A 57,671-nucleotide genomic window follows, 5' to 3' on the forward strand; every position below is an offset into this window, starting at 1 on the left:
CTTAAGTGACCGGCATTACGCTTCGGCGTGCCTTTTCAATAGTGAAAACGGGATCAGAGATCAGACTCTTTTGGTTCCCATTTACAGAAATCTTCATTGGCGACCAGCAACAGTTCGTTGCCTTGCGGAGCCGTCAGCCAGGCTAAGCCCAGATTATCATTACTTCGGCTGGCCCGTTTCGCCAGCCAGACCTGTGAACGGACAGTCAGTGCCGGCGTCACCTGCTCACCTGCGCAGGTCGTTATTAACCCTTTGCGCCAGCGTGCCTGGACCAGCCTGACATTCCCTGCCCGCAGCGCATTGCTCAGATCGAGGATTTTTGACGCTTCATATTTATAGCGTTCGATTTCGTCTGACGATAACTTCTCGCGGCGCTCAGGGAGTTGTCGCTGCATAAAGCTAACGTTGCCACCCTCGTCAAAACGCAGCATGACACCCAAATCAGTTTTAGTCGCATGGGTTTCTTTAATCAGGTGCAATTGCCCCTGCTGGAATTCGTATCGGGTAATAATTGTATCGCCGCCGTAATAGGGGCTATAGACGTTGAGAATGGTTTGAGGCTCGTGCTGTGCGCTGTCTTCGCGCCAGAGCCGGTTGATACCTTGATCAGCGACATAGCCGCTGGCAAAGAATAACTCAGGGCCTTTTTTAGAACTGCAACCCACCAGACCGAGCACCAGTAAACCTGCTACCAGTCCGGGGGTGATAAACTGAAGGGCCTTAAAGGCCCCCCCGCTTATTCTTTTCACTGCAAGCAATTACTTAACAGCGTCTTTCAGAGCTTTACCAGAAACGAACGCAGGCACGTTTGCAGCTGCGATTTTGATTTCTTTACCAGTCTGTGGGTTACGACCAGTACGCTCGTTACGATGATTTACCTTGAAAGTCCCGAAACCAACTAATTGTACAGCATCACCTTCTTTCAGAGACTCGGTAATAGCAGACAGGGTAGATTCAAGAGCAACTTTGGCCTGTGCTTTGGAAAGATCAGCTTTGTCCGCAATTACATCAATCAGTTGAGTCTTGTTCATAAGTTATCCTTTACAGTGTGTTTATCGTTTGCAAAGCATCAAGTGCGACGGATATGCCGATTGACAGCACCCTCCTGCATACACGCACCGATAGCCACTTTTTTTACGCCCCCCAAATGTAGACCAGACAGGGTGCGGATGTGAAGCCTTAAGGCACGACAAATCAGGCGTTAAATCACGTTTTCTTGCCTTATTGCGCTAAATTTATGCCAATGTTACTGACAGCAGCTTCACGCAGGTCAGAACGTAACCCTTTTATTAATTCCAGGTCACGCTCCTCACAGTCAGCCAACAGGCGAAAAATCTCCCATTGGATGTCCCATTCTTCTTCAACGGCAGGAATGACTTTGAGTTCTTCATCGGTCATTTCTTTCCCGGCCTGAGTCATTTCCAGCATCGCGACAGTACGAATTGACGTCTCACTGACGGCAACCGCGTGAGACAGCGTTTCGCCACTCAGACGCGAATGAATCAGTTCGCCTAATGCAATACACGCATCAATGGCCGGATAAACCCCATAGATGTCGTAATCATCAGAAGAAGGCACCGCTTCCTCCAGTTTTTCGAGCTGTGAGTCAAAATTGACCTTGGCGTCTTTTACCACCAGCGTTTCCCAAATTAAATCCAGGATGCGGCGGTAAAGCTGTGGTTCGCCAAACCCGGTTTCCAGGCAAAATGCCTGATAGTTCGGATACATGCGTTCACACAAGCTCGCCATAAACGTCACGTGTTGCCAGCTTTCCAGCTTTTCGAGACGTAAATGAATTGGATTACGTAACATGAGTTGATCTCGTTAACTTTTCTGCGCGGGAGTTTACCTGAAATAAATCAATATCCCTATTCCTTGATTCCTAAAGATCATCACTCAACCGTTGCCAGCGTTGAAACGCCGCCCGGTTTGATGCCACAGCATCCGCCCAACGGGTAGGCTCCGGCAGACGATATTGCCTTATGCACTGTTCGACCCAATAAAACGATGAATCCATGCTGATACGATTACCGGGTGAGATGAATAATGGATTACAGCGTAGCTTGCTGCGCCACACCCAGCCAATCTGTTCATCCCCTTCGTACAACGCCTGGCGGCTGTGTAGTTCATCGCCTAATGGCAGGAACTGACCGCATAGACGACTTTTCGCCACACCAATCGTCGGCACGTCGATCATCAGACCAAAGTGACTGGCAACGCCGAGACGGCGCGGATGCGCGATCCCTTGCCCGTCGACAAAAACCAAATCAGGCTGCAATGAGAGTTGCTGCCAGGCTTGCAGCAGTGCGGGAAGTTCGCGGAAGGAAAGGAAACCGGGAATGTATGGCATAACAGTGGGAATGCGGGCAATCTGATATTCCACCAGTTCCAGCGTTGGGTAGCGCAAAACAGCCACCGCCGCACGTGTCACCTCACCGCCCTGTTCGAAACCGACATCCACTCCCGCGATCAACGCGGGAGTGGTAAATCCTGGCGGATCCTGCAGTTCGATCTGATCAGCGAGGATCCTTTGTTCTTCACGTAAAGCACGGGTATCGATCATACCGGGATTTCACTCGTGATATTGCCGGGACAGGCTATGCACCGCTTCCACAAAGGCACCCGCATTTTCCGGCGGGACATCCTGATGAATGCCGTGGCCCAGATTGAACACATGACCATTGCCTTTGCCGAAACCGGCCAGAATGGTCTCCACTTCCTGTTCTATACGCACTGGCGAGGCATACAACATTGAAGGATCCATGTTGCCCTGAATCGCGACTTTGTCACCCACACGACGGCGTGCATCGGCAATATCGGTGGTCCAGTCCAGACCCAGCGCATCGCACCCCGTTGCGGCCATCGCTTCCAGCCACTGACCACCGCCTTTGGTAAACAGAGTCACCGGCACACGACGTCCTTCGTTTTCACGGATCAGACCATCAACAATTTTGTGCATATAGTTCAGGGAGAATTCGCGGTAATCGCGAGGAGTCAACACGCCGCCCCAGGTGTCAAAAATCATCACAGACTGGGCGCCAGCTTTGATCTGTGCATTAAGGTAAAGAATGACGCTGTCTGCCACTTTATCGAGTAACAGATGCATAGTCGCCGGATCGGCGTACATCATCTTTTTGATTTTGGTGAAGGCTTTACTGCTGCCCCCTTCTACCATATACGTCGCCAGCGTCCACGGGCTGCCGGAGAAACCGATAAGCGGTACTTCACCTTGCAGGTTTTTACGGATGGTACGCACGGCATTCATGACATACCCGAGTTCCATTTCAGGATCCGGAACCGGCAGTTTTTCGACATCGGCACGATTCGTCAGTGGTGAAGAAAAACGCGGGCCTTCACCGGCTTCAAAATAGAGCCCCAGCCCCATCGCATCAGGAATGGTCAGGATGTCGGAGAACAGGATCGCCGCATCCAGCGGATAGCGACGAAGCGGCTGCAAAGTCACTTCACAGGCCAGCTCGGCATTCTTGCACAGCGACATAAAATCACCGGCTTCAGCGCGGGTTGCTTTGTACTCCGGCAAATAACGACCAGCCTGACGCATCATCCAGACCGGTGTAATGTCCACTGGCTGACGTAACAAAGCACGCAGGTAACGGTCGTTTTTCAACTCATTCATTCTTGCTCTTTCCTTCAGTATTCGGGCCGCCCGACAATCATCTGACAGCATTCTATCACGTAAAATCGCCTCTACTCTTCGTGTTCGGCACGACAAAGGGCAACGGTGTCTTCAATCAGGCGGCGCGCAATCGTCCCGGGCGGTGGCAACTGCGGCAATGCATCAAAGCGATACCAATTCGCGTTAAGCAACTCTTTCGGGTCATGTTGTATGTCGCCACTGTCGTAATCCGCCATAAATGCCATCATCAGCGAATTGGGGAACGGCCAGGGCTGGGAACTGATGTAACGGACATTTTTCACCCGGATGTTACTTTCTTCCATCACTTCACGTGCCACAGTTTCTTCCAGCGTTTCTCCGACTTCCACGAAACCCGCCAGAACCGTGTGAATACCATTACGATGGCGGACATGCTGCGCAAGCAAAATCTCATCTCCCTTACGGATAGCCACAATGATGCAGGGCGCAATCTGCGGATAATAGCGTTCGCGACAGTGCCCGCAGAGTGCAGCCCACTCGGTTTTGCTGACGTGCATTTCATGTCCGCAGTAACCACAAAACTTGTGAGAACGGTAAAATTCTGACAACTGCACACCACGCCCGACCAACTGGAATAATCCGCGATCCTGATCCAGCAACTGACGGGCGGAAACCATATGGTTTGGCATCGTCTGACGAACCAGCCAGACAGGTTCGCCCTGCCATTCGCCGATCTGCCGCGCTGTTTTACCGGTCAGAGAAAATTGTGCGGCGCTGCCAAACGGCAGTTCACCCTCAGGCAGCCATAGCTTGCCTTCCTGGCTGATGATCCACCAACCGTTGTGTTGCTCAGTAATCTGTAATTCCATAATTGTTGTTGCATAACCTCGTCGGGACTGACAATCTGAGTAAGATATTTACATATTAGTAACTTTTGGTTACTTTTTTTGTCGCTCACGGAGTCAACCATGCTAAATCGTCTGGAAAGACTGACCAACGCGTTGGTGGCAGTAATGAGTTAGTGGATCAATGGCTGCACGCACGCAAAGAACTGCTGGTTTCGTACTGCACTTTCGTCGGTCTGAAACCCAATAAAGAAAAACATACACCTTTGAATGAAAAGGCGCTGGACAGTTTTTGCCATCATCTGGTCGACTATCTTTCTGCCGGGCATTTTCATCTCTATCCACGCATCATTGAAGAAGTCGATGGCGCAGGCAGCCCGAAAAAAGTACAGGCGGCAAAAATCTACCCTGCTCTGGAGCTGAATACTGAAGCTATCATGGCTTTCCATGACAGTTACACAGAAACTGATATTGACGATGATAATGCTTTCGCGTTTCACTATGCATTATCGGATATCGGTGAGGCATTAGATGCCCGTTTTCAACTGGAAGATCAATTAATTATCATGGCTTTTGAGCCAGCCCCGGAGAGTGTGCCACCTTCGGAAAATGAACCTGATCTCGCCAGACCGGCTTAACACGTTGCCACAATAAAACCCTGCTCAGGGTTATGGTTTTACTTGTAGTTTAAAAAAACGCCTCCTATATTGAGGCTTCTTGTCGGAGTGCCTAGCGCATAATTTTCTGTTGAGAATTACGCCAGGCTGAGACCGTTAATTCGGGATCCGCGGAACCTGATCGGGTTAGTACCCGCGAAGGGAACAAGAGTAATGTTATGCGTTCAGCGCAATCAGGCATCTGCCTGCATAAGGCCGCCCGTGCTGCACCGCCCATTTTTACTCCTGCCGTAAACCTCCTGACAAGCAATTTTCCATCACGTTTTTTTGCGAGGAATTTGCTATGTCGAGTACCCAAAAACCCGTTATTTCTGAAAAGAAACCGTCAAATCGCCGTGAACAACGCGCGCAGGCACAATCGTTTATCGACAGCTTGCAGGGCGAAGCTTTCCCCAACTCCCGGCGTATTTATCTTGAAGCTGACCGCGAAGATATCCGCGTGCCGATGCGTGAAATCCAGCTCAGCCCGACGCTGGTCGGCGGCGGCAAAGACAATCCGCAGTTCGAAGAAAACGAAGCAATTCCTGTTTACGACACCGCCGGACCTTACGGTGATCCGGCTGCAGTTATCGACGTGCATACCGGTCTGGGAAAATTACGCGCCCGCTGGATAAACGAGCGTGCGGACACGCAGGAACTTTCACAGGTCAGTTCCGGTTTTACTCAGCAGCGGCTGGCGGATGACGGGCTGGACCACCTCCGCTTCGAACACCTGCCGCGCCCTCGCAAAGCCATTGCGGGTAAAAATGTCACGCAACTGCATTACGCCCGCAAAGGCATCATCACACCTGAGATGGAATTTATCGCCATTCGCGAAAATATGGGGCGTGAACGGATCCGCGGCGAGGTTCTGCGCCAGCAACATCCCGGCGAAAGCTTTGGCGCGCATCTGCCCGCCAGTATCACTGCAGAGTTTGTGCGACAGGAAGTGGCAGCCGGGCGCGCGATTATTCCCGCCAACATTAACCACCCTGAATCAGAGCCGATGATCATCGGGCGTAATTTCCTGGTGAAAGTGAACGCTAATATCGGCAACTCGGCGGTGACATCTTCCATCGAAGAAGAAGTGGAGAAACTGGTGTGGTCGACACGCTGGGGCGCGGACACCGTAATGGATCTCTCCACCGGACGTTATATACATGAAACCCGTGAATGGATCCTGCGTAACAGTCCGGTACCGATCGGCACCGTGCCGATTTATCAGGCCCTGGAAAAAGTGAACGGTGTGGCCGAAGATCTGAACTGGGAAATATTCCGCGATACATTGCTTGAACAGGCCGAGCAAGGCGTCGATTACTTCACCATTCACTCCGGTGTGTTGCTGCGTTATGTGCCGATGACCGCCAAACGCCTGACCGGGATCGTGTCGCGCGGCGGTTCGATCATGGCGAAATGGTGTCTGTCACATCATCGCGAAAGCTTCCTGTTTGAGCATTTCCGCGAGATCTGTGAAATCTGCGCCGCCTATGATGTCTCGCTTTCATTGGGCGACGGCCTGCGTCCGGGTTCGATTCAGGATGCCAATGACGAAGCGCAATTCGCCGAATTACGCACGCTGGGCGAACTGACCAAAATTGCCTGGGAATACGATGTTCAGGTGATGATCGAAGGTCCGGGACATGTGCCGATGCAGATGATCCGCCGCAACATGACCGAAGAACTCGAGCATTGTCACGAAGCCCCGTTCTATACCCTTGGTCCGCTGACTACCGATATCGCGCCGGGTTACGATCACTTTACGTCCGGTATTGGCGCCGCGATGATTGGCTGGTTTGGCTGCGCCATGCTCTGTTATGTCACGCCGAAAGAGCATCTGGGCCTGCCGAACAAAGAAGACGTTAAGCAGGGTTTGATTACCTACAAAATCGCAGCACATGCTGCCGATTTAGCCAAAGGCCATCCCGGTGCCCAAATCCGCGATAACGCCATGTCAAAAGCGCGTTTCGAATTCCGCTGGGAAGATCAGTTTAATCTGGCTCTCGATCCGGCAACGGCACGCGCCTACCACGATGAAACGCTGCCGCAGGAATCCGGCAAAGTTGCACACTTCTGCTCGATGTGTGGCCCGAAATTCTGCTCGATGAAAATCACTCAGGAAGTTCGCGATTACGCCGCTGCGCTTGAAGCCAAAGCCCAGCCAATAGAACTCGTTGAATCCGGTATGGCGCAGATGTCTGCCGAATTCCGTTCGCGCGGCGGTGAGCTTTATCACCCGGCCGATAACCTCAGTTCGGAGAGCAGCAAATGAATCCGTCCTCTCAATCCTTTCCTGCCGTTCCATTCCACCTCGGTTTATATCCGGTCGTTGATACCGTGGAATGGATTGCCCGTCTGCTGGACGCGGGCGTTAAAACACTGCAACTGCGTGTGAAAGATTTGCCTGATGAGCAAGCCGAGCCAGCAATTATTGATGCCATCGCGCTCGGTAAAAAATATCAGGCCCGGTTATTCATCAACGATTACTGGCGTCTGGCGGTCAAGCATCAGGCGTATGGGGTGCATTTGGGTCAGGAAGATCTGGATACTGCCGATCTTGAGGCTATCCGTCAGGCCGGCTTACGGCTGGGCGTTTCCACGCATGACGATGCTGAAATGGCACGCGCTGTCGCGGTGAATCCTTCGTACATCGCCCTCGGCCATATCTTCCCGACGCAGACCAAAGATATGCCTTCGGCGCCGCAAGGGCTGGCAGAACTCACCCGACATGTTAAGAAGCTCGATGGCAGCTTTCCGACGGTGGCCATTGGTGGGATCAGCATCGACCGCGCGGCGTCGGTTCTCGACTGCGGCGTCGGCAGTATAGCCGTCGTCAGTGCCATTACTCAGGCGGCGGACTGGCGTGCAGCGACGGCACAACTGCTGGCCTTATGCGCCAGCAAGGTGCCGCAAGATGCTTAACGATGCGGCTTTTATGCGCTACAGCCGCCAGTTGATGCTGGAGGAATTCGGTCCGCTGGCACAGGAAAAATTACAGGCGGCGAAAGTACTGATTGTCGGCCTTGGTGGCCTCGGCTCTCCCGCAGCCTTGTACCTGGCAGCAGCAGGCGTAGGTAAGCTGATTCTGGCCGATGACGATCAATTGCATATCACCAATCTTCAGCGGCAAATCCTCTACCGTACGGCAGATCTCGATCAGCCCAAAGCCGTTCTGGCAAAGCGTGAACTGCTGCGCCTGAATCCGCTTTGCGAAGCGGTGGCCATCACGGAACGTCTGTCGGGAGAAGCATTGACCCGTGCCGTATCGGACGCCGATATCGTTCTGGATTGCAGCGATAACATGGAAACCCGGCATGCAGTTAATAAAGTTTGTGTGGATGCCGGTAAAACCTTGATCAGCGGCAGCGCCGTCGGATTCAGCGGACAACTTCTGGTTATTGAAGCCCCTTACGCTCACGGTTGTTACGCCTGTTTATATCCGGATCAGGAAACCGTACAGCGCAACTGCCGTACATCCGGCGTGCTCGGCCCGGTGGTCGGTACCATTGGTACATTGCAGGCACTGGAAGCGCTGAAGATTCTGGCTGGTCTGCCTTCTGTACTGAGCGGCAAATTACGTCTGTTCGATGGAAAAACGCAAAACTGGCGTTCACTGCAACTCACGCGTTCATCTGCCTGTGCCATCTGCGGAGGCCACGTGTGAACATTCTGGTCAATGATGAACCACACCAATTCAGTCAACCGCTCACGTTACTAAACCTGCTCAATTTGCTGGCGTTAAACCCTGCAGGCAGCGCACTGGCGGTTAACCAGGTCATTATCCCCCGTGATAACTGGCCAGCTCATTTACTGGAAGACGGTGATGAGATCTTGCTCTTTCAGGCGATAGCCGGAGGCTGACATGTTAAAAATTGCTGATACCACATTCACGTCGCACCTTTTTACCGGAACAGGAAAATTCGCCAGTCCGGCGTTGATGCAACAGGCGCTTGAAGCATCTGGCTCTCAGCTGGTGACTATGGCGATGAAACGCATCGATCTGCGTCGCGGAGGTGATGATATTCTGTCTCCTCTGCAACAGCTCGGCATCCGTTTGCTGCCCAATACATCGGGCGCTAAAACAGCTGAAGAGGCAGTATTTGCCGCACAACTGGCAAGAGAAGCACTGGGCACAAACTGGGTGAAACTTGAAATTCATCCCGACGTAAAATATCTGCTGCCCGATGCCGTTGAAACATTGAAAGCCGCAGAGATTCTGGTGAAACAGGGATTTGTTGTTTTGCCGTATTGCAGCGCAGATCCGGTGCTGTGTAAACGTCTGGAAGAAGCGGGCTGCGCCGCCGTCATGCCGCTGGGTGCGCCGATCGGTTCCAATCAGGGGCTGCAAACCCGTGATTTTCTGCAAATCATCATCGAGCAGGCTCGCATTCCGGTCGTTGTTGATGCTGGCATTGGTGCACCAAGCCAGGCTGCTGAAGCGCTGGAAATGGGGGCCGATGCCGTGCTGGTCAATACGGCGATTGCTGTCGCAGGTGATCCGGTTGCTATGGCAACGGCATTCAGACTGGCCGTTCAGGCCGGGATTATCGCCCGTCAAAGCGGATTAGGCGGCAGACAACGACACGCCAGCGCATCCAGCCCGCTGACCGGTTTCCTCAATACCTCGCAGGTGTTGTCATGAATAACTTCACAGATGTGTGGTCAACGCTGGACTGGGATGATATTTCACTGCGTATCAATAGCAAAACATCCCGTGATGTCGAACAGGCGCTCAGCCGCAACAAAATCAGTCGTGAAGATTTCATGGCATTGATTTCTCCCGCCGCGCTGCCTTACCTGGAACCGATGGCGCAACGCGCGCAACAACTCACGCGCCAGCGATTCGGCAATACGGTGAATTTCTTCGCGCCATTGTATTTATCCAATCTTTGCGCCAACGAATGTACGTATTGCGGCTTTTCGATGAGCAATAAAATCAAACGTAAAACGCTGGACGAAGATGAAATCAGGCGGGAATGCGAAGCGCTGAATGCGCTGGGTTTCAAACATCTGTTGCTGGTCACCGGCGAACATAAGGGAAAGGTCGGCATGGACTATTTCCGCCGTCATTTCCCCGCGATCAGAAGCCATTTCGATTCACTGATGATTGAGGTTCAGCCGCTGCAACAGGAAGAATATGCTGAGCTGAAAACGCTGGGGCTGGATGGCGTGCTGGTTTATCAGGAAACCTATCACGCGCCTACCTATGCTTTGCATCATCTTCGCGGACAGAAACAGGATTTCTTCTGGCGGCTGGAAACACCAGACCGGCTCGGGCGTGCGGGAATCGACAAAATCGGTTTGGGGGCGCTGTTCGGACTTTCTGGCAACTGGAGGACTGACAGCTATATGGTGGCCGAACATTTGTTGTATCTGCAACAAACCTACTGGCAAAGTCGCTATTCGGTGGCGTTTCCAAGACTGCGACCTTGTACCGGTGGCATCGAACCGGCTTCCCTGCTGGAAGAAAATCAGCTGTTACAACTGATTTGCGCTTTCAGAATGCTCGCGCCGGATGTCGAGCTCTCACTGTCGACACGCGAATCTCCCTATTTCCGGGATCACGTTATTCCGCTGGCGATCAACACTGTCAGTGCAGGATCTAAAACACAGCCCGGTGGCTATGCCGATAATCATCCTGAACTTGAACAATTTGCACCGCACGACAACCGTTCACCTCAGCACGTAGCGAACGCATTGACCCGAGCCGGGCTACAACCGGTCTGGAAAGACTGGGACAGTTTTTTGGGGCGCGTCTCGCAGGAAAATGTCGCCGGATGGCAAACAAGTAAACTCTCAGGAATGCAGATTCCATAAAGTAATTTTGCCCCTCGCACCAGCAGGCCAGGAGCATTAATGTGCTTTTGCCACTGCATATTCGCAACTGGCCGGCGCCACTCATCCCGGCGCTGCTTCCAAATAGCCGGAACAGGTTATCGTCCAGTTCCCTGTTCCGGCTCCTCTTTTCAGATCGTTTCAACTCGCACACTTCAGGCAAAAAAAAACCGCTCCCGAAGGAGCGGTTCTATGCGTTTCGACAGAAGACGATTAATCGTCGCTGTTACCGAAACCTGCGTTCAGCAGTTCAGCCAGGTTAGCCGTTGCTTCATCCGCGCTGACTTGCGGTACAACTGGCACTTCGCCTTGTGCTTTACGGCGTGCACGATCCTGGTGATAAGCGTAACCGGTACCGGCTGGGATCAGACGGCCAACGATAACGTTCTCTTTCAGGCCACGCAGTTCATCACGTTTACCCGCAACAGCGGCTTCGGTAAGAACGCGCGTGGTTTCCTGGAACGACGCTGCAGAGATGAAGGATTCGGTCGCCAAAGAGGCTTTGGTGATACCGAGCAGATCACGGGTAAAGGTCGCCGTGATTTTGCCTTCAGCTTCCAGCTGGCGGTTAGCGATTTTAACGCGAGACATTTCTGCCTGCTCGCCTTCCAGGAAGTCAGTGCCACCAGCGCTAACGATGGTGCCTTTACGCAACATCTGACGAACGATAACTTCGATGTGTTTATCGTTAATCTTAACGCCTTGCAGACGGTAAACTTCCTGCACTTCGTTGGTGATGTAGCGGGTAACCGCGTGAACACCACGTAAACGCAGAATGTCGTGCGGAGACTCAGGGCCGTCAGATACGACGTCACCACGTTCCACAACTTCGCCTTCGAACACGTTCAGCTGACGCCATTTAGGAATCATTTCTTCGTAAGCATCGCTGCCATCCAACGGAGAAATTACCAGACGACGTTTGCCTTTGGTTTCTTTACCGAAGGAGATGATCCCGCTGATTTCAGCAAGGATTGCAGGCTCTTTCGGACGACGTGCTTCGAACAGATCAGCAACGCGTGGCAGACCACCGGTGATGTCCTTGGTACCGCCGGATTCCTGAGGAATACGCGCCAGGGTGTCACCAGAGTGGATCTGAGTACCATCTTCCAGCTGAACAATCGCTTTACCAGGCAGGAAGTATTGAGCAGGCATATCAGTACCTGGGATCAATACGTCGTCGCCTTTAGCATCAACGATTTTCAGTGCAGGACGCAGGTCTTTACCGCTACCGGTACGCTCTGCAGAGTCCAGAACCACCAGAGAAGACAAACCGGTCAGGTCGTCGGTCTGGCGGGTAATGGTCTGAGTATCCACCATATCGGCAAAGCGAATGAAACCACTCACTTCACTGATAACTGGCATGGTGTGCGGATCCCAGTTAGCCACGGTTTCGCCGCCGTTAACAGATGCGCCATCACCTTTGCCCATCACGGAACCGTAAGGCACTTTATAGCTTTCTTTGGTACGACCGAATTCGTCGATCAATTTCAGCTCAGTGTTACGGGAAGTGATAACCAGTTTGCCGTTAGAGTTGCTAACATGCTTGTGGTTGCTCAGCTTAATGGTACCGGTGTTCTTAACCTGAATGCTGGATTCTGCTGCCGCACGAGATGCCGCACCACCGATGTGGAACGTACGCATCGTCAGCTGGGTACCCGGCTCACCGATGGACTGTGCTGCAATAACACCGATCGCTTCACCTTTGTTGATGATGTGACCACGTGCCAGGTCGCGACCGTAGCAGTTTGCACACACACCAAAGTCGGTTTCGCAACTTACGACTGAACGTACTTTCACACTGTCGACAGAGTTCTCTTCTAACAGATCACACGTCTTCTCGTGAAGCAGGGTGTTACGTGGAACCAGGATATCCGCCGTACCCGGCTTGAGGATATCTTCTGCAGTCACACGACCCAGCACACGTTCACGCAGTGGTTCTTTAACGTCGCCACCTTCGATGACAGGAGTCATCATGATGCCTTCGTGAGTACCACAGTCGTCTTCGGTCACGACCAGATCCTGTGCCACGTCAACCAGACGACGGGTCAGATAACCGGAGTTAGCCGTTTTCAGTGCGGTATCCGCCAAACCTTTACGAGCACCGTGAGTAGAGATGAAGTACTGGAGTACGTTCAGACCTTCACGGAAGTTCGCGGTGATTGGCGTTTCAATGATGGAACCATCTGGTTTCGCCATCAGGCCACGCATACCAGCCAGCTGACGAATCTGTGCAGCAGAACCACGCGCACCGGAGTCGGCCATCATAAAGATACTGTTGAAGGAAACCTGCTGTTCAACAACACCGTCACGGTTGACGACGTCTTCAACAGACAAGTTTTCCATCATTGCCTTAGCAACACGTTCGTTGGCCGCAGCCCAGATGTCGATCACTTTGTTATAGCGTTCGCCAGCAGTGACCAGACCAGACTGGAACTGTTCCTGGATTTCAGCAACTTCGGTTTCTGCTTCTTCGATGATCTCTGCTTTCTTCGCAGGGATTACCATGTCATCGATACCTACTGACGCGCCTGAACGGGCAGCGTAAGCAAAACCGGTGTACATGATCTGGTCAGCAAAAATAACGGTCGGCTTCAGGCCCAAAATGCGGTAACAGGTGTTCAGCATTTTGGAGATAGCTTTTTTGCCCAGAGGCTGGTTGACGATCGAGAACGGCAGACCTTTTGGCACGATCATCCACAGGATGGCGCGACCGACAGTCGTGTCGATAATCGACGTCTTGTGCGTAACTTCGCCTTCGGTATTTTTGATCTCTTCGGTGATACGCACTTTGACACGCGCATGCAGAGAGGCCAGACCGCCGCGATAAATACGCTCAGCTTCTTTAGGACCAGTCAGAACCATGCCTTCGCCTTTGGCGTTAACACAGTCACGGGTCATATAGTACAGACCCAATACAACGTCCTGAGAAGGAACGATGATTGGCTCGCCGTTCGCAGGTGACAGGATGTTGTTGGTAGACATCATCAACGCACGCGCTTCCAGCTGGGCTTCCAGCGTCAACGGTACGTGAACAGCCATCTGGTCACCATCGAAGTCGGCGTTATATGCCGCACAAACCAGCGGGTGCAGCTGGATTGCTTTACCTTCGATCAGAACCGGTTCAAACGCCTGGATGCCCAAACGGTGCAGGGTTGGTGCACGGTTCAGCAGTACCGGGTGTTCGCGGATAACTTCGTCCAGGATATCCCAAACGACAGCTTCTTCGCGCTCAACCATTTTCTTAGCGGCTTTGATGGTGGTGGCCAGGCCACGCAGTTCCAGCTTGCCGTAAATGAACGGTTTGAACAGTTCCAGTGCCATTTTCTTCGGCAGACCACACTGGTGCAGACGCAGGTATGGACCTACGGTGATAACGGAACGACCCGAGTAGTCGACACGTTTACCCAGCAGGTTCTGACGGAAACGACCCTGTTTACCTTTAATCATGTCTGCCAGAGATTTCAGCGGACGCTTGTTAGAGCCGGTGATTGCACGACCGCGACGGCCGTTATCCAGCAAAGCATCTACCGCTTCTTGCAGCATACGTTTTTCGTTACGTACGATGATGTCTGGCGCAGCCAGATCCAGCAGGCGTTTCAGACGGTTGTTACGGTTGATAACGCGACGATACAGATCGTTCAGATCTGACGTTGCGAAACGGCCGCCGTCCAACGGAACCAATGGACGCAAGTCTGGCGGCAGTACCGGCAGCACAGTCAGGATCATCCACTCTGGTTTGTTACCAGACTGAACGAACGCTTCCAGCAGCTTGATACGCTTGGTCAGCTTCTTACGTTTGGTTTCGGAGTTGGTTTCGTTCAACTCTTCACGCAGTTGCTCGCACTCTGCTTCCAGGTCCATGTTTTTCAACAGAGCCTGAATTGCTTCCGCACCCATCTTCGCGTCGAACTCATCACCAAACTCTTCCAACGCATCCAGATACTGCTCTTCAGTCAGGATCTGGCGTTTTTCGAGGTTAGTCATGCCGCCTTCGATAACCACATAGGATTCGAAGTACAGAACACGTTCGATGTCACGCAGTGGCATATCCAGCAGCAAACCGATGCGCGATGGCAGCGATTTCAGGAACCAGATGTGTGCAGTCGGGGAAGCCAGTTCGATGTGGCCCATACGCTCACGGCGTACTTTAGTCTGGGTCACTTCAACGCCGCACTTCTCGCAGATCACGCCGCGATGTTTTAAACGCTTGTACTTACCGCACAGGCATTCGTAGTCTTTTACTGGTCCGAAAATACGGGCACAGAAAAGGCCGTCACGTTCTGGTTTGAACGTACGGTAGTTAATGGTTTCTGGCTTCTTAACTTCACCAAAAGACCAAGAACGGATCATGTCTGGCGATGCCAGAGCAATTTTGATCGCATCAAACTCTTCGGTCTTAGTTTGCGCTTTCAGAAACTTTAGTAAGTCTTTCACGGATTGGCTCCCGTCGGGTTAGACCTGTTAGGCACCTGGTCTGTATTGATTAACAGGCAGGTGCCCCTGTGATCAGTGCGAATTCGAGTACTTACTCGTCTTCCAGCTCGATGTTGATACCCAGAGAACGGATTTCTTTCAACAGTACGTTGAAGGATTCCGGCATGCCTGGTTCCATACGATGATCGCCATCTACGATGTTTTTATACATCTTAGTACGGCCATTCACGTCATCGGACTTAACAGTCAGCATTTCCTGCAGGGTATATGCGGCACCATATGCTTCCAGTGCCCACACTTCCATCTCACCGAAGCGCTGACCACCGAACTGAGCTTTACCACCCAGCGGCTGCTGAGTAACAAGGCTGTAAGAACCGGTAGAACGCGCGTGCATCTTATCGTCAACAAGGTGGTTCAGTTTCAGCATGTACATGTAGCCGACGGTAACCTGACGCTCGAATTGCTCGCCGGTACGGCCGTCAAACAGTGTGATCTGACCAGAGGTTGGGATTCCGCCCATTTCAAGCAGTTGCTTGATCTCTGTCTCTTTCGCACCGTCGAAGACTGGTGTCGCGATTGGCATACCTTTTTTCAGGTTCTCAGCCAGACGCAATACTTCGTCATCGGTAAAGGTGGTCAGATCCACTTTCTGACGTACGTCGTCGCCCAGATCATAGGCACGCTGGATGAACTCGCGCAGCTTAGAAACTTCTTCCTGTTTCTTCAGCATGGCATTGATTTTTTCACCAATACCTTTCGCGGCCATACCCAGGTGGGTTTCCAAAATCTGACCAATGTTCATACGTGATGGAACGCCCAGCGGGTTCAGTACGATATCAACAGGAGTCCCGTTTTCATCGTAAGGCATATCTTCGATCGGGTTGATCTTGGAGATAACACCTTTGTTACCGTGGCGGCCTGCCATTTTGTCACCAGGCTGGATTTGACGTTTAACGGCCAAATACACTTTAACGATTTTCAGCACACCTGGTGCCAGATCATCGCCCTGAGTGATTTTACGACGCTTAGCTTCGAGTTTTTTCTCAAACTCGGATTTCAGTTCGTCGTACTGTTCAGCAAGCTGTTCCAACTGATTCTGTTTGTCTTCGTCAGTCAGTGACAGTTCTAACCAACGATCGCGAGGCAATTTGCCCAGCTTGTCAGCTTCAACACCGCCAGCAACCAGCGCAGACTGGATACGTGCAAACAGACCGGCTTCCAGGATCTGCAGTTCTTCAGTCAGGTCTTTCTTCGCCTGCTTCAGCTGCATCTCTTCGATTTCCAACGCACGCTTGTCTTTTTCCACGCCATCGCGGGTGAAGACTTGCACGTCGATAACCGTACCGGACACGCCGTTTGGTACACGCAGAGAAGAGTCTTTAACGTCAGACGCTTTCTCACCGAAGATCGCACGCAGCAGTTTCTCTTCCGGCGTCAGCTGGGTTTCGCCTTTAGGCGTTACCTTACCCACCAGAATGTCACCACCGGTCACTTCAGCACCGATATAAACGATACCGGATTCATCCAGTTTGGAGAGCGCAGCTTCACCCACGTTAGGGATGTCAGCGGTGATCTCTTCAGGCCCTAACTTGGTGTCACGGGACACACATGCCAGTTCCTGGATATGGATGGTCGTGAAGCGGTCTTCCTGCACAACACGTTCGGAGACCAAGATGGAGTCTTCGAAGTTGTAACCGTTCCAAGGCATGAACGCGACACGCATGTTCTGACCCAGAGCCAGTTCGCCAAGATCTGTAGACGGACCATCTGCCAGCACGTCGCCGCGCTCGATTGGCTCGCCCAGATTCACACACGGCATCTGGTTGATGCAGGTGTTCTGGTTAGAACGGGTGTATTTGGTCAGGTTATAAATGTCGATACCTGCTTCGCCCGGGTACATCTCTTCTTCGTTAACACGAATAACGATACGGGATGCATCCACGTACTGAACAATACCGCCACGTTTGGCTACGGCAGTCACACCGGAGTCAACCGCTACAGCACGTTCCATACCAGTACCAACCAGCGGCTTATCAGCGCGCAGAGTCGGAACTGCCTGACGTTGCATGTTCGCACCCATCAATGCACGGTTGGCGTCATCGTGTTCCAGGAATGGAATCAATGAAGCACCAACGGATACAACCTGTTGGGTGGAAACGTCCATGTAGTCAACCTGATCGCGGCTGAAGAGGCTTGATTCGCCTTTGCTACGACAAGTGACCAGGTCTTCAATGAAGCGCCCTTCTTCGTCCAGGTTGGAGTTCGCCTGAGCGATTACGAAGTTGCCTTCTTCAATGGCAGACAGATAGTTGATTTCATCAGTCACCAGACCATCACGCACGCGACGGTAAGGGGTTTCCAGGAAACCGTACTCATTGGTCTGTGCATAGACAGACAAGGAGTTGATCAGACCGATGTTTGGACCTTCTGGCGTTTCGATTGGACATACGCGGCCGTAGTGAGTCGGGTGTACGTCTCGAACTTCAAAGCCAGCACGTTCACGGGTCAAACCGCCCGGGCCCAATGCAGAGATACGACGCTTGTGCGTGATCTCGGACAACGGGTTGTTCTGGTCCATAAATTGTGACAACTGGCTTGAGCCGAAGAATTCTTTCACCGCAGCCGAAATCGGCTTAGCGTTGATCATATCCTGAGGCATCAGTGTGTCGAGGTCGCCCAGAGAAAGACGCTCTTTAACAGCACGCTCAACACGAACCAGACCAACACGGAATTGGTTTTCAGCCATTTCGCCGACGGAACGAATACGACGGTTGCCCAAGTGGTCGATATCATCCACTTCGCCCTGGCCGTTACGAATGCCGATCAGCTTTTTCATTACCTGAATGATGTCGTCTTTGCTCAGGATACCTGAACCTTCGATTTCATCACGCAACAGAGAACGGTTGAACTTCATACGACCTACAGCAGACAGGTCGTAACGATCTTCAGAGAAGAACAGGTTCTCAAACAGGCTTTCCGCCGCTTCACGCGTTGGTGGCTCACCAGGACGCATCATTCGGTAGATCTCAACCAGTGCGCTCAGGCGATCGCTGGTTGGGTCGACGCGAATGGTCTCGGACATGTACGCGCCATGATCGAGGTCATTGGTGAACAGCGTTTCAATGGTTTTGTGACCGGACTGGCTCAGTTTAGCAAGCAGGTCCAGAGACAATTCCATGTTAGCCGGGACGATCAGCTCACCGGTATTGGTGTCGATGTAGTCTTTAGAGACCACTTTCCCTGCGATGTATTCAACAGGAACTTCGATGCGCTGAATTTCGTCTTTTTCAAGCTGACGAATATGACGGGCAGTGATGCGGCGGCCTTTTTCTACATAGACTTTGCCGTCAGCTTCGATATCAAAGGAAGCTGTTTCACCACGCAGGCGCTCAGGTACCAGTTCCATCTGCAACTTGTTGTCGCGGATCTGGTAAGTCACCTTGTCAAAGAACAGGTCAAGGATCTGTTCAGTCGTGTAATTTAATGCACGCAGAATGATGGTCGCAGGCAATTTACGGCGACGGTCAATACGTACAAACAGGTTGTCTTTCGGATCAAACTCGAAATCTAACCATGAACCGCGGTAAGGGATGATACGCGCGTTATAAAGCACTTTACCCGAAGAGTGGGTTTTACCCTTATCGCTGTCGAAGAATACGCCCGGACTACGGTGCAGCTGAGATACGATAACCCTCTCAGTACCGTTAATCACAAAGGTACCATTTTCGGTCATGAGCGGAATTTCGCCCATATAGACTTCTTGTTCCTTGATGTCTTTGACCGTACCTTCTGGTGCTTCACGTTCGTAGATTACCAGGCGCAGTTTTACGCGCAGTGGCGCGGAGAACGTCACACCACGGATCTGGCATTCTTTAACGTCGAATACAGGCTCACCAAGACGGTAGCTAACGTATTGCAGCTCAGAGTTACCGCTGTAGCTCTTGATAGGGAATACAGAACGGAATGCAGCTTCCAGACCGTACTGGCCTTCCGGATCTTGCTCGATAAACTTCTGGAACGAGTCAAGCTGGATAGAAAGGAGATATGGAATGTCCAAAACTTGTGGACGTTTACCAAAATCCTTACGAATGCGTTTTTTCTCGGTATAGGAGTAAACCATAGGGTTCCTCAGCTCGCTGATCAGTGACCCAATCTTGTCTGCCCTGAGAAGGACAGTTCATGCAACACCGTTTATGTCGACCGGAAAGCAGAAACGCTTCCCGCAATATCTGTTTTCTACCACTCTTAAATCATTTCGTTGTGCGTTATCTGTAGATGAGCTACAGCAAGAGGCAACAATATATTAAGGCGTCTATAGAAAGAGATATTAGAGTAGTTCAGTGCTCAAACAGTGTGAAACACCACTGACACTCTATAGCGCAAAAAGGCTGGTGACTAAAAAGTCACCAGCCATCAGCCTGTTAGGACAGGCTGCACTCCGGGAAGTTAAACTTACTTAACTTCAACAGAAGCACCAGCTTCTTCCAGAGATTTTTTCAGAGCTTCAGCGTCGTCTTTGCTGATGCCTTCTTTCAGAGCTGCTGGAGCAGACTCAACCAGGTCTTTCGCTTCTTTCAGACCCAGGCCAGTCGCGGTGCGAACAGCTTTGATAACTGCAACTTTGTTCGCGCCAACAGCGGCCAGAACAACGTCGAACTCAGTTTTTTCTTCAACAGCTTCAGCAGCAGCAGCAGGACCTGCAACAGCAGCAGCAGCAGAAACGCCGAATTTTTCTTCCATAGCGGAGATCAGTTCAACGATTTCCATTACAGACAGAGCTGCAACGCCTTCAATGATTTGTTCTTTAGTGATTGACATTTCAAGTGTTCCTAGAATTCAGAAATAGTTTATACGTAAGCAAATGAACGAGATAAAAAAGGCTGATTAAGCAGCTTCTTTCTGATCGCGTACAGCAGCCAGAGTGCGAACCAATTTGCCTGCAGAGGCTTCTTTCATGGTTGCCATCAGGCGTGCGATTGCTTCTTCGTAAGTAGGCAGAGTTGCCAAGCGGTCAATTTGAGCCGCAGAGATAAACTCACCTTCAAAGGCCGCAGCTTTAACCTCAAATTTTGCATTCGCTTTAGCGAAATCTTTGAACAAACGGGCAGCAGCGCCTGGGTGTTCAGTAGAGAATGCAATCAAGGTTGGACCGACAAACGTGTCTTTCAGGCACTCAAACTGAGTACCTTCCACGACGCGACGCATCAAGGTGTTGCGAACAACACGCATGTAAACGCCAGCTTCACGACCTGCTTTACGCAGTTCAGTCATTTTATCTACAGTTACGCCACGAGAATCCGCAACAACCGCAGACAGCGCGCCTTTGGCTACTTCGATGACTTCAGCAACAATCGCTTGTTTGTCTTGAAGATTTAATGCCATTAGCTTTTTGCTCCTGGATTTAGCCGGGGAACCCCCCCGGAACTCACATCACTTGTCATCGAGAATCGATAATAAGCGTTCAAACACGGTGAGCAGAGAATCCAGCAAAGACAAATCTTAATTCTTTATAAAAAAGACAAAGAAATATTTTCTTCAGGCTCTGTCACCGTCTACGCAGGAAGGATTAAGCCCCTTTCAGGGCACCTGCGGTCTTGGACGGAGGTCTGGATAGGCCAGACTCCAACCGAAAAATCTTGGTTTCGCATTAACGAAACAACGGGCCATAGATTCTAGACAAATCTATCGCCCGCGTAAAGCGATAAACGTCAGCAGTTAATTAGCTAACTGTTGCGCTCAGGCCGCTTTGATCAACAGAAAGACCCGCACCCATGGTAGTGGACAGGCTTACTTTCTTGATGAAAACGCCTTTAGCCTGGGAAGGCTTCGCTTTTTTCAGAGCGACCAACAGAGCTTCCAGGTTTTCTTTCAGCTTGTCGGATTCGAAATCAACCTTACCGATAGTGGTATGGATGATGCCGTTTTTGTCGTTACGGTAACGAACCTGGCCTGCTTTAGCGTTCTTAACCGCTTCAGCAACGTTAGGTGTTACAGTACCAACTTTCGGGTTAGGCATCAGACCGCGTGGGCCCAGAACCTGACCTAATTGGCCAACAACGCGCATTGCATCTGGAGATGCGATAACAACGTCGAAGTTCATTTCGCCTTTTTTGATCAGGTCAGCCAGATCTTCCATACCTACCAGTTCAGCGCCTGCAGCTTTAGCAGCTTCAGCGTTTGCACCTTGGGTGAAGACGGCAACGCGAACAGAACGACCGGTGCCGTGTGGCAGTACGGTTGCGCCGCGAACGTTTTGATCTGATTTACGAGCGTCGATGCCGAGGTTAACAGCAACGTCAACGCTTTCTACGAATTTAGCAGTGGCCAGCTCTTTGAGCAGAGCAACGGCTTCGGTGATGTCATACTGTTTAGTAGCATCAACTTTGTCACGGATCACGCGCATGCGCTTGGTCAGCTTAGCCATTTATTAATCCTCCACTACCAGGCCCATGGAACGAGCAGTACCTTCGATGGAGCGAGTCATCGCTTCAACGTCAGAACCAGTCATGTCCGCAGCTTTGGTTTCTGCGATTTCACGAACCTGAGCACTCGTTACTTTACCCACTTTGTCTTTGTTCGGCTTGCCGGAACCAGACTTGATACCAGCCGCTTTCTTCAGCAGTACTGCTGCAGGAGGGGTTTTGGTAACAAAGGTGAAAGAACGGTCAGAATAAACAGTAATAACAACAGGAATTGGCAGGCCTTTTTCCATGCTATCAGTCTTAGCATTGAACGCCTTACAGAATTCCATGATGTTCACGCCTTGTTGACCCAGAGCTGGACCAACTGGCGGACTTGGGTTTGCCATACCAGCTGCAACTTGCAGCTTAACGTAGGCTTGTACTTTCTTGGCCATGGTAAATATCCTCGTTTGGGTGATATCGCCTGTTTGAAGAGGCTCCCCGTTATTTACAGTACTTTGTTCTTTGTAATTTATGTGCTGAGACTGCACATAAAAACAAAAGGCGCGAAATTATAGTTCAATTTCGCGCCTTGTACAACATCTGTTCTAATGAATGTTTAGAACGTTGTTGTTAGCCTTTTTCAACCTGACCGAAGTCCAGTTCAACCGGTGTTGCACGGCCAAAAATGGAAACAGACACTTTCAGGCGACTTTTCTCGTAATCAACTTCTTCGACCACACCATTGAAGTCCGCAAACGGACCGTCATTAACACGTACCAGTTCACCTGGTTCGAACAACGTTTTAGGACGTGGTTTATCACCCACTTGTTGCAGGCGATTCATGATCGCATCAACTTCTTTATCGCTGATTGGTGCAGGACGATCTGACGTTCCGCCAATGAAGCCCATAACACGAGGAACGCTGCGAACTAAGTGCCAGCTGGCGTCATTCATCACCATCTGTACCAGCACATAACCTGGGAAGAATTTACGTTCGCTTTTACGGCGCAGGCCACCACGAATCTCAACCACTTCTTCGGTTGGAACCATGACTTCACCAAACAGTTCTTCCATGTCATGTAATTTGATGTGCTCACGCAGCGATTGTGCTACGCGGCCTTCAAAGCCAGAAAACGCCTGAACGACGTACCAACGTTTTTTAGGTGCTTCAGACATTAGAACCTCAAGCCAGTAATGAAAGATACCAGGCGGACTAAAATACCATCCAGCCCCCACAGAATCAGTGACATAACGGCAGTTACCGCAGCAACGATCAGTGTGGTATGCAATGTTTCCTGGCGCGTTGGCCAAATGACTTTACGTACTTCAGTACGCGCTTCACGAGCAAACGCGACCGTCGCCTTGCCTTTAGTGGTCAGTAAAGCCACTGCGCCTGCAATTGCGATAATAACAACTACGGCTAACGCGCGTAACGGCAGGCTGTATGCACGGTAATAATAGTTACCGACAATAGCTACAACCAACAAAACGGCAACAATCAGCCACTTTACCGCTTCCAGGCCGCGCCCGCTCCCTTGAGCCTCGGTATTCGCACTCATAAACCAACCCGTCACAATGATTCAGAACAAACAACTTTGCCTCGCATTGCGAGGCAAACCAAACCGATCGATGCTCTACTTGAGCGCAATTCGGTGTTTTACGCTATATCTCAGAGCCTATCTCACCAGTGATTATGACGTATAAATCGCTGATGAGATAGGTTCTAGCGCCACAGCGTAGAAAAAAGGGCATCGAATGATGCCCTTTTAGTGTGTATTACGTCAACGAATAGTGACAAAAAACTATCAGCGATTAAGCGATAACTTTAGCAACAACACCAGCACCAACAGTACGGCCGCCTTCACGGATTGCGAAACGCAGACCATCATCCATCGCGATTGGGTGGATCAGGGTAACAACCATGTTCACGTTGTCACCAGGCATAACCATCTCAACGCCTTCTGGCAGTTCGATAGTACCGGTCACGTCAGTTGTACGGAAGTAGAACTGTGGACGGTAGCCTTTGAAGAATGGAGTATGACGACCACCTTCATCTTTGCTCAGGATGTACACTTCGGAATCAAACTTGGTGTGTGGTTTGATTGAACCTGGTTTAGCCAGAACCTGACCACGTTCGATATCTTCACGTTTGATACCACGCAGCAGAACACCAACGTTCTCACCAGCACGGCCTTCGTCCAGCAGTTTGCGGAACATTTCAACGCCAGTACAAGTAGACTTAACAGTGTCCTTGATACCGACGATTTCAACTTCTTCGCCCACTTTAACGATACCACGCTCTACACGACCGGTAACAACTGTACCACGTCCGGAGATGGAGAATACGTCTTCGATTGGCAGCAGGAATGGCTTATCGATAGCACGCTCTGGCAATGGAATGTAGCTGTCCAGTGCTTCTGCCAGTTCGATGATTTTCGCTTCCCAAGTAGCATCGCCTTCCAGTGCTTTCAGCGCTGAACCTTTGATGACCGGGATGTCGTCGCCTGGGAATTCGTAAGCAGACAGAAGTTCACGAACTTCCATTTCTACCAGTTCCAGCAGCTCTTCGTCATCTACCATGTCGCATTTGTTCATGAACACGATCATGTATGGAACGCCAACCTGGCGACCCAGCAGGATGTGCTCACGAGTCTGAGGCATAGGGCCGTCAGTTGCAGCAACAACCAGGATAGCGCCGTCCATCTGTGCAGCACCGGTGATCATGTTTTTCACGTAGTCGGCGTGCCCTGGGCAGTCAACGTGCGCGTAGTGACGAGTCGGGGTGTCATATTCAACGTGAGAAGTGTTGATGGTGATACCACGAGCTTTTTCTTCTGGTGCGTTATCGATCTGGTCGAATGCGCGTGCAGAACCGCCGTAGGTTTTAGCCAGAACGGTAGTGATTGCTGCAGTCAGGGTAGTTTTACCGTGGTCAACGTGGCCGATAGTACCAACGTTAACGTGCGGTTTGTTACGTTCAAATTTTTCTTTAGACACGGCTATATTCCTTACTCTTGTGCTCTCCCTTCAAAGAGAGAGCACGGGATCATTGTGTTTAAACCAGTGGCTTATTTGCCACGAGCTTCAATAACGGCCAGGGCCACGTTATTCGGCGCATCATCGTACTTCAGGAATTCCATGGAGTAAGATGCACGGCCTTTGGTCAGTGAACGCAGCTGAGTTGCATAACCGAACATTTCGGAAAGCGGAACTTCAGCATGAATCACAACGCCAGTAGCGTTAGATTCTTGGCCTTTCAGCATACCACGACGGCGGCTAAGGTCACCGATGACGTCACCAGTGTTCTCTTCCGGAGTCTCTACTTCAACCTTCATGATCGGCTCAAGCAGGACTGGTTTCGCTTTCTTAAAGCCATCTTTAAAGGCAATAGAAGCGGCCAGTTTAAACGCCAGCTCGGAGGAGTCAACGTCATGGTAAGAACCGAAGTGCAGACGCACGCCCAGATCGACTACCGGGTAACCGGCCAGTGGACCAGACTTCAGCTGTTCCTGGATGCCTTTGTCAATCGCGCCGATGAATTCACCAGGAATTACACCACCTTTGATTTCGTTGACAAACTCATACCCTTTCGGATTTGTGCCAGGTTCTAATGGGTACATGTCGATCACAACGTGACCATACTGACCGCGACCACCAGACTGCTTAGCGTGTTTACCTTCAACATCGGTAACTTTAGCGCGGATAGCTTCACGGTATGCAACCTGCGGCTTACCGACGTTAGCTTCAACGTTAAATTCACGACGCATACGGTCAACCAGGATATCCAGGTGAAGTTCACCCATACCTGCGATGATTGTCTGGCCAGACTCTTCATCAGTCCAAACGCGGAATGATGGGTCTTCTTTTGCCAGACGGCCCAGAGCCAGACCCATTTTTTCCTGGTCAGCTTTGGTTTTTGGTTCTACCGCAACGGAGATTACCGGCTCAGGGAATTCCATGCGTTCCAGGATAATCACGTTATCCGGATCACACAGGGTATCACCTGTAGTCACGTCTTTCAGACCGATCGCAGCAGCGATATCGCCCGCACGAACTTCTTTGATTTCTTCACGCTTGTTAGCGTGCATCTGAACGATACGACCCAGACGTTCACGCTGAGATTTCACTGGGTTAAATACAGTGTCACCTGAATTGACGAGACCGGAATAAACACGGAAGAACGTCAAGTTACCCACGAATGGGTCAGTAGCGATTTTGAACGCCAGAGCAGAGAACGGCTCTGAATCGTCAGAATGGCGAACTGCCGGAGTGTCTTTACCGTCGTCCAACAGGCCGTTGATAGCTTCAACGTCAGTTGGTGCTGGCAGATACTCAACAACAGCATCCAGCATTGCCTGTACGCCTTTGTTTTTAAACGCAGAACCACAGGTAACCAGGATGATTTCGTTGTTCAGAACGCGCTTACGCAGAGAAGTTTTGATCTCTTCTTCAGTCAGCTCTTCGCCACCAAAGAATTTCTCCATCAGCTCATCAGAGCCTTCAGCAGCGGCTTCAACCAGTTTCTGACGCCATTCTTCAGCCAGTTCTTGCATGTTGGCAGGGATTTCTTCGTATTCGAAGGTAACGCCCTGATCAGCTTCGTTCCAGTTGATAGCTTTCATCTTCACCAGGTCAACAACACCGGTGAATTTCTCTTCCGCGCCGATTGCCAGTTGCAGTGGCACCGGAGTTGCGCCCAGACGTTTTTCAATCTGGTCAACAACCTTCAGGAAGTTAGCACCCATACGGTCCATTTTGTTAACGAACGCGATACGAGGAACTTTATATTTGTTTGCCTGACGCCATACGGTCTCAGACTGTGGCTGAACACCGCCAACAGCACAGTAAACCATTACCGCGCCATCAAGAACACGCATGGAACGTTCTACTTCGATGGTGAAGTCAACGTGCCCTGGGGTGTCAATGATGTTGATGTGGTGTGGTTCGAACTGCTTAGCCATACCAGACCAGAAACAGGTGGTGGCAGCGGACGTGATGGTAATACCACGTTCCTGTTCCTGCTCCATCCAGTCCATGGTGGCTGCGCCATCATGAACTTCACCGATTTTGTGGTTTACACCGGTGTAGAACAGAACACGTTCGGTAGTGGTTGTCTTACCGGCGTCGATGTGAGCACTGATACCAATGTTACGGTAGCGCTCAATGGGTGTTTTACGAGCCATTTGATTCCTCTATAACTAGGACGTTCAAGTTCAGTTAACCCAAGCGGGTTGGCTTCTTGAAGCGCCCGCTTGGTTAGCATAACTACTGCTAAGTGATTACCAGCGGTAGTGGGCGAACGCCTTGTTGGCTTCAGCCATACGGTGAACGTCTTCACGTTTCTTAACTGCAGTACCTTTGTTCTCTGCAGCATCAGAAAGTTCGTTCGCCAGGCGGAGAGCCATGGATTTATCACCGCGTTTACGAGCAGCTTCAACGATCCAACGCATTGCCAGAGCATTACGACGAACCGGACGGACTTCAACTGGAACCTGATAAGTAGAACCACCTACGCGGCGGGACTTAACTTCGACAGTCGGACGAACGTTGTCCAGTGCGACTTCGAAAGCTTCCAGGTGGCCTTTACCGCTACGTTGAGCCAGGGTCTCAAGAGCAGTGTAGACGATTGCTTCTGCAGTAGATTTTTTACCATCTACCATCAGAATGTTGACGAATTTTGCCAGCAGTTCGGATCCGAACTTAGGATCTGGCAGGATTTTACGTTGACCAATGACGCGACGACGTGGCATGGAAATACTCCGTTGTTAATTCAGGATTGTCCAAAACTCTAAGAGTTTATTTTGACAGTAAAGTGAAAATGTTTGGCCTTACTTAACGGAGAACCATTAAGACTTCGGCTTTTTAACGCCGTATTTAGAACGAGATTGCTTACGATCCTTAACGCCTGAACAGTCCAGTGCGCCACGGACGGTGTGATAACGCACACCTGGCAAGTCTTTTACACGACCGCCACGGATCAGGATCACGGAGTGTTCCTGCAGGTTGTGACCTTCACCGCCGATGTAGGAGGTAACTTCAAAACCGTTAGTCAAACGCACACGGCAGACTTTACGCAGTGCGGAGTTTGGTTTTTTAGGAGTGGTGGTATATACACGAGTACATACGCCACGTTTCTGCGGGCAAGCTTCCAGCGCTGGAACGTTGCTTTTAGCAACCTTCGTAGAGCGTGGTTTGCGTACCAGCTGATTAATTGTTGCCATTAAAAAGCTCCTGGATTTTGGTTCATAAACTACTTTGTAAACGCGTGATAAATCGCCCCATAAAAAGCATTAGCTAATATGGGGACGCAGAATTTTAGGGCTGACCTAAGAGGGTGTCAAGAAATATACAGCACATCGTTGTTTCACCATGCTGTTTGCTGGGTATGTTTCTCAGTCAGCGCGACGAAACCAGTATAGTCGATCAATGTGATTCTGTGTGAAATTTGACCAACCAGACCACGAGCCGCCAAATCTTCGCTTAAAACATAAATGGACTGCACATGCTGACTCATCAGGTTGCATGCCTCACTGCCATCAAGTGCAGCCAGCACGCCATCCTGCATCAGCAGAAGCGCATCGTCCTGGGCGATCATGTGAATAAGCAATGAAAAATCACAATGTTGCGGGGAATTGGCAAGAGTAAAAAGCATGGAGTTTCCTGATTTAAAACGTCATTACCACATCATATTCGGCCAGTCGCTGGCGAATTTCAGTCACGGGCAACGGCTCAACATCCAGAACCCATTCATGGCCAGCCGACAGGCCCCGTGTCTTTAATGACTCTTCACAAACGAAACACTGATCGACATCGTAAAGAGATAACACGCCGAACGTGGCAATATAATTACGCGCCAAAATTTTTTCCGGCTGCTGCGCTGGCATTAACTGGAAAACACCATCAGCTATGAAAAATACACCAATATCTTCGGTCAGCGCTGACGTTGCCAGCAACGCATCCAGCCCTTCCCGTCCTGCAGACGTACCGTGCGGACCCTGGGTGAATACAAACGCGATCTTCTTCATTATTGCTCCCTGCATTCACACATCAGAACTGCACCAGACGATCACAGGTCAACGAAGCTTCAGCCAGACTGCCCAGTCCGGTCAGGGTAAAACCCGGCTGCAAGTTAGTCTGCCCGTGCCCCTGATTATGGGCTTCTGTTTCATCTATCACACCGCGGCGTAATGCGGCAGCTACGCACACATTGAGTGCCACCTGGTAATCTGCCGCCATGCGCTGCCAGGATCGGACTAAATCGAATTCATCGGATGCCGGCGCGGAAAGCAAATTACCATTGAGCACACCTTCACGATAAAAAAACACGCTGTCGAGATGATGACCGCTGGCGATCAGCGCCAGTGCAAACTGATACGCGGCACTGGCTTGCTGAGTGCCGTATGCAGGGCCGGTGACCAGCAGGCAGTAACGCAGTTTCAACGTTCGTTCCCCACCAGATCACCGCTTTTAAACTGGCGGATATACAGGTAGACCGTGTGCTTAGAAATGTTGAGGCGATCCGCAACCTGATTAATCGCGTCTTTGATATCAAAAATACCCTTTTCATAAAGATTCAGAACCACCTGACGGTTCTTCGCATTGTTAGATACGTTGCGGTCAGCGTTGACTTCTTCAATGGTGAATTCCAGCGTCTGAGCCACCAGATCATCTACGGATGACGCGAAGTTCACGGACGATGCCACTTCCTGCGTCTCAGGCGGCATAAAGGTCTGAATGATTTGCGAGAAAGGTACGTCAAGATTCATGTTGATGCACAGCAAGCCAATCACGCGTTGCTCACGGTTGCGAATAGCGATGGTGACTGACTTCATCAGCACACCACTTTTCGCGCGGGTGAAATAAGCTTTGGACACATTACTGTCCGCACCGGTCATGTCATGCAACATGCGCAGCGCTAAATCCGTAATTGGCGAGCCGATTTTACGACCAGTATGCTCACCATTAGCAATACGGACCGCTGAACATTTCAGGTCTTCCAGTGAATGCAGAACAATTTCGCAATGCTCACCGATCAGCATCGCAAGCCCGTCCACCACGGCCTCGTATGAAGACAAAATCTCATGATCGACCTGGCTGAACGGACGTTGGTCCAGCAAATCCAGTTCACCGGTTTCGCCAGTTATAAGCGAATTAGACATCGAAGCTACCACCCTCTCTATCGCGCCTTCCAACGGGAGTCAGGACGCATTATTCATCATTCCACGGTCGTTACTGTATCAAAGACACAGAAAAAACGGCCTTACGATTATATGGATCTGTGACGTTATGCCGGGGAAACAAAAGCGTCAAGTTATCATCATAGAGTAACCTCAATAAAATGAAGGACAGGCGGCAAGAAAAGTGAGAGGCGAAAAAAAACCGCCGCATTTAGCGACGGTTTTCTGCAACGACTCAGCAGCAACTCAGTTTGCTTTTGGTGCTGCTTCAGCAGGTTTTTCAGCTGCTTTCGGGTCAGCCTTAGGTGCCGCTTTCACATCCAGCAGTTCAACATCGAACACCAGAGTGGAGTTAGCCGGGATCCCCGGAACGCCAGTTTTACCGTAGGCCAGTGCCGGTGGGATGACCAGCTTGATTTTGCCGCCTTTCTTGATGTGTTTCAGGCCTTCAGTCCAGCCAGGAATTACACCGTCAAGACGGAAGGACAGCGGCTCACCGCGGGTATAAGAATTATCAAACTCTGTACCGTCGGTCAGGGTACCTTTGTAGTTAACGACAACGGTATCGCTGTCTTTAGGCGCTGCGCCGGCACCTGGTTTTTCAACCTGATACAACAGACCTGACTCAGTTTTCTTCACGCCTTTTTCTTTGGTGAAATCAGCACGGAATTTGTCGCCTTTGTCAGCGTTAGCTTTCGCGTCCTGCTCCATCTTAGCCTGTGCTGATGCTTTCACACGGCCTTCGAAGGTTTGCAGAGTCTGCTCGATTTCCTGATCAGACAGTTTGCTTTTGTTCGCGAACGCGTCCTGAACACCGGCGATCAACTGGTCTTTATCCAGTTTGATGCCCAGCTTTTCTTGCTCTTTCAGGGAGTTGTCCATGTAGCGACCCAGCGATGCACCCAGAGCATACGCAGCCTGCTCATCATCACTTTTGAATTTGGCCGTATCTGTTGCTGCCGGAGCAGTTGCAGCAGGGGCAGCGGCTGGCGCAGTTGCAGCAGCGGCCGGTGCTGTGGCTTCAGCAGCCATAACCTGAGTGGCATTCAGGGCGATAGCCATGGTGGTTGCCAGCAGAGTTACTTTAAACAGTGATTTCATCCATTTCTCCAGGACCAGAAATCTGTGACCTCTGGTAATAATTACGAAAGTTCGGCGGTTACTATAACTGTCCGTCTCACGACAAAACAATCTCTATACACGCCATTAGCGTCTTATTCCGACCTTTTTTACATCAATAAGTTTCGTCACACGATCGGGATATACGGATAAAGCGTCAGGGAGGTCAGGTAATCCTGCGGCTTTACGGGTAGAATCGCCGGTCTACAATACAGGATGAGGTTCAGGTCAGTGCACAACATGATCAACACGAGCCATACAGTGAGGTAATGATGATGAACTCAAATACCATTGAACAACGTCTGGAGATGCTGGAAAACAAACTGGCTTTTCAGGAAATTACCATTGAAGAGCTGAACATGATTGTCACACAGCATCAGTTGGAAATGAGCAGACTGCACGATCACCTGCGCCTGCTGACAGACAAACTGCGTGCCAGCCAGCCATCAATGATTGCCGATCAGTCGGAAGAAACGCCGCCACCGCATTATTGATACGGATTGCGACGCAACAAAAAGGCGCCCTTGCGGCGCCTTTCGTTTATATCACTGTTATATCACTGTGCGGGCGATTAATGACAACCGCAGCCGCCGTTACCGCCGCAACCGCCTTTTTTGCCGTGATCATGACCGTGGTCGTGATCATGGTCGTGGCCGTGACCACCGCAGCAACCGTCACCGTGTTCATGGTCGTGACCATGATCGTGGCCGTGTTCGCCATGAACGTGGCCATGAGCCAGTTCTTCTTCGGTCGCTTCACGGATTGCCACCACTTCAACGTGGAAGTTCAGGTTCTGGCCAGCCAGCATGTGGTTGCCATCAACCACAACGTGGTCGCCATCAACTTCAGTGATTTCGACAGGAACCGGGCCCTGATCGGTATCAGCCAGGAAACGCATACCGACTTCCAGCTCATCAACACCCATGAACACGTCTTTAGGCACGCGCTGAACCAGGTTGTCGTCGTAGTTGCCGTAAGCATCGTTCGCGCCAACATGTACGTCAAATACGTCACCAATTGCATGACCATCAAGTGCAGTTTCCAGACCGGAGATCAGGGAACCATGGCCGTGCAGGTAATCCAACGGTGCGCTCACCGGAGATTCATCAACCAACACACCGTCTTCTGTACGTACCTGATATGCCACGCTGACGACCAGGTCTTTTGCTACTTTCATGATAACTCCTACCGTTGGAAACTCAATTTTTTGTCTGCGGGCGTTGCATAACGCACGCAACTTCGCTTAAGGCTAATTCAGTGACGGCCACTTTTCGATGAGATCATCCTGAAAAGCGCGATCGGATAAATTTGGCGAAGAGTGTAGCGGAAATCCGCGTCTCTGTACTACCAGCATAAAAAAACACGAGCCATAACGCTACTTCGGATCGAAAATACCAATCACCTGCTCTTCCGGGCGAAGCTTCTTGCTGACCTGCGCGTCAGTCTGACGCTGATGGTGTCCGCACTTGACACACTCCACCACTTCAACCTTATCTTCCTGCCATAAAGCCAGTGTATCCATCGCCTTACATTTCGGACACACCGCACCAGCGATGAACCGTTTACGGGTTGTAGCCATGTTACTTCTCCTGAAATTTCCGATATTGCGTCCGGTCAGTTTTCGATCAACCACCGAAATTATTTTTCTGCTACCGGGCTATTCGTCATCGTCCCAGCCATCAAGCTGGCGACGTTCGTTATGCATTTCACTCTGAAAGATGTCTTCCAGCTCTCGCCGGGCCTCTTTCACGCGGGAAATCTGCGCAACGTCGCCGCGGTTTTGCGGCACCAGTTCACGCAACATCCGCATGTCGAGCCGACGAAAATGTTGCTGCGCGCGATACGCACTGTGCGGATGCATGCCCAGCGTCACGAGTGCTTTCTTCCCAAGCTCCAGCGCACTAGAAAACGTCTCGCGGGAAAAATTCACTACGCCGGCCTGCAAAAGCTCATGCGCTTCCACACGGCCACGGGCACGCGCCAGAATATTCAGATGGGGAAAATGCTGCTGGCATAAATGCACGATAGCCATCGTATCTTCCGGCTCATTGGAGGTAATAACGATCGACTTTGCCTTTTCCGCGCCGGACGCCCTGAGTAACTCCAGTTCGGTTGCATCGCCGTAATAGACTTTGTAGCCGTAAGTCCGCATCAACCCGACGGCGCTGATATCACGCTCCAGCACCGTAATGCGCATTTTGTTCGCCATCAGCAAACGTCCGATCACCTGCCCGAAGCGCCCGAACCCGACAATAATCACCTGCGGCTCATCATCCTGAACAAAATGCTTTTCGTCGCTTTCTTCGCCGTCGTTGTAGCGTCGCACCAAAATCCGGTCAACCCACTGCATCAGCAGCGGCGTGGTCATCATTGATAACGTCACCACCACCAGCAACAGCGAAAGCTGCGACGAAGAAATCACTTTCTGCGCGCCCGCCGCCGAGAACAGCACGAAAGCAAATTCACCGCCCTGACTGAGCACGGCGGAAAATTGCAGCCGGACCGAAGTACGCAAGCCAAATACACGGGACAGCCCGTACAACAAGGCACCTTTGACAGTCACCAGAACAATCACGCCCGCCAGCACCAGCAAAATGTGGGTGTAAAGCACGCCCAGATTCAGCGCCATGCCGACAGAAATAAAGAACAGCCCGAGCAGTAAACCCTTAAATGGCTCAATAGCGATTTCCAGTTCGTGCTGATATTCACTTTCAGCCAGTAAAATCCCGGCGATGAATGTCCCGAGTGCCATCGAAAAGCCCAGCGTATCCATAAACAGCGCCGAGCCGAGCACCACCAGCAACGCGGCGGCGGTAAACACTTCACGCACGCCGGAGGCCACAATCAGCCGGAAAATCGGCCGCAGCAGATAGCGTCCGCCAATCAACATCCCGCCAAAGGCCAGCACTTTCAGGCCGATCATTTCCCAGTTATTGCTGCCTTCGGAGCCCCCCGCCAGAATCGGGATCAGCGCCAGTGCCGGGATCACCGCGATATCCTGGAACAGCAGCACGGCAAAACCCAACTGGCCGCCTTCGTTACGCGTCATGCCTTTATCGCGCATCAGTTGCAGTGCCATCGCCGTGGATGACATCGCCAGCCCGATACCGCCAATCACCGCCGCCTGCCAGGAAAACTTCGTGAGATACAACAAACCGCCAAGCACCAGCGCGGTCAGGATCACCTGCCCGGCACCGACGCCAAAGATTTGCCGCCGCAGCGCCCACAACTTACCGGGATTCAGTTCCAGCCCGATGATAAACATCAGGAAAACCACGCCCAGTTCGGAGAAGTGCAGGATCTCATCCACGTCACGGATAAAACCTAAGCCCCACGGGCCGATGGCAATCCCCGCCAGCAAATAGCCGAGTACCGCGCCGATACCTAAACGTTGCGCCAGAGGCACGGCGACCACCGCAGCGAATAAAAACAGCAGGATTGCCGTAGGAATACTTGAAACGTCCATCAGACGATCCCCCCATGCGGCAACGGGAATTGCAGCCATTCGCCGTACGCTTCGGCATGGCTCTGCAACACATCAGGTTTCTGACGTCGCGCCCAGTAAATAACGATTGGCGTCATCCAGTGCATATGGCACATCGCCGACGTCAGCTCGAACGGACGCATAATATCGGACATCGGATAACGGTTATAACCGCCCGCACGGTAAGCGCCTTCCGGCTCGCCGGTGGTAACGACCGAACGCCAGTATTTGCCGTTTAGCGCATTCCCGCCAGCACCGCTGGCAAACCCCCGGGCCAGCACGCGATCCATCCATTCCTTTAATAAAGCCGGGCAACTGTAGGTATAAAGAGGATGCTGGAAGACGATCACTTTGTGTTCACGCAGCAGTTGTTGTTCGCGGTGGATATCAATAAAAAAATCAGGATAGTGGGCGTACAAATCATGCACGGTGACATGCTCAAGTTGCTGTGCCTGCTGTAACAAAACGCGGTTGGCGACTGAATCGGGTGATTCCGGGTGGGCGTACAGCAGCAAAACCTTTGGTGGCTGCGACATCAATACCTCCAAAGCGTCGTCAGGGTGCGGTTTTTCCGTTACCATGCTTCGCAAAGACAAAATGGGACGCGATACGTCTTGTTTAAATCATTATCATGACAATTTAACATACTCTCAACACGGCGCTTTATGATTGTTTTCTCCTCCTTACAAATCCGACGCGGCACTAACGTGCTGCTGGACAACGCGTCTGCGACCATCAATCCCGGCCAGAAAGTCGGGCTGGTGGGCAAAAATGGCTGCGGTAAATCCACCCTGATTTCGCTGCTTAAAGGTGAAATGAGCGCCGATGCAGGCAACCTGACGTTTCCGTCCAACTGGGCGCTGGCCTGGGTCAATCAGGAAACACCCGCTCTGGACCAGCCTGCGATAGAGTATGTTATCGACGGTGACCGCGAATTTCGCCAACTGGAAGCGCAATTGCAGCACGCTAACGAGCGTGATGACGGCCACGCCATCGCCACACTGCACGGTAAACTCGACGCCATCAACGCCTGGACCATTCCGGCGCGCGCGGCGAGCCTGCTCAGCGGATTGGGCTTTACTCAGAATCAGTTGCAGCAGCCAGTCAAATCGTTCTCCGGCGGCTGGCGCATGCGTCTCAACCTTGCGCAGGCGCTGATTTGCCGTTCTGATTTACTGCTGCTCGATGAACCGACTAACCACCTGGATCTCGACGCCGTCATCTGGCTGGAGAAATGGCTGAAAAGCTACACTGGCACGCTGGTGCTGATTTCCCATGACCGGGACTTTCTCGATCCGATCATCGATAAAATACTGCATATCGAACAGCAGACGCTGAACGAATACACCGGTAACTACTCGTCTTTCGAACGCCAGCGTGCGACCAAACTGTCGCAACAGCAGGCATTGTTTGAAAGTCAGCAGGAGAAAGTGGCGCATCTGCAAAGTTATATTGACCGTTTCCGTGCGCAGGCGACCAAAGCCAAGCAGGCGCAAAGCCGTATTAAAATGCTGGAACGCATGGAGCTGATAGCCCCGGCGCACGTCGACAATCCTTTTCATTTTAGCTTCCGCTCGCCGGAAAGTTTGCCCGATCCGCTGTTGCGGATGGAAAAAGTCAGCGCCGGTTATGGCGACACCACGATTCTGGAGTCGATCAAACTGAATCTGGTGCCGGGTTCACGTATCGGCTTACTCGGCCGTAACGGGGCCGGGAAGTCCACGCTGATCAAACTGCTGGCTGGCACCATGCCGCCGCTTCACGGTGACATTGGTCTGGCGAAAGGCGTCAAACTCGGTTACTTCGCGCAGCATCAGCTGGAGTTCCTGCGCGCAGAAGATTCGCCGCTGCAACATCTGGTACGCCTGGCGAACAAAGAAACCGAACAGCAGTTGCGCGATTATCTCGGCGGATTTGGTTTCCACGGCGATAAAGTGACGGATCCTACCGGGCGATTCTCCGGCGGTGAAAAAGCGCGTCTGGTGCTGGCACTGATTGTCTGGCAGCGCCCTAACCTGCTGTTGCTCGATGAACCGACCAACCACCTGGATCTCGATATGCGTCAGGCGCTGACCGAAGCGCTGATCGACTTCGAGGGCGCGATGGTTGTCGTGTCGCATGACCGCCACTTACTGCGCTCCACCACTGACGATTTGTATCTGGTACACGGCGGCAAAGTGGAACAGTTCGACGGCGATCTGGAAGATTATCAGCAATGGCTGGTGGACATTCAGCGTCAGGAAAGCCAGCAGGACGCACCGGCCAAAGACGGCGGCGTTAACAGCGCGCAGTCGCGTAAAGACCAGAAACGTCGCGAAGCCGATTTCCGCAATCAGACCCAGCCGCTGCGTAAGCAAATCACCAAACTTGAAGCGCAGATGGAAAAACTAAGTACAGAACTGGCGACCATTGAAGAGCGTCTGGCTGATTCCGCGATTTACGACAACAGCCGTAAAGCCGATCTCACCGAATGTCTGCAACAGCAGACCAAAGTGAAAGGCGCGCTGGAAGAGACCGAAATGACCTGGCTCGATGCACAGGAACAACTGGAAGACATGTCGAAGGCCTTTGATCTCGACTAGAAGATCGTTCGGTAAGAAATGAGAAAGGCGCCACGACGGCGCCTTTCTTTTGTCTGCAAATCAGTGCCAGATCAGCAACACACAGGCGGCGGTCAGAATCCCCATCGCGATATTGAAGGTGTACCACGCACGCCTGCTGCGCAGCAGGCGGCCAATTACGGTACCGAAGCCAAGCCAGATGATCCCGGACACCAGATTGACCAGGAACATCCCGAGGCTGATACCGGCAATAGAATGGTTATAGGCGGCACCGGCCAGACTGAAGCTCGCGACCGCGCCCAGCCCCATCAGCCACGCTTTCGGGTTGAGGAATTGCAGCAACCAGCCCTGATACAAGCGGATCGGCCTGGGTGGCGGTGCGCCGGTTTCCAGTTTTTCATAGGCAGATGTCGCAATCTTCCACGCCAGCCACAGCAGATACAGGCTACCGGCGATTTTGAGGAACAGATGTAACGCAGGATAAATCGTGATGAGCCCGCCGACCCCAAACGCCACCAGCAGCAAAATACTTTGCATGCCAAGCATAATGCCGACCATCAGCCAGAGTGAGCGGAAGAACCCGAAGTTAGCGCCAGACGTGGTTAACAACATATTGTTCGGGCCAGGGGTGATAGCGGCGACCCATAAAAATCCAAGCATCGAGAAAAATAAACCAGGTTCCATTTAATTTGGGTTCTCCGACCCGAAAGATGTGCGATAGCATTGAAGCTAACAGCGTGATATTGATCGCACAAGAGTCTCTTAAGAGAAATTTATTCATCTTATGTTTGAATCCTTTCGCCCCCTGCGCGGAGCCAGTAATCCTCACATCCAGACGCTGTTACCGCGGCTCGTTCGGCGGCACGCAAAACTCAAACCTCACTGGCAAAGGCTGGATACGCCGGACGGGGATTTTCTGGATTTAGCCTGGACTGAAGACCCGGAACAGGCGCGACATAAACCGCGCATGATCCTGTTTCACGGACTGGAAGGCAGTTTCTTCAGCCCTTATGCCCACGGTCTATTGCAGGCCTGGAAAGACAAAGGCTGGCTCGGCGTCGTCATGCATTTTCGCGGATGCAGCGGTGAACCCAATAAACTGCTGCGTATTTACCATTCCGGTGAAACCGAAGACGCCCGTTTTTTCATTCGCTGGCTCAATGAAACTTATGGCGAAGTCCCGACCGGCGCGGTGGGCGTGTCGCTCGGCGGCAATATGCTGGCCTGTTATCTCGGGCAGGAAGGGGAAACGTGTACGCTGAGCGCCGCCGTGGTGGTCTCCGCGCCGCTGATGCTGGAACCTTGCGCTTACCGGCTGGAACAAGGTTCATCACGGATTTATCAGCGCTATCTGCTCGATCAGCTCAAAGGCAATGCCTCGCGCAAACTGGCGAAATATCCGGGCACATTGCCCGTCACGCTGGAGCAGCTAAAAGCCATGCGTTACCTTCGTGAATTCGACGACGCCATCACCTCAAAAGCACACGGATTTACCGACGCGCTGGATTATTACCGCCGGTGCAGCGGCCTGCCGTTACTGGCGCAGATCAGAACGCCGTTGCTGATTATCCACGCCAAAGACGACCCGTTTATGACGCCGGAGGTCATCCCGAAAGCAGAAGATTTACCGGATTGCGTGGAATATCAGTTAACAGAACATGGCGGACATGTCGGGTTTGTTTCCGGCAGCTTACGTCATCCGCAGATGTGGCTGGAGCAACGCATTCCGGCCTGGATCGCCCCGTATTTAGAAAATAAGACTAAGGAAACAACAGAGTGATTATTCCCTGGCAGGAACTGGACGCTGAACTGCTCACCAGCGTGGTGGAATCCTTCGTATTGCGCGAAGGCACCGATTACGGCGAGCAGGAACGATCGCTGGAACAAAAAGTCGATGACGTGAAACGTCAGCTGAAAAGTGGCGAGGTTGTGCTGGTCTGGTCAGAACTGCATGAAACGCTGAACATTATGCCGCGTGGTCAGTTCCGCGCCGGGCAGGAAGAAACCCCGCAGGACTGGTAACTCACGGCTCCGTCGATGCGGAGCCGTTTTCTTACGCCGTTGCCGAAATACAGGTTCCGGCGTCTCCCGCCAGCACCGCCTCGATCTGATCCAGCGCGCCGATATAGGCCGGATAGCCGCTGTAATTCACAAACGCGCTGACCGCCGCGACTTTGGGGCCCATCGAACCGTCGTTTTGCGCAAAAGGCGCGAGCTGCGCGGGCGTCGCACGACGGATCGCCCGTTGCTGCGGCGTGCCCCAGTGTTCATACACCGCATCGGCATCGGTCAGGATCACCAGCTTTTGCGCCTTCAGTTGACGCGCCAGCAGCGCTGCCGACAAATCCTTGTCGATTACCGCCTGCGCGCCGTTGCCATCTTCAAACACCGGAATACCGCCACCGCCATTACAAATCACCACGTGCCCGCGCGCCAGCAATTGCTGAATAGCGTCGATATCCACAATCCGCTTAGGCACGGGTGACGCCACCACGCGGCGCAAATAAGCCCCGTCGGCTTTCATTTTCCAGCCATGCAGATTTTCCAGTTCCTGCTGAGATCCCGGCGGGTACACCGGCCCGATAAATTTTTCGGGAGAGGCAAACGCCGGATCGCGGCTGTCGACTTCAATGCGCGTCAGCACGGTGGACACCTCTGGCATGCCCGTCTGCTGCCCGAGCATTTGCGCCAGCATAAACCCGATCATGCCCTGTGTTTCTGCGACCAGAATATCCAGCGGATAGGCGGGCACCTCCGTATACGCCTGATTTTGTAATGACAACAATCCGACCTGGGGTCCGTTGCCGTGAACAATCGCCAGACGGTAGCGCGTCGCCAGCCGCGCCAGCGCACCGGCCACCGTCGCAATATTGCGATACTGATTTTCAGCCGACAGGCATTCGCCACGTTGTAAAAGCGCATTACCGCCCAGTGCGACCACTAAAGTTTCCATGTTTCCTCCTTAAAGAAAGTGTTCCCTGAAAAGCGTCAATGCCAGCCAGACGCCAAGCAGCGTATCGGCACCCGACGTGTGCCCCAGCGCCAGAACCTGCTCTGCGCGCCGGGCACGAATCAGATGCAGCAATGGGGTGGAAAATTGTCTTCTCACCGCATGATGCAGATAGGCGCAACTGACCGATGACGTGAGCGTGCGCAGGTCCGGTGTATGATCAAAAAAGTCACCGACCGGCAACCCGTGCGCCGCACACACCAGCAACATGCCGGTCAGCGTGTCGTCGTGGCTCGGTGTCAGCCCCGCGCCTTTGCCCACTACGTTCTGCCAGTCAACGCGATGCCCCTGCAACTGCCGCAATAACTGATGCTGAATATGCGCCAGTTCTCCGCCGGGCGGTTCAAGGACAACCTGACGAAGCTCACCGAACAGCCCCGTAAGCTGCGGGCATCCGGTCAGAAAACCGTGCACATAGTCGTAAAGCTGCCGCGAGCCTTGTGTTACGTGCAAATCCAGTCTGCGCGCGGGCGGGTTTTCAGCACCCGCCCGCATCACATCGCCCAACGTCAGACGACTGAGTAGCCCTTCAAAATCCCGCGCCCGCAACAGCCATCCCATCGGGCTCAACCCTTTGCCGTATCGATGCAGCGTCAGCCATTCGCCCCGCTCATTGATCAGGTTGATGGCGCGGGAAAACAAACCAACGACCAGCCAGTCACCGGGACATACCGGTGCGTGAGCGCTGACCGCCAGCGGTGCGGGAATATTCATACCTGAGGATGCACCCCGAGATGTTCCGCCAGAGCCTCCAGCGCCTGTTCGAAGCAGGCCAGCGGCGCACGTACCGTGCCTGCACCAATCTGACCAATCCCCGGTTCGCGGTGAGCAATGCCGGTGTTAATCAGCGGCGTGATGCCGGTTTCCACCACACGCCGCACATCCAGCCCGAGGCAGGCGCCCTGAAAATCCCAGCCGGGAATTTGCAGCATCATGTTGCGTTCGAGGAAGATTTCCGCCATTTCCTCAGACACGGTGATGGCGGCGTCCATCCCGCCTGCGCCGACAAAACGGGTCACGCCCGGCGCGGCAATCATCGCTGCGCCGCCGACGCCAAAGGTTTCCGTGATGGCGCTGTCGCCCATGTCCGGGTTGGCGTCTTGCTGGCTGTAGCCGCTGAAGAACAACCCCTGCGGCATATTCACCGGTGCGGTAAACCAGCGATCGCCGAGGCCGCTGACGCGGATACCAAACTCTTTGCCGTTGCGGGTCATGGCGGTGACGATACTGCCTTTGCCGATGGCCGCACCGGCATCCATTGCCGCCTTGCAGTAAGCCATCGCCAGATTGAGGAAGAACTGATCGGTCGTACTCAGAAAATGCAAAACGTCAGTCAGCGTGGTTTTATCCAGATTGCCTGCCGCCAGTTGCGGTGCCAGCGAACGCATCAGTAACGCCGAAGTGGCGATATTGCGCTGATGGAATTCATCGCCCATCGTAATGCCCTGCGCCATCATCGCCGTTAAATCGATACCGCGCTCGAGACGATGCAACGCGCCACTCAGTGCCGGTGCCAGCACGTCGCGCATCCAGCGCAAACGCATCTGAACATCCGGTCCATAGGCACCGAAACGCATCACCTTGCCGATACCTTCGTTCATGTTGCAGAAAGCACGGTTGCCGTCAGTGAGATTGCCGATCACCAGCACCGGCATGTTCGCCGACGTGATACCGCCCATCGGCCCGACCGCACTGACGTGATGACAAGGCACAAACCGGATTTCGCCACTATTCAGCAATTGCAACGCACGTTGTTCATCCTGCGCCCAGCCTTCAAACAGACAGGCGCCGATGCAGGCACCGCGCACCGGGCCGGTCATGTCTTCCCAGCAGACAGGCGGGCCTGCATGCAGCAGGGTTTTTCCCTGATTCAGCACCGGGATCACCTGACGGGCGGGCTGAACATCAAGCCAGTGCGGGCGCGCCTGACGAATGCGTTCGATAACGGCGGTATTGGCCTGTTCGAGGGTATTTTTCATAAGATGTCTCGTTATCCGAAGAGGGGAAGCGGCTCAGCCCAGTTGTTTTAACAAGCTGGCCAGCCGGAGATTGCCACCCGCAACGGGCGACCATGGGTAGTGCACGACCGGCACCGAAGCCGATTGCAAATCCAGCGCAAAACTGCGCAGTCCGGCGTTGATCACCGCGACCTGCGACAACAGCGGGCAAGTTGATGCCGTAGGTGTCACGGCAGTTTGGGTACATAAGGTGTGTGCCAGCAGCGTGGCTTCCGGCAGGGTTTGCACCACTAAAATGCCCGCCTCGCGCAATAGAGCGATTTGCTGCGAACGGCACTGCGGATCCTGCTCACTGCCCGTCACCATGGCGATCACCACCAGCGGCGCATGTCGGGCGCGCTGCGTCATCAGTTGCCTGACAGCCGTTGCCACCGAACCGGCCGGATCGCGCTGCGCGCCATAACCAATGACCACATCCAGCAGCAGCACGCCGGTTTCAGATTTACCGGCCAGCCCGAGAATCAGCTGTTCCCGCGAGGTCGGGTCAATCATCGGATGCGGTTTGCCAACGGTGTAGAAATCGTCGCCCAAATCAATGATGCGGTGTCCGTTGTGGTCAAGCATGGTGCCGTGCTCATGGACATGATCGGCTTCCACGTCCAGCAGAGCGGCCAGCACCATTGCGGCCTCGGCGGCCAGCGTGCCACCGGTAAACAATCCGGCGATTTTTTTACCCGTGACATCAGGCTGCGATGCGGCAACCTGAACCACCCGCGCCAGCAGGCAGGCGATGCGTGCCGCTTCATCGAGGGTCGATGCCAGCCAGACATTACCGTCACGTGCCTGGCTGACCGGCGCACCGAGAAACAGCGCCACCACTGGCTTACGAATAGCTTTCATCGCTGCCATCACTTTCAGGCGAACGGCATCTGCCGGGGGTTTGGAGACAAAGGCCAGCACCTGACTTTGCGGATCCTCCGCCAGCATCTTCAGCGACGTCAGCGCACTGATGCCGCCGACCTGCGCGGAAAGATCGCGTCCTCCGAGGCCGATAGCCTGCGAAATGCCCTGTCCGTTCAGCGCAATTTGCGACGTCAGTTCCTGAATGCCGGTACCGGATGCGCCGGTCACGCCAATCACGCCTTGCGGCAACACATTGGCAAACGCCAGCGGTGCACCGGCAATAATGGCGGTGCCGCAATCCGGCCCCATCACCAGCAGCCCTTTCTCACAGGCTTTTTGTTTAAGCGCGATTTCGTCTTCCAGCGTGACGTTATCAGAGAAAATCATCACGTTGCGGCCACTGTCGAGCGCCTGATGCGCCAGCCCGGCGGCATACTCGCCCGCAATGGAAATCAGCATCAGATTAGCGTCAGGAAGGCGTTGTTCCGCGCTGGAAAAACGGCGCGCTACCGGCAGAGATCGCCCGCCGCGTTGCCCGGCTGACATGGCTTTTAAGGCGTCTTCAAGCTGTGCGGTAATCGCAGCAATAATGCCTGCTTCGCGACTTTCGCTACGCACCGCCACGCAGATATCATTCGGCGTCGCCTGTTCAAAACAGGCATGCCAGAAACCGGTGGCTTCTAATAACGCTTTATTGGCGGGTGTCCCCATCATCACCGATACATCGTCAACGTCCGGTGATTCACTGAGCTGGCGGGAAATAATCATCAGGCTGACGGAATCCTGAAAACTTCCTTTTTTAATACAGGCGTGGATCATCTGCTTCCCTTATATTTTCAGACGGTGAGACGCAGGCTACGCAGAAATAAAACCTCGCAAGGTGAACTGGCTCACACTTGATTTATTGTCAGGTTTAATTAAATAACCACGCTGATTTACATGTGAAAAAATTAAATAATGAATAACGATTAAATAAAAAATTAATAAGAAAAAATGCGCATTAGCAAATTGATTTTCGCTATCCCTGATTAGTTATTCAGATCACATTCTCACGCGGGATATCCCGTATTTTCTTCGCTATTCAACGCCTCATTCGCTGCAAATAAGGAACGCCAGATGAAGGTCAGTCGCGAAGAATTACACCAGCTTATTGCCCGCAAACTCACCACCGCCGGTTTAACGCCGGAACATGCCGCCGTGGTGGCCGACGTGCTCTCTTATGCTGATGCCAGAGGCATCCATTCTCACGGCGCGGTGCGGGTTGAATATTATGCCGAACGTATTGCCAGAGGCGGCACCAACACCTCTCCGGCGTTGCAGTGGGAAGAAACCGGGCCATGCAGCGGCATTCTGCATGCCGATAACGGCCCCGGACACGTCGCAGCAAACCTGGCGATGGAACATGCCATCGACATGGCAAAAACCAAAGGCGTCGCCGTGGTGGGAATCCGACAGATGGGGCATTGCGGCGCGCTGTCTTATTTCGTTCACCGCGCGGCCAAAGCCGGTTTGATCGCGGTTTCCGTTTGCCAGTCTGACCCGATGGTGGTGCCGTTTGGTTCCGCCGACATCTATTACGGCACCAACCCGATTGCCTTTGCCGCACCCGGCGAAGGGGAGCAAATCATCACCTTTGACATGGCGACCACCGTGCAGGCGTGGGGGAAAATCCTTGATGCCCGGGCGCGCAATGAAAAAATCCCTGACACCTGGGCGGTAGATGGCGCAGGCAATCCCACCACCGATCCTTATGCCGTCGAAGCGCTTCTGCCGATGTCCGGCCCGAAAGGCTACGGCCTGATGATGATGGTTGATGTGTTGTCCGGTATTTTGCTCGGCCTGCCGTTCGGGCGCTCCGTCAGCTCGATGTATGAAGACCTCACCGCCGGTCGTGACCTCGGCCAGTTGCACATTGTGATTAATCCGGCGTTCTTTACCTCTTCTCAGATATTCAGAAAAAATATCAGCCAGATGCTGGCCGAATTAGTGGCACTTCGCCCGGCGCCGGGTTTTGAAAAAGTGCTGTATCCGGGCCAGAACCTGGATATTTATGAAGAGCATACGAAAGCCAATGGAATAGAACTGATAGATGATATTTATCGTTATTTAATTTCCGATGAGCTTTATACCCACACTTATCAAACACAATCTCCTTTCGCACATTAATTATTTATTTAAAGGTGAATATGCTATGTCGCCCTTTTATCAGCACGTAGAAAGTCAGCTCGACTGGTTATCGGTATTTGGCGCAGATCCGGCTGGCGGTATTTCCCGCCTGCTTTATTCCCCCGAATGGCTGGAAACGCAAAATCAGTTAAAACAGCGGATGACGCAGAATGGGTTTGCCACCCGTTTCGACGCCGTCGGCAATTTATATGGCCGCATCGAAGGCAGTGACCGCAAAGACGAGGTCATTCTCTCCGGCTCGCATATCGATACGGTGGTCAGCGGTGGCCATCTCGACGGACAGTTCGGTGTGCTCGCCGCCTTTATCGCCATGCGCTATCTGAAAGACACCTTTGGCACGCCGCGCCGCACGCTGGAAGTGGTGTCGCTGGCCGAAGAAGAAGGCAGCCGTTTTCCCTATGTTTTCTGGGGCAGTAAAAACATTGTCGGACAGGCCGATCCTGCCGATGTGCGCAACATCACCGATGCGCAGGGCGTGAAATTTACCGATGCGATGCAGCAATGCGGTTTCACGCTGCCTGGTTCTCCGTTGCCCGCCCGCCGCGACATCAAAGCCTTTGTCGAACTGCATATCGAGCAGGGCAGCGTGCTCGAACGCAATCAGCAGCAACTTGGCGTGGTGCATGCGATTGTCGGTCAGCGCCGCTATACCGTGACCCTGACCGGCACCGCCAATCACGCGGGCACTACGCCGATGAGTTACCGCAAAGATACCCTTCAGGCATTCAGTCAGATTTGCGTGACGGCCACCGAAAGCGCCGAAGCACACGGCGACCCGCTGGTGCTGACCTTCGGCAAAGTGGTGCCGGTGCCGGGTACCGTTAATGTCGTGCCGGGTAAAACCGTGTTCAGCATTGATTGCCGCCACACCGATCAGCAGGCGCTGCTGGCGTTTACCACAGAACTGGAAGCCACCATGCGGCGGATTTGTCAGGAACGCGGCATCGGCATCGACATTGATTTATGGATGGATGAAGCGCCGGTGCCCATGGACAAACAACTGGTGGCGCAACTCGACGCCCTGTGCCGTGAACAAAACAGCCGTTACCGCGTGATGCACAGCGGCGCCGGGCACGACGCGCAGATTTTCGCCGCCTGCGTACCGACCTGCCTGCTGTTCGTTCCCAGCATTGCGGGTATCAGCCACAACCCGGCAGAAAACACCGCTGTTGCCGATCTGGCCGCGGGCGTGGAAATGCTGGCGAAAATGCTGCATCAACTGGCTTATTAATCTGTCTTAAAGGGAGTTTACAATGGGTTATATCAACCAAAACACAGGCTATATCAATGATTTACTTTCTAACCGTTCCATCATCAAACGCGGGAACTATGCGCTGATTGAACCCGACGGTCTGGTCAAAAATACCCTGCCCGGTTTTGAGCGCTGTGAAATCACCATTCTGGCGACGCCGAAACTGGGCGCGACCTTTGTGGATTATCTGGTCAACATGCTGGAAGGGGGGAAAAACCTGGCGGGCTTCGGCGGCGACGCGCATATCGAAACCTTCGTCTACGTGATCGACGGTAACATCACTGCGAATGCCGAAGGTCAGGATTACCGGCTGGAAAGCGGCGGATATCTTTACTGCCCGCCGGGCGTGAGCATGACGCTGGTGAATGCCAACGGCGGCCAGAACAGCCGCTTATTCCTCTATAAAAAACGCTATACGCCAGTCAGTGGTTTCCAGCCGCATGTGGTGAGCAACAACGTGCATCAGCTGGAAAAAATCCACTACGAAGGCATGTCAGATGTGATTGTGCAGGATTTACTCCCTGCGGTTCTGGGGTTCGATATGAACATTCATATTCTGACGTTTGCGCCAGGTGCCTGCCACGGCTATGTGGAGACGCACGTGCAGGAGCATGGTGCGCTGATCCTCAGCGGTGAAGGCATGTATAACCTGGATAACCACTGGATCCCGGTGAAGAAAAACGACTATATCTTTATGGGTGCGTACTGCCCGCAGGCCTGTTATGCCGTGGGGCGCGATGAGCCGCTGAGCTATATCTATTCGAAAGACTGTAACCGCGACGTCGAACTTTAACGGTTCGTGAATGTAATAAGAAAACCGCCATCGCTGGCGGTTTTTGTGTTTTGAGAAACCGATAACGTCAGGATGAGGCCTTCATGCCCAGCCGGTAAACACGGGCAAGATTTTGCGCAGCGTAGCGCAGGTTTTCCTCCCCCTGCTCCAGCACCGTTTCCAGTGGCGCGAGGCGTGGGAGAATACTGAATACGGCTTCCAGCCCGTGCTGATGCACGACTTCCACTCCTTCGCCCAGAATGCCCGCCAGCCCGATCACCGGCACATGGTAGCGTTGTGCCAGCCGCGCCACACCGACCGGTGCTTTGCCGTTAATGGTCTGCTGATCCAGCCGCCCTTCGCCGGTGATCACCAGCGTAGCACCTTGCATCGCCTCTTCCAGCCCGATGGCATCCATAATAATGTCGATACCGGAACGCATGTTGCCACGCAGGAACAACCGAGCCGCCACACCCATTCCGCCCGCTGCGCCACCGCCTGGCCACTCAAGCACGTTAACCCCGAGATGGCGGAAAATAACCGCCGCCAGATGGGCCAGCGCCGCGTCCAGAACCTGAACATCTTGCACCGATGCGCCTTTTTGCGGGCCGAATACTGCCGCCGCACCGCACGGGCCGGTCAGCGGATTTTCCACATCGCACGCCACTTCAATCCGGCACTGCGCTAAACGCGGATCCAGTGCGCTCAGATCAATAGCCGCCAGTTGCGCCAGCGCGGCGCCGCCCCACGGCAGATCAATGCCCTGCGCATCGGTAAAACGACCGCCGAGCGCCTGTACCATGCCAATGCCGCCATCAACGGTCGCGCTGCCACCAATGCCTAAAATGATGTGGCGGATACCGCCGTCCAGTGCATGACGGATTAACTCACCGGTGCCGAAACTGGTGGCCGTGAGCGGATCACGCTGTCCGGCAGGCACCAGCATCAGACCGCTGGCGGCGGCCATTTCAATCACCGCACAATCACCTTTGCCGTTCACGCCGTAAAAACCACGCACGCGATGTCCCTGCGGGTTTGTCACCTCAATATCAATGCGATGCCCGCCGGTCGCGGCAATCAGCGCATCCACCGTGCCTTCGCCGCCGTCAGCAACCGGCAGACGGACAGCCTCGAGTTCCGGGAACACAGCGCGAAACCCGTCTTCAATCGCCATCGCCGCACATTCCGCACTTAAACTTTCCTTGAATGAATCGGGCGCAATAATAATTTTCATCTTCAATCCTTCGGTAATGGGGACTCAGTGAACCCGGTCCCAGGGCAATAAATTTTCCAGCACAATCGCCAGCATCACGCCAGTCAGCAAACCATTACTCAGCAGCGGACGCAGCCACAGCGGCACCTGCTGCACATATCCGGCAGGCAGCCCCATCAGGAAAATCCCGGCAAACAGCGGGATCGCCAGACGGTAAACATTGCGGCTGCTGAGCCTGATGTGGGGCAGAAATGACAGCGACGAACTGAGCAGAGGCAGATAAGACACCAGCAACACGGCGCTGCTGATGCTCAACGGGATACGGGCGAAAAACGCCGTCAGCGGCGTAAACAGACCAATGGCAACCACCACCAGCGCGCCGAGAATAAACGGTGCTTTGCGGTTGTCATTGGTTTGCGTCAGCAGGCCAATCGATGAGACAAACGGCGAAAAAGGCACGATGCCCAGAACAGCCGATCCCAGGGTAAACAGGCCGGAAACCACAAAACTGCGGCGATATTGCGGGGTCTGCTGCGGGTAAAAAATCTGGGTGCCGCGCAGCGCGCCAAAAGTATTCGAAATATTCAGCAGCCCGGTCATCGTGGCGGTCAGGATAATGCCACCGCGTAATTCCTGCGGCGCGCCCAGCGGAAACCACTGCCAGTCTGTGCCGGTGCCCGGGCTGACGGCCTGCGGGAAAATGATCCGATATGCCGCCCAACCGAGCAACGTACCAGCCAGCAGGCCATATTTATTCCACGGTGACGGCAGCCAGACCACAATACCGACCACCAGCGCCGCCACGGCGAGCGCCAGCAGGAACGCCGGAAAATCAATAGCCACCGGCCCCTGCGGCACGCCAAAAGGGAGCCCCAGCATGCCTTTAATAAACAGCGACAGCAGTTGGGCACCGAGTAAAAACATAAACACCATCATCACCGCCGGACGAAACAACACGGCGATACGATGACCAAGCCCGCTCAGGCCAATCAGCACGGTGATCACACCGGAAAGTGCGATACCCACAGCCAGACTGCCGCCGATCACCGGCAGCGGCGTCCCTTGCGCGGCTTCCGCCAGCGTCACGGTGAGGATCACGCCCCACCACAATCCGGTCGGCCCTTCCATAATGGCACGGCCGTGGCCGAGCGCCGCCTGCGCCACGCACGCCAGCCCGGTGGCGATAAAAGAGTATTGCATCAGGCACAGCGTGGCCGCATCGGAAAGCTGAAACGCAAACTGTAATGTCGGCGGGATAACCACCGTGTTGCAGAAAATGAAGAAGAACCACTGGATACCCGGCAGGATTTGCGCTCTGGGAAATAACATCATGACAATCTGGCTGACCTCAAAAAGAAAAAGCCCGCCGTTTACACAGCGGGCAGATGCAGAGATTACTGCTGGTGTTTCAGTACGAATTTACCAATGCACTTATCCTGGAAACCGTCTTTGATGTCATAGATGGTTTCGCCGCGCAGAATAGTTTTCACGACCTGCGCATTGATGGTGCGGCCAACATACGGACTGACTTTATGGCGATATTCCAGATCTGACGCTTTCAGCACATAGCTGCTGTTCGGTTTGATGAACACGAAATCGGCATCTTTGCCGATGGAGATACGGCCTTTATGCTTCAGCCCGAAGATATCCGCCGCGTTGGAAGACATCAGCTTTGAGAACATCGGCAACGACATACCGCGTTTCTGCACGGCTTCGTCGAACATCACATCGACGCAGTTTTGCAGTCCGGCGATACCGCCCCACGCCTGCATGACGTTGCCGGCTTTCATATCCGGCGGGCACGGTGAATGGTCGGAGACCAGGCAGTCAAAGTCACCTTTCAGCAGGTGTTCCCACATGCCGTCCTGATTTTTCTTGTCGCGGATAGGTGGCGAACATTTTGCCAGCGTGCCGATCTCTTCAAACTGTGCGGTATCCAGTACGAAGTAATGCGGGCACGATTCACAGGTCACGCGCTGGCCTTCGTGACGTGCGCGCAGCACTTCCGCCAGACCTTCCGGGCTGGAGATATGGCAGACGTGCAAACGGCAGTCCGCTACTTTCGCCAGATACAACACGCGGCGAATGGCTTCCACTTCAGTGAAGACCGGGCGTGAGGCAACATAATCATGTGCCGTCACCCGTCCGGCGTCTTTGGCTTCGCGGCCCAGTTCGTCGCAGATCAGCGCGTTTTCCGCATGAACCGCCACTAGCTGATCGCGTTTTGCCAGAATTTGCAGGCCTTTGAAATATTCCCAGTCATTCACGTCACGGAAATCGTTACTGACGCTGCGGTCGCCGCAGGTAGCGACGAAACATTTGTAGGCCACCACGCCTTCTTCATCCAGCTCATGCAAACGGTCAAGGTTGTAAGACACCAGCCCGCCAAACTGCGCGGCATCGATGGTCAGCTTGCCTTCGGCAGCATCGAATTTCATGTGCAGGGACGCGCGATCCACCGTGGCCGGTAACTGGTTAAGCGGCATTTCGATCATGGTGGTGATCCCGCCTTTGGCCGCCGCCCGGGTACCGGTGGCGTAGCCTTCCCAGTGACTGCGGCCCGGTTCTGAGATGTGCGTATGGGCATCCACCATTCCCGGCGCAACGATCAACCCTTCCGCGCTGAGTATTTTTTCTGCGCCAGTCAGGTCATCGCCGATGGCGACAATTTTGCCATTCTTCACCGCGATATCCGTAATCACGGCTTCACTTTCCAGAACAACGGTGCCTTTTTTAATGATCAGATCATATGACATGGTTATATTTCCTTATGAAAGTACAGAGATAAGATTTTATTATTGGATTTATTATTCGTTTATTTCATGCCGGTTTACCGGCTCACACATTTTGCGGCTGAAGTGACGGTTCCCTTTTCATAAAAACGGAATACAAAACGAAAGCCACAATGACACCCACAAACCAGGAAACCCGCGATAAAGGTTCCAGTACAGGAATAAACTTTCCGCCCAGTGAAAGGACGACGGCAATTAATGTCACTGCGAATGCCACGGTATTAAATCCGCGATCGTAATAGTGATAATTCCCCGGTGCGGTATACAGCGTATCCAGATCCAGCTCACTGCGTACCACAATAAAATAGTGCGCCATCATCACGCCAATGACCGGCCCTAACATCCCGCCGATAATATCGAGGAACAGATAAATACTTTCCTGATTCTCCATCAGTTTCCACGGGCAAATCACCACGCTTATCAGGCTGGCAATCAGCACACCTTTTTTATAGGTCAGCTTTTTCGGTGCGATAGCGGCAATCTGGAAACCGGCGGGGATAATGTTACCGGTGGCGTTGGTCGAAATGGTGGTCATCAGGATCACTAACACAGCAAACACCGAGGCGAACAGGCTGTCCCATTTCTGTACGATATCCAGCACGTTCCAGGTATCAACGCCGTAGTGAATGCTTGCCCCAGCCAGAATACAGACGCTGGCAACGGCAAACAGCACGTACGCCACGATAAGACCCAGCGTTTGTCCCCACGCCTGCTGTTTAAAGCTGCTGGCATTCTGGGTAAAGTCCGAAGCACTCACCGCCGGCGCCGCCCACACCGCGACCACGGCATTGATCACCACCAGAAACAGGAACAGCGGATTACCCGATTGCTCAGCATTGGCTGGCACATAGTTAAGGATATTTTCCAGCCCGGCCAGCGAGATAGCCCAGACCGCCATGCCGCCGAAAACAACATAAATGCACGGATTAAGGATGGCGGTGAATTTATTCAGCACCCCGCCGCCGCCAAAACCGATCATCACGTTGATTGCCCAGAAAATCATAAAGGCGATCAGCCCCGGCATGGAAATACCCAGCAGATTGAAATCACCGCCGAGGGTCAGGAACTCCGGCCAGATTTTGCCAATCAGGATCAGGAAGGCCAGTGAACCGGCATAGCATTGCAAACCGAACCACATAATCGCCGCGATACAGCCTCTGAGAATGCCGGGAAATAATGCGCCGCGGATACCGTAAGAACCGCGCAGGATCATCGCAAAAGGTACGCCGTATTTCGAACCTGCCGCCCCGTTTAATACCATCACCGCCGCAATAAACAGCGCGCTGATAATAATCGCCATCATCACGCTAAACGTAGACAACCCGAGAATAAGAAATCCGCCGACCGCAATATAATTCGGCACGTTGTGTACCGAACCCATCCACAGCGTAAAATAATTAAATCCTTTCCAGTTTCTTTTTTCTTTTAATTTTGGCAGAAGATCGTTGCTGTATCCTCTTTCACGATAACGTTCTTGCTGAGTGCATTCTGATTCATTCATCCTTAATTCCTCATAATACGTTAGGGACGTGCTTGTGGATTAAAAAAGGCTGACATTGATGCCAGCCTGATTTAATTAACCGATTTTGTGATTCGACATCATTTCCAGCGACTGAATTAATGACGAATGATCTAACTGCGATCCGCCGTTTGCTGCACAGACATTGAATAACTCCTGACAGGTCGCCGTATTAGGCAGGCTGATTGATAAGGCTTTGGCACTTTGCAGCGCCAGGTTGAGATCTTTCTGGTGCAGCGCGACTTTAAAGCCCGGCGCAAAAGTGCGCTTGATCATGCGCTCACCGTGCACTTCCAGAATGCGCGATGAGGCGAATCCGCCCATCAAAGCCTGACGAACACGGGCAGGATCGGCACCGGCGCGGGAAGCAAACAGCAGCGCTTCCGAGACAGCTTCAATATTCAGCGCCACAATGATCTGGTTCGCCACTTTGCAGGTTTGCCCGGCTCCGCAATCGCCCACCAGCGTGATGTTTTTACCCATCAGCTCAAACAGCGGTTTGATATCGTTGAAGACTGATTCCTTACCGCCCACCATGATGGTCAGCGTGCCCTGCTGCGCGCCAATTTCACCGCCGGAAACCGGCGCATCCAGATATTCCCCCCCCAGTTGCTGCACACGCTGCGCAAACGTTTTGGTTTCAATCGGTGAGATGGAACTCATATCGACAATGGTTTTGCCTTTCAGCGGCACGCTGGCGCAGCCATTGTCACCAAACAGCACCGTTGCCACGTCTGGCGTATCCGGCACCATGATAATAATGACGTCGGCGTGAACGGTGACTTCTGCCGGTGTCGCACAGGCTTTGGCACCGGCATCGGTCAGTGAAGCAGGCACGTTGCCGAGTGTGGAGAAATGCAGACTGTGCCCGGCATCCACCAGATGTTGCGCCATCGGTGCGCCCATAATTCCTAAGCCGATAAATCCAATTTTCATGCTAATTCCCTTTCAATGTGACTGAAATTTGGCGTACAGAAATCCCTCACCGCGAGGGTGAATAATGTCTGTTTCTCGCGTTTTATAACGATTAGCGGTAGGCGTTAAGCCAGCCTAATCCTTCTTCCGTGCGCGCCCGTGGCTTATATTCACAACCGACCCAGCCGTCGTAATCCGAGTTTTTAATCAGGTCGAAAATAAAGTCGTAATTAATTTCACCGGTACCCGGTTCATTACGGTTCGGGTTATCCGCCACCTGCAAATGACCGATTTTGTCCGCATGGCGGATCAGGGTATTCGCCAGTTCCCCTTCCATCCGCTGCATATGGTAAATGTCGTACTGGATAAACAGGTTGTCACAGCCGACGCGTTCAATGAGATCCAGCGCCTGTTGCGTACCGGTCAGATAAAATCCCGGCATATCAAAGTGATTGATCGGCTCAATCAGCAGCATCAGCCCCTCTTTCGCCAGCGCCTGTGCGGCATAGCGCAGATTTTCCACCACCAAAGGCGTCACGCTGACGGCATCTGAACCCGCCGGAGTTTTGCCAATCAGACAGTTAATTTTGCGGTTGCCGAGTGCTTTGGCGTAAGCGATGGCCTGCGCCACGCCTTCGCGAAACTCCGCTTCACGCCCCGGCAGGCAGGCAATACCGCGCTCGCCCGCCGCCCAGTCGCCCGCGGGCAGATTGTGCAGCGTATGTTGCAGCTTATTTTGCGCCAGCAACGCCTTCAGGGTGTCAGCCGGATAGCCGTAAGGGAACATAAACTCCACCGCCGTAAAACCGCTGTCAGCCGCCGCTTTAAAGCGCTGAAGGAAATCTACCTCCAGAAACAGCATGGATAAATTCGCAGAGAACTTGAGCATTTTCAGCCTCCTGGCTTATTCATATTTCATGAAGCTGACGTGCGTCGGTGCGTCATCCGCATTATCGGCAACCGGCTCAAACTCATTCACGCTGTCAATTTCGCCGCCCATGGAAATATTGGTGACGCGTTCCAGCATGATTTCCACCACCACCGGCACCTGATGTTTTTTCATCAGACGTTTAGCTTCTGCAAACGCCGGGGCGATATCTTCCGGCTTGAAGACGCGTATCGCTTTACATCCCAACCCTTCCACCACTTTCACGTGATCGACGCCGTAACCTTTCACGTCTTCAGAGTTGATATTTTCGAACGCCAGTTGGACGCAGTAATCCATATCAAAGGCGCGCTGCGACTGGCGGATCAGGCCAAGATAAGCGTTGTTCACCAGGACGTGGATGTAAGGAATGTTGAACTGCGCACCGACCGCCAGCTCTTCGATCATGAACTGGAAATCGTAATCGCCTGAAATCCCGACCACCTGACGTTCCGGCGCAGCAATGCAGACGCCGAGTGCCGCAGGAATGGTCCAGCCCAGCGGGCCCGCCTGGCCGCAGTTGATCCAGTGGCGCGGCTCAAACACGTGCAGCATCTGCGCCGCCGCAATTTGCGACAGGCCGATCGTGGTTACGTAATTCACATTGCGGCCAAAGGCTTTGCTCATTTCTTCATAGACGCGTTGCGGTTTGACCGGCACATCGTTGAAGTGGGTTTTGCGCAGCATGGTGCGTTTGCGTTCTTCACATTCCTGGATCCAGCTTTCGCGACACGGCAATTTGCCGGCTTTTCTCTGCTCTTCTGCTACTTCGATCAGCAGTTTCAGGGCTTCACCGGCGTCAGACACAATGCCTAAATCAGGACAAAGTACGCGGCCGATTTGTGTCGGTTCGATATCAACGTGGATGATTTTGCGGCCTGCGGTGTATTTCTCTACCGAGCCGGTATGACGGTTGGCAAAACGGTTACCGATGCCAAATACCAGATCCGACGCCAGCAGTGAGGCGTTACCGTAGCGGTGCGCGGTCTGCAATCCGACCATGCCAGCCATCAGGCGGTGATCGCCCGGGATCACGCCCCAGCCCATCAGTGTCGGGATCACCGGCACTTGGGTTATTTCAGCAAAGCGCTGCAACAGCGCGGCGGCATCAGCGTTAATCACACCGCCACCGGCCACAATCAGCGGACGCTCACAGGCGTTGAGCATTTCCATCGCTTTGACGGCCTGAGCGACGGTGGCGGCAGGCTTGTAAGCGGGCAGCGATTCATAAGTTTCCGGATCGAATTCGATTTCGGCGGTCTGCACGTCATACGGCAGATCGACCAGTACCGGACCGGGGCGACCGGAGCGCATCAGATGGAACGCCTGTTGCAGAACACGCGGCACCAGCGCAGGTTCCAGCACGGTCACCGCCATTTTGCTCACCGGCCCGGCAATCGCCTGAATATCCACCGCCTGAAAATCCTCTTTATGCAGACGGGCGCGCGGTGCCTGACCGGTAATACACAGGATCGGAATGGAATCCGCCGAGGCGGAATACAGCGCGGTGATCATGTCGGTACCCGCCGGGCCAGACGTCCCCAGGCAAACGCCGATGTTCCCGGCTTTCGCACGGGTATAACCTTCGGCCATATGCGATGCACCTTCCACATGACGGGCTAACACATGACGGATTTTTCCATGCAGGCGCATGGCGTTATAAAACGGGTTAATCGCTGCGCCCGGTACACCAAACGCGGTGGTGATCCCTTCTTTTTCCAACACATACATTGCTGCCTGTGCAGCTGTCATACGAGCCATAGCTAAATCCTCAGGTAATTCCGCTTTGCATAAAATAACGGAAAAAGTTTCCAACTTTAATTTGACTGAAAAAAATCCCGCTCACGACAGAGCGGGGATCGCAGGACGAACCGGTTAGTGGCGCTGACCCAGGGCCAGACTGATGTCACGCGCGGTATCCCGCACCAGTTCGCCTAAATCGGTAAAACGCTCCGTCGTTAAGCGGGAGCTGGGGCCGGAGATCGAAATCGCCGCCACCGCATTGTTATTGCTGTCAAAAATCGCCGAGGCCAGGCAGTTCAGCCCTGTCACATGCTCTTCGCTGTCCTGTGCAAACCCCTGCTGACGCGCGTGTTGCAGATCCTTTTTCAACGCATTCAGATTATCCAGCGTGTGCGTCGTAAAGTTCTTCAACCCCGCCTGCATCATCAGGCTCATCAGCGCCTCGTCATCCAGCGAATACAGCAACGCTTTCCCGGCCCCGGAGGCATGCAGTGGCAGGCGGCTGCCAAGCGGCGCGCACATCCGCACCATCGACTGGCATTCCCGCTGGCCGATCAGTACCGCTTCGAAACCGTTGCGGATCGCCAGATTGGCCGTTTCGCCCGACAACAGCATCAGGCGCTGCATATAAGGCGCGGCGACTGACAATACATCCCGGTTATGGATATAAGACGATCCGACCGTAAACGCCTGTAAGCCGATGTGCCACCAGCTCAGTTGCGCATCCTGATAAACAAAATCGGCCTCTTCCAGCACTTTCAGCAGTCGAAAGGTGGTGGAAAGGGGCAGCGACAAATTCTCTGCAATGTTGCTGACAGAAGAACTGCCGCCGGACTGCGCCAGATAATTCAACACCGCAATGCCGCGTTCTAAGGCCTGAGCGCCCTTTTGCGAACCAGAACCAGGCTGGCTAGGACGCCCCCGTTTTTTTACTTCGGCCATCTCACATTTCTCCAGCATCAGGCGCTGAGCGCCCGCGTTTCGCTTGTTTTCAGATGCTTGTATCTTATGCAAGATGCTTTATAGCGTCACGACTTTAATCCCGCCGCAACGGGTAAAATAAGCTGATAGCCCTGAGGTAACTGACTGATATCACAGTTGTCTGCGCCGCCACGATCGACGGTGAGAAAATTCGTCACCGTCTCAAACGCAAACAGCGGATGGTGCCAGACATTCCGGTGATAATTCACGCCCTGCAGGCCGTTGGTGATAAAGGCTTTCAGCGTGGAGATGTCCGGCGTCTCGCCCCCTGCCGCAACAATCACGATAAAGCGCTCGCCCTGCATCGGCACAAACGCCTGTGAACCGAGCGGGTGTTTTTCGAGTTGCGTCACCACAATGGGCAACGGTGCTG

Annotated in this window: 54 protein-coding genes, 1 pseudogene and 1 riboswitch (1 of these 56 running past the window's edge); of the genes and pseudogenes, 14 read left to right on the forward strand and 41 right to left on the reverse strand. The window is 53.0% G+C overall.

Features of this window, described 5'->3' with window-relative positions; translation table 11 throughout:
* Positions 1–53 precede the first annotated feature (53 nt).
* From UC14_RS13325 to nudC, 6 genes are all read right to left on the reverse strand, one after another.
* Positions 54–740 carry a DUF1481 domain-containing protein gene (locus tag UC14_RS13325; protein ID WP_370447469.1) on the reverse strand — a complete coding sequence of 229 codons (687 nt, stop codon included), beginning with the start codon at positions 738–740 and terminating at the stop codon, positions 54–56.
* An 18-nt stretch (positions 741–758) separates the two neighbouring features.
* On the reverse strand, positions 759–1,031 hold the full coding sequence (hupA, locus tag UC14_RS13330) for a nucleoid-associated protein HU-alpha (RefSeq protein ID WP_013577396.1): 273 nt from the start codon (positions 1,029–1,031) through the stop codon (positions 759–761).
* Between the two features lie 190 nt (positions 1,032–1,221).
* On the reverse strand, positions 1,222–1,812 hold the full coding sequence (locus tag UC14_RS13335) for a YjaG family protein (RefSeq protein ID WP_013577397.1): 591 nt from the start codon (positions 1,810–1,812) through the stop codon (positions 1,222–1,224).
* A gap of 70 nt (positions 1,813–1,882) precedes the next feature.
* Positions 1,883–2,563: a deoxyribonuclease V gene (gene nfi, locus UC14_RS13340; protein ID WP_037035724.1), complete on the reverse strand. Its 681-nt coding sequence runs from the start codon at positions 2,561–2,563 to the stop codon at positions 1,883–1,885.
* A 9-nt stretch (positions 2,564–2,572) separates the two neighbouring features.
* Positions 2,573–3,637, reverse strand: coding sequence for a uroporphyrinogen decarboxylase (hemE, locus tag UC14_RS13345; protein WP_013577399.1), 1,065 nt, complete (start codon positions 3,635–3,637; stop codon positions 2,573–2,575).
* A 71-nt stretch (positions 3,638–3,708) separates the two neighbouring features.
* Positions 3,709–4,485 carry an NAD(+) diphosphatase gene (gene nudC, locus UC14_RS13350; RefSeq protein ID WP_013577400.1) on the reverse strand — a complete coding sequence of 259 codons (777 nt, stop codon included), beginning with the start codon at positions 4,483–4,485 and terminating at the stop codon, positions 3,709–3,711.
* A 99-nt stretch (positions 4,486–4,584) separates the two neighbouring features.
* Between nudC and rsd the strand changes: the two are divergent.
* The 7 genes and pseudogenes from rsd (at position 4,585) to thiH (ending at position 10,931) form a co-directional block, all read left to right on the forward strand.
* Positions 4,585–5,099 (forward strand): annotated as a pseudogene (rsd, locus tag UC14_RS13355) (sigma D regulator).
* A gap of 73 nt (positions 5,100–5,172) precedes the next feature.
* Positions 5,173–5,299: riboswitch (TPP riboswitch) on the forward strand.
* 122 nt (positions 5,300–5,421) lie between these two features.
* Positions 5,422–7,386 carry a phosphomethylpyrimidine synthase ThiC gene (gene thiC, locus UC14_RS13360; protein WP_112197869.1) on the forward strand — a complete coding sequence of 655 codons (1,965 nt, stop codon included), beginning with the start codon at positions 5,422–5,424 and terminating at the stop codon, positions 7,384–7,386.
* Positions 7,383–8,036, forward strand: coding sequence for a thiamine phosphate synthase (gene thiE, locus UC14_RS13365; RefSeq protein ID WP_013577403.1), 654 nt, complete (start codon positions 7,383–7,385; stop codon positions 8,034–8,036). The genes thiC and thiE overlap by 4 nt, the downstream gene beginning before the upstream one ends.
* Entirely contained in the window at positions 8,029–8,778 is a 750-nt protein-coding gene (locus tag UC14_RS13370) for a HesA/MoeB/ThiF family protein (RefSeq protein WP_112197870.1), read from the forward strand. The genes thiE and UC14_RS13370 overlap by 8 nt, the downstream gene beginning before the upstream one ends.
* Positions 8,775–8,975, forward strand: coding sequence for a sulfur carrier protein ThiS (gene thiS / locus UC14_RS13375; RefSeq protein WP_037035715.1), 201 nt, complete (start codon positions 8,775–8,777; stop codon positions 8,973–8,975). The genes UC14_RS13370 and thiS overlap by 4 nt, the downstream gene beginning before the upstream one ends.
* Position 8,976: 1 nt before the next feature.
* Positions 8,977–9,756, forward strand: a complete 780-nt coding sequence (locus tag UC14_RS13380; protein WP_013577406.1) for a thiazole synthase — start codon at positions 8,977–8,979, stop codon at positions 9,754–9,756.
* Positions 9,753–10,931, forward strand: coding sequence for a 2-iminoacetate synthase ThiH (thiH, locus tag UC14_RS13385; RefSeq protein ID WP_013577407.1), 1,179 nt, complete (start codon positions 9,753–9,755; stop codon positions 10,929–10,931). Before UC14_RS13380 ends, thiH begins: the two co-directional genes overlap by 4 nt.
* Positions 10,932–11,162: 231 nt before the next feature.
* On the opposite strand, the gene rpoC is transcribed toward thiH, so the two are convergent.
* The 17 genes from rpoC to fkpA all read right to left on the reverse strand — a co-directional run bounded on the left by rpoC (position 11,163) and on the right by fkpA (position 31,065).
* Entirely contained in the window at positions 11,163–15,383 is a 4,221-nt protein-coding gene (gene rpoC, locus UC14_RS13390; RefSeq protein WP_013577408.1) for a DNA-directed RNA polymerase subunit beta', read from the reverse strand.
* A gap of 91 nt (positions 15,384–15,474) precedes the next feature.
* Positions 15,475–19,503, reverse strand: coding sequence for a DNA-directed RNA polymerase subunit beta (rpoB, locus tag UC14_RS13395; RefSeq protein WP_013577409.1), 4,029 nt, complete (start codon positions 19,501–19,503; stop codon positions 15,475–15,477).
* A 332-nt stretch (positions 19,504–19,835) separates the two neighbouring features.
* Positions 19,836–20,201 (reverse strand): 50S ribosomal protein L7/L12, encoded by a 366-nt coding sequence (gene rplL, locus UC14_RS13400; protein ID WP_013577410.1) that lies wholly within the window; start codon positions 20,199–20,201, stop codon positions 19,836–19,838.
* Positions 20,202–20,267: 66 nt separating this feature from the next.
* Positions 20,268–20,765 carry a 50S ribosomal protein L10 gene (gene rplJ, locus UC14_RS13405; RefSeq protein ID WP_013577411.1) on the reverse strand — a complete coding sequence of 166 codons (498 nt, stop codon included), beginning with the start codon at positions 20,763–20,765 and terminating at the stop codon, positions 20,268–20,270.
* 337 nt (positions 20,766–21,102) lie between these two features.
* Entirely contained in the window at positions 21,103–21,807 is a 705-nt protein-coding gene (gene rplA, locus UC14_RS13410; protein WP_013577412.1) for a 50S ribosomal protein L1, read from the reverse strand.
* A 3-nt stretch (positions 21,808–21,810) separates the two neighbouring features.
* Positions 21,811–22,239 carry a 50S ribosomal protein L11 gene (rplK, locus tag UC14_RS13415; RefSeq protein ID WP_013577413.1) on the reverse strand — a complete coding sequence of 143 codons (429 nt, stop codon included), beginning with the start codon at positions 22,237–22,239 and terminating at the stop codon, positions 21,811–21,813.
* 178 nt (positions 22,240–22,417) lie between these two features.
* Positions 22,418–22,963: a transcription termination/antitermination protein NusG gene (gene nusG / locus UC14_RS13420; protein ID WP_013577414.1), complete on the reverse strand. Its 546-nt coding sequence runs from the start codon at positions 22,961–22,963 to the stop codon at positions 22,418–22,420.
* Entirely contained in the window at positions 22,963–23,346 is a 384-nt protein-coding gene (secE, locus tag UC14_RS13425) for a preprotein translocase subunit SecE (protein WP_013577415.1), read from the reverse strand. The genes nusG and secE overlap by 1 nt, the downstream gene beginning before the upstream one ends.
* Before the next feature lie 253 nt (positions 23,347–23,599).
* Positions 23,600–24,784, reverse strand: coding sequence for an elongation factor Tu (gene tuf / locus UC14_RS13430; protein ID WP_013573670.1), 1,185 nt, complete (start codon positions 24,782–24,784; stop codon positions 23,600–23,602).
* 71 nt (positions 24,785–24,855) lie between these two features.
* Complete coding sequence (gene fusA / locus UC14_RS13440) at positions 24,856–26,970, reverse strand: elongation factor G (RefSeq protein WP_013573669.1); 2,115 nt, start codon at positions 26,968–26,970, stop codon at positions 24,856–24,858.
* Positions 26,971–27,066: 96 nt separating this feature from the next.
* Positions 27,067–27,537, reverse strand: a complete 471-nt coding sequence (gene rpsG / locus UC14_RS13445; RefSeq protein ID WP_005969574.1) for a 30S ribosomal protein S7 — start codon at positions 27,535–27,537, stop codon at positions 27,067–27,069.
* Between the two features lie 96 nt (positions 27,538–27,633).
* On the reverse strand, positions 27,634–28,008 hold the full coding sequence (rpsL, locus tag UC14_RS13450) for a 30S ribosomal protein S12 (RefSeq protein ID WP_013573668.1): 375 nt from the start codon (positions 28,006–28,008) through the stop codon (positions 27,634–27,636).
* Between the two features lie 143 nt (positions 28,009–28,151).
* Positions 28,152–28,439, reverse strand: a complete 288-nt coding sequence (tusB, locus tag UC14_RS13455) for a sulfurtransferase complex subunit TusB (RefSeq protein WP_013573667.1) — start codon at positions 28,437–28,439, stop codon at positions 28,152–28,154.
* 13 nt (positions 28,440–28,452) lie between these two features.
* On the reverse strand, positions 28,453–28,812 hold the full coding sequence (gene tusC / locus UC14_RS13460) for a sulfurtransferase complex subunit TusC (protein WP_013573666.1): 360 nt from the start codon (positions 28,810–28,812) through the stop codon (positions 28,453–28,455).
* Positions 28,813–28,834: 22 nt separating this feature from the next.
* The gene (tusD, locus tag UC14_RS13465; RefSeq protein WP_013573665.1) at positions 28,835–29,227 is read right to left on the reverse strand and encodes a sulfurtransferase complex subunit TusD; all 393 of its coding nucleotides are present in this window, start codon (positions 29,225–29,227) and stop codon (positions 28,835–28,837) included.
* Positions 29,224–29,946, reverse strand: a complete 723-nt coding sequence (locus tag UC14_RS13470; protein ID WP_013573664.1) for a transcriptional regulator — start codon at positions 29,944–29,946, stop codon at positions 29,224–29,226. Before UC14_RS13470 ends, tusD begins: the two co-directional genes overlap by 4 nt.
* Before the next feature lie 264 nt (positions 29,947–30,210).
* A complete protein-coding gene (gene fkpA, locus UC14_RS13475; RefSeq protein WP_013573663.1) occupies positions 30,211–31,065 on the reverse strand; it encodes an FKBP-type peptidyl-prolyl cis-trans isomerase in 855 nt (284 codons plus the stop codon).
* Between the two features lie 293 nt (positions 31,066–31,358).
* Between fkpA and UC14_RS13480 the strand changes: the two genes are divergently transcribed.
* Positions 31,359–31,577, forward strand: a complete 219-nt coding sequence (locus UC14_RS13480; protein WP_014411533.1) for a protein SlyX — start codon at positions 31,359–31,361, stop codon at positions 31,575–31,577.
* Between the two features lie 77 nt (positions 31,578–31,654).
* On the opposite strand, the gene slyD is transcribed toward UC14_RS13480, so the two are convergent.
* From slyD to kefG, 4 genes are all read right to left on the reverse strand, one after another.
* Entirely contained in the window at positions 31,655–32,260 is a 606-nt protein-coding gene (slyD, locus tag UC14_RS13485; RefSeq protein ID WP_013573661.1) for a peptidylprolyl isomerase, read from the reverse strand.
* 198 nt (positions 32,261–32,458) lie between these two features.
* Positions 32,459–32,662, reverse strand: coding sequence for a YheV family putative zinc ribbon protein (locus tag UC14_RS13490; RefSeq protein WP_112197871.1), 204 nt, complete (start codon positions 32,660–32,662; stop codon positions 32,459–32,461).
* A 78-nt stretch (positions 32,663–32,740) separates the two neighbouring features.
* Entirely contained in the window at positions 32,741–34,549 is a 1,809-nt protein-coding gene (kefB, locus tag UC14_RS13495; protein WP_013573659.1) for a glutathione-regulated potassium-efflux system protein KefB, read from the reverse strand.
* Positions 34,549–35,103, reverse strand: coding sequence for a glutathione-regulated potassium-efflux system ancillary protein KefG (kefG, locus tag UC14_RS13500; RefSeq protein WP_112197872.1), 555 nt, complete (start codon positions 35,101–35,103; stop codon positions 34,549–34,551). Before kefG ends, kefB begins: the two co-directional genes overlap by 1 nt.
* 129 nt (positions 35,104–35,232) lie before the next feature.
* On the opposite strand from kefG, the gene UC14_RS13505 reads away from it, so the two are divergent.
* Positions 35,233–37,149 (forward strand): ABC transporter ATP-binding protein, encoded by a 1,917-nt coding sequence (locus tag UC14_RS13505; RefSeq protein WP_013573657.1) that lies wholly within the window; start codon positions 35,233–35,235, stop codon positions 37,147–37,149.
* Positions 37,150–37,209: 60 nt separating this feature from the next.
* Here UC14_RS13505 and UC14_RS13510 read toward each other — a convergent pair whose 3' ends face one another.
* Entirely contained in the window at positions 37,210–37,812 is a 603-nt protein-coding gene (locus UC14_RS13510; protein ID WP_013573656.1) for a LysE family translocator, read from the reverse strand.
* 100 nt (positions 37,813–37,912) lie between these two features.
* On the opposite strand from UC14_RS13510, the gene UC14_RS13515 reads away from it, so the two are divergent.
* The gene (locus tag UC14_RS13515) at positions 37,913–38,908 is read left to right on the forward strand and encodes a hydrolase (protein ID WP_014411530.1); all 996 of its coding nucleotides are present in this window, start codon (positions 37,913–37,915) and stop codon (positions 38,906–38,908) included.
* Positions 38,905–39,150 carry a YheU family protein gene (locus UC14_RS13520; RefSeq protein ID WP_013573654.1) on the forward strand — a complete coding sequence of 82 codons (246 nt, stop codon included), beginning with the start codon at positions 38,905–38,907 and terminating at the stop codon, positions 39,148–39,150. The genes UC14_RS13515 and UC14_RS13520 overlap by 4 nt, the downstream gene beginning before the upstream one ends.
* A gap of 31 nt (positions 39,151–39,181) precedes the next feature.
* Here the strand turns inward: UC14_RS13520 and UC14_RS13525 are convergent, their stop codons facing one another.
* From UC14_RS13525 to fdrA, 4 genes are read right to left on the reverse strand one after another with little or no spacing between them, the layout of a single operon-like run.
* On the reverse strand, positions 39,182–40,081 hold the full coding sequence (locus UC14_RS13525) for a carbamate kinase (RefSeq protein WP_013573653.1): 900 nt from the start codon (positions 40,079–40,081) through the stop codon (positions 39,182–39,184).
* A gap of 9 nt (positions 40,082–40,090) precedes the next feature.
* Positions 40,091–40,852, reverse strand: a complete 762-nt coding sequence (locus UC14_RS13530; protein WP_013573652.1) for a DUF2877 domain-containing protein — start codon at positions 40,850–40,852, stop codon at positions 40,091–40,093.
* On the reverse strand, positions 40,849–42,117 hold the full coding sequence (locus UC14_RS13535; RefSeq protein WP_013573651.1) for a DUF1116 domain-containing protein: 1,269 nt from the start codon (positions 42,115–42,117) through the stop codon (positions 40,849–40,851). Before UC14_RS13535 ends, UC14_RS13530 begins: the two co-directional genes overlap by 4 nt.
* A 33-nt stretch (positions 42,118–42,150) precedes the next feature.
* Positions 42,151–43,818 (reverse strand): acyl-CoA synthetase FdrA, encoded by a 1,668-nt coding sequence (gene fdrA / locus UC14_RS13540; RefSeq protein WP_112197873.1) that lies wholly within the window; start codon positions 43,816–43,818, stop codon positions 42,151–42,153.
* 297 nt (positions 43,819–44,115) lie between these two features.
* Here fdrA and allD point away from each other — a divergent pair, with 297 nt between their 5' ends.
* From allD to allE, 3 genes are read left to right on the forward strand one after another with little or no spacing between them, the layout of a single operon-like run.
* Complete coding sequence (gene allD / locus UC14_RS13545) at positions 44,116–45,165, forward strand: ureidoglycolate dehydrogenase (RefSeq protein ID WP_013573649.1); 1,050 nt, start codon at positions 44,116–44,118, stop codon at positions 45,163–45,165.
* 25 nt (positions 45,166–45,190) lie between these two features.
* Positions 45,191–46,417 (forward strand): allantoate deiminase, encoded by a 1,227-nt coding sequence (allC, locus tag UC14_RS13550; protein ID WP_112197874.1) that lies wholly within the window; start codon positions 45,191–45,193, stop codon positions 46,415–46,417.
* Between the two features lie 22 nt (positions 46,418–46,439).
* Positions 46,440–47,231, forward strand: a complete 792-nt coding sequence (allE, locus tag UC14_RS13555; protein WP_013573647.1) for a (S)-ureidoglycine aminohydrolase — start codon at positions 46,440–46,442, stop codon at positions 47,229–47,231.
* A 67-nt stretch (positions 47,232–47,298) separates the two neighbouring features.
* Here allE and UC14_RS13560 read toward each other — a convergent pair whose 3' ends face one another.
* The 9 genes from UC14_RS13560 to UC14_RS13600 form a co-directional block, all read right to left on the reverse strand.
* A complete protein-coding gene (locus UC14_RS13560) occupies positions 47,299–48,444 on the reverse strand; it encodes a glycerate kinase (RefSeq protein WP_112197875.1) in 1,146 nt (381 codons plus the stop codon).
* 24 nt (positions 48,445–48,468) lie between these two features.
* Positions 48,469–49,755 (reverse strand): uracil/xanthine transporter, encoded by a 1,287-nt coding sequence (locus tag UC14_RS13565; protein WP_112197876.1) that lies wholly within the window; start codon positions 49,753–49,755, stop codon positions 48,469–48,471.
* 62 nt (positions 49,756–49,817) lie between these two features.
* Positions 49,818–51,179, reverse strand: coding sequence for an allantoinase AllB (gene allB, locus UC14_RS13570; RefSeq protein ID WP_014411522.1), 1,362 nt, complete (start codon positions 51,177–51,179; stop codon positions 49,818–49,820).
* An 82-nt stretch (positions 51,180–51,261) separates the two neighbouring features.
* Positions 51,262–52,716: a putative allantoin permease gene (locus tag UC14_RS13575; protein WP_014411521.1), complete on the reverse strand. Its 1,455-nt coding sequence runs from the start codon at positions 52,714–52,716 to the stop codon at positions 51,262–51,264.
* Between the two features lie 75 nt (positions 52,717–52,791).
* On the reverse strand, positions 52,792–53,670 hold the full coding sequence (gene glxR / locus UC14_RS13580) for a 2-hydroxy-3-oxopropionate reductase (protein ID WP_013573642.1): 879 nt from the start codon (positions 53,668–53,670) through the stop codon (positions 52,792–52,794).
* Between the two features lie 91 nt (positions 53,671–53,761).
* The gene (gene hyi / locus UC14_RS13585; RefSeq protein WP_112197877.1) at positions 53,762–54,538 is read right to left on the reverse strand and encodes a hydroxypyruvate isomerase; all 777 of its coding nucleotides are present in this window, start codon (positions 54,536–54,538) and stop codon (positions 53,762–53,764) included.
* Positions 54,539–54,553: 15 nt separating this feature from the next.
* On the reverse strand, positions 54,554–56,335 hold the full coding sequence (gene gcl, locus UC14_RS13590; protein ID WP_112197878.1) for a glyoxylate carboligase: 1,782 nt from the start codon (positions 56,333–56,335) through the stop codon (positions 54,554–54,556).
* 114 nt (positions 56,336–56,449) lie between these two features.
* Entirely contained in the window at positions 56,450–57,259 is an 810-nt protein-coding gene (gene allR / locus UC14_RS13595; protein ID WP_013573639.1) for an HTH-type transcriptional repressor AllR, read from the reverse strand.
* Positions 57,260–57,345: 86 nt separating this feature from the next.
* Positions 57,346–57,671, reverse strand: partial view of an ureidoglycolate lyase gene (locus tag UC14_RS13600; RefSeq protein WP_037033635.1) — the 3' portion only. Its footprint extends 181 nt past the window's final position; only the last 326 of its 507 coding nucleotides appear in the window; its start codon lies beyond the right edge, outside the window; its stop codon occupies positions 57,346–57,348.

The sequence above is a fragment of the Rahnella sp. NRRL B-41462 genome, assembly GCF_003263525.1.
Classification (GTDB): Bacteria; Pseudomonadota; Gammaproteobacteria; order Enterobacterales; family Enterobacteriaceae; genus Rahnella; species Rahnella aceris.

Bases quoted from the DNA above. Each gene is read 5' to 3' on its own strand.
- hupA (WP_013577396.1), bottom strand. From the start codon at position 1,031: ATGAACAAGACTCAACTGATTGATGTAATTGCGGACAAAGCTGATCTT.
- UC14_RS13335 (WP_013577397.1), bottom strand. From the start codon at position 1,812: ATGTTACGTAATCCAATTCATTTACGTCTCGAAAAGCTGGAAAGCTGG.
- nfi (WP_037035724.1), bottom strand. From the start codon at position 2,563: ATGATCGATACCCGTGCTTTACGTGAAGAACAAAGGATCCTCGCTGAT.
- hemE (WP_013577399.1), bottom strand. From the start codon at position 3,637: ATGAATGAGTTGAAAAACGACCGTTACCTGCGTGCTTTGTTACGTCAG.
- nudC (WP_013577400.1), bottom strand. From the start codon at position 4,485: ATGGAATTACAGATTACTGAGCAACACAACGGTTGGTGGATCATCAGC.
- thiC (WP_112197869.1), top strand. From the start codon at position 5,422: ATGTCGAGTACCCAAAAACCCGTTATTTCTGAAAAGAAACCGTCAAAT.
- thiE (WP_013577403.1), top strand. From the start codon at position 7,383: ATGAATCCGTCCTCTCAATCCTTTCCTGCCGTTCCATTCCACCTCGGT.
- UC14_RS13370 (WP_112197870.1), top strand. From the start codon at position 8,029: ATGCTTAACGATGCGGCTTTTATGCGCTACAGCCGCCAGTTGATGCTG.
- UC14_RS13380 (WP_013577406.1), top strand. From the start codon at position 8,977: ATGTTAAAAATTGCTGATACCACATTCACGTCGCACCTTTTTACCGGA.
- thiH (WP_013577407.1), top strand. From the start codon at position 9,753: ATGAATAACTTCACAGATGTGTGGTCAACGCTGGACTGGGATGATATT.
- rpoB (WP_013577409.1), bottom strand. From the start codon at position 19,503: ATGGTTTACTCCTATACCGAGAAAAAACGCATTCGTAAGGATTTTGGT.
- rplL (WP_013577410.1), bottom strand. From the start codon at position 20,201: ATGTCAATCACTAAAGAACAAATCATTGAAGGCGTTGCAGCTCTGTCT.
- rplJ (WP_013577411.1), bottom strand. From the start codon at position 20,765: ATGGCATTAAATCTTCAAGACAAACAAGCGATTGTTGCTGAAGTCATC.
- rplA (WP_013577412.1), bottom strand. From the start codon at position 21,807: ATGGCTAAGCTGACCAAGCGCATGCGCGTGATCCGTGACAAAGTTGAT.
- rplK (WP_013577413.1), bottom strand. From the start codon at position 22,239: ATGGCCAAGAAAGTACAAGCCTACGTTAAGCTGCAAGTTGCAGCTGGT.
- nusG (WP_013577414.1), bottom strand. From the start codon at position 22,963: ATGTCTGAAGCACCTAAAAAACGTTGGTACGTCGTTCAGGCGTTTTCT.
- secE (WP_013577415.1), bottom strand. From the start codon at position 23,346: ATGAGTGCGAATACCGAGGCTCAAGGGAGCGGGCGCGGCCTGGAAGCG.
- fusA (WP_013573669.1), bottom strand. From the start codon at position 26,970: ATGGCTCGTAAAACACCCATTGAGCGCTACCGTAACATTGGTATCAGT.
- rpsG (WP_005969574.1), bottom strand. From the start codon at position 27,537: ATGCCACGTCGTCGCGTCATTGGTCAACGTAAAATCCTGCCAGATCCT.
- rpsL (WP_013573668.1), bottom strand. From the start codon at position 28,008: ATGGCAACAATTAATCAGCTGGTACGCAAACCACGCTCTACGAAGGTT.
- tusB (WP_013573667.1), bottom strand. From the start codon at position 28,439: ATGCTTTTTACTCTTGCCAATTCCCCGCAACATTGTGATTTTTCATTG.
- tusC (WP_013573666.1), bottom strand. From the start codon at position 28,812: ATGAAGAAGATCGCGTTTGTATTCACCCAGGGTCCGCACGGTACGTCT.
- UC14_RS13470 (WP_013573664.1), bottom strand. From the start codon at position 29,946: ATGTCTAATTCGCTTATAACTGGCGAAACCGGTGAACTGGATTTGCTG.
- fkpA (WP_013573663.1), bottom strand. From the start codon at position 31,065: ATGAAATCACTGTTTAAAGTAACTCTGCTGGCAACCACCATGGCTATC.
- UC14_RS13480 (WP_014411533.1), top strand. From the start codon at position 31,359: ATGAACTCAAATACCATTGAACAACGTCTGGAGATGCTGGAAAACAAA.
- slyD (WP_013573661.1), bottom strand. From the start codon at position 32,260: ATGAAAGTAGCAAAAGACCTGGTCGTCAGCGTGGCATATCAGGTACGT.
- UC14_RS13490 (WP_112197871.1), bottom strand. From the start codon at position 32,662: ATGGCTACAACCCGTAAACGGTTCATCGCTGGTGCGGTGTGTCCGAAA.
- kefB (WP_013573659.1), bottom strand. From the start codon at position 34,549: ATGGACGTTTCAAGTATTCCTACGGCAATCCTGCTGTTTTTATTCGCT.
- kefG (WP_112197872.1), bottom strand. From the start codon at position 35,103: ATGTCGCAGCCACCAAAGGTTTTGCTGCTGTACGCCCACCCGGAATCA.
- UC14_RS13505 (WP_013573657.1), top strand. From the start codon at position 35,233: ATGATTGTTTTCTCCTCCTTACAAATCCGACGCGGCACTAACGTGCTG.
- UC14_RS13510 (WP_013573656.1), bottom strand. From the start codon at position 37,812: ATGGAACCTGGTTTATTTTTCTCGATGCTTGGATTTTTATGGGTCGCC.
- UC14_RS13515 (WP_014411530.1), top strand. From the start codon at position 37,913: ATGTTTGAATCCTTTCGCCCCCTGCGCGGAGCCAGTAATCCTCACATC.
- UC14_RS13525 (WP_013573653.1), bottom strand. From the start codon at position 40,081: ATGGAAACTTTAGTGGTCGCACTGGGCGGTAATGCGCTTTTACAACGT.
- UC14_RS13530 (WP_013573652.1), bottom strand. From the start codon at position 40,852: ATGAATATTCCCGCACCGCTGGCGGTCAGCGCTCACGCACCGGTATGT.
- UC14_RS13535 (WP_013573651.1), bottom strand. From the start codon at position 42,117: ATGAAAAATACCCTCGAACAGGCCAATACCGCCGTTATCGAACGCATT.
- fdrA (WP_112197873.1), bottom strand. From the start codon at position 43,818: ATGATCCACGCCTGTATTAAAAAAGGAAGTTTTCAGGATTCCGTCAGC.
- allD (WP_013573649.1), top strand. From the start codon at position 44,116: ATGAAGGTCAGTCGCGAAGAATTACACCAGCTTATTGCCCGCAAACTC.
- allC (WP_112197874.1), top strand. From the start codon at position 45,191: ATGTCGCCCTTTTATCAGCACGTAGAAAGTCAGCTCGACTGGTTATCG.
- allE (WP_013573647.1), top strand. From the start codon at position 46,440: ATGGGTTATATCAACCAAAACACAGGCTATATCAATGATTTACTTTCT.
- UC14_RS13560 (WP_112197875.1), bottom strand. From the start codon at position 48,444: ATGAAAATTATTATTGCGCCCGATTCATTCAAGGAAAGTTTAAGTGCG.
- UC14_RS13565 (WP_112197876.1), bottom strand. From the start codon at position 49,755: ATGATGTTATTTCCCAGAGCGCAAATCCTGCCGGGTATCCAGTGGTTC.
- allB (WP_014411522.1), bottom strand. From the start codon at position 51,179: ATGTCATATGATCTGATCATTAAAAAAGGCACCGTTGTTCTGGAAAGT.
- UC14_RS13575 (WP_014411521.1), bottom strand. From the start codon at position 52,716: ATGAATGAATCAGAATGCACTCAGCAAGAACGTTATCGTGAAAGAGGA.
- glxR (WP_013573642.1), bottom strand. From the start codon at position 53,670: ATGAAAATTGGATTTATCGGCTTAGGAATTATGGGCGCACCGATGGCG.
- hyi (WP_112197877.1), bottom strand. From the start codon at position 54,538: ATGCTCAAGTTCTCTGCGAATTTATCCATGCTGTTTCTGGAGGTAGAT.
- gcl (WP_112197878.1), bottom strand. From the start codon at position 56,335: ATGGCTCGTATGACAGCTGCACAGGCAGCAATGTATGTGTTGGAAAAA.
- allR (WP_013573639.1), bottom strand. From the start codon at position 57,259: ATGGCCGAAGTAAAAAAACGGGGGCGTCCTAGCCAGCCTGGTTCTGGT.